A 55,402-nucleotide genomic window follows, 5' to 3' on the forward strand; every position below is an offset into this window, starting at 1 on the left:
CGTACCGGTCCGGCACGGATCAACAGCGGAGCTCGACTCGATCCTGGACACCTGGCTGGTCGAGAACGCGGAGGGGATCGGCTGTGTCATCAGTGCCGACGGGACAGTCCGTACGCCGGACCGCGTGCGCTCCTTGACGCCTGTGCTGTCCAAGGGACTCGAGTTCGATCTGGTCGTCGTGATCGACCCGGAGTCGTTCGGCGAAGGGATCGAAGGAGCTGTCGACCGCTATGTCGCGATGACCAGAGCGACCCAGCAACTCGTCGTACTCACCACCGGGTAGGACTCAGCTCGTGCCGAGCGCGTACTGGGTCCCGGTGACGGCGGCACCGCGGGCCCAGTCGGTGAAGGTGAGCGGGGTGGTGAGGATGGTGAGCTCGCAGCGTTGCACTTCTCGCGGCCCGGGCCGCAACCGGTCCGCGATCACCTCGTTCAGCGCGGCGGAGTCCGCCAGGGCAGCGACGTCTTCGCCGGCCAGCACGATGCAGGTGCTCTGGAGTGCCCCAGCGAAGGTCGCGATCAGATGTCCGAGCGCCCGGGCCGCCGCGTCGAGCCGGGCGGTGGCGTCCGGGTCGCCGGCGGCGCGGGCGGCGATCAGGTCGGCCATGGTGACGGGCCGGCCGGCAGCCGCCGACGCCTGCGCCTCGAAGTCCTCGCGATTGAGATACGCGGCCACACACCCACGGTGTCCGAGGCCGCAGACAGGACCCGTCACGTCGACCGGCGCGTGCGCGAGCAGATGCCCGTTGTCGATGGTCTGCTCGACCGGAACGCCTTCGCGGACGACACCGATGCCCAGACCGGCGCCCACGGTGATCACCCCGAAGGTCGAGTGAGTGCGCCCGGCGCCGAACCACAACTGCTCGCGCGCGAGAGCCGCGACATCATTGGTGACGATCACCGGCAACCCGGTCCGCTCCCGCAGCGGGCCGGCGAGATCGACCTCGCTCCAGCCGAGGAAACTTCCTTCGAGTACGACGGACTGGTCGGCGACCACCCCGCCGACGGACACGCCGATGCCGTCCAGCGATGGGACCTTGCGGCCCAGCTTGGTGACGAGCTGGGCGATGACTTTGACGGTGCCGTCGACCGGGACGACACCATCGACCGCCGCGGGGAGGGCCGCCTTCGCAGTCCCCTGCACCTCGCCGAAGAGGTCGCACACCACGCCGTACGCCGTGTCGCCGGTGAGCTTGCAACCGACCACGTGCCGGGCGCTCGGGATCGCGGCGAGGATCTGCCGCGGCCGGCCGATCGCGGTCGCGGGGTCGAGATCCTCCGAGGCGATGCCGCCCCCGATCAACGAGCGGGCGACCCGCGACATCGAGGCGTAGGAAAGGTTCAGCCGGTCGCCGAGATCGCCGCGGGTAGCGGGGCCGTGGACCAGCAACTGCTGGGTCACGGCGAACTCACCCGCCGACAGTGATCTCTCGGGCGCGGACCGCGCAGGCCTGCTGGTCACTGTCACCCACTTAGTTTACAAGTGACCCTTGTCACACCGGCCATCATGGCTTATTTTCAATCTGACTGTAAATACCTCAGGGCCGGGATACCTCACGCCGGCTCTTGGGCAGTCGATCAATCGGCTGGCGTCCGTGGGTACGGGGTCACGACAGGGGAGTTCACGGGCGCCACCCGTTCGAGCGGTTCGAGCGTGCCGGTGCGCCGCAGTACACCGGGCGGAGGAGACACCCCATGGCCACAGCGACCCCGACCCAGCAGCAGGCCAGCCGCCGGAAAGCCCCCACCGGCTACCGCGACGACACCCGGCTCGCCCTGCTCTTCATCCTGCCCGCCCTGATCGGCTTCTCGGTCTTCATGATCTGGCCGACGCTGCGCGGCATCTATCTCAGCTTCACCAAGTTCAACCTGCTCACGCCGCCGAAGTTCAACGGCCTGGACAACTACATCCGGATGGTCCAGGACCCGGTCTTCTGGAACGCCCTGAAAGTCACCCTGTACTACGTGGCCCTGAACATCGGATTGCAGACAGTGCTCGCCCTCGTCATCGCCGTGATGATGCAACGGCTCACCCAGAAGACCTGGCTGCGCGGCATCGTGCTCACGCCGTACCTGGTCTCGAACGTCGTGGCGGCGATGGTGTTCCTGTGGATCCTGGACTACCAGCTCGGGATCGGGAACACGATCCTGGCCGGCCTGGGATTCGACCGGTTGCCGTTCCTGTCCTCCGACACCTGGGTCATCCCGACGATCGCGTTGATCAACGTCTGGCGGCACGTGGGCTACACCGCGCTGCTGATCTTCGCCGGGCTGCAGATGATTCCGGAGACCGTGTACGAGGCGGGCAAGATCGACGGGGCGAGCGAAGTACGGATGTTCCGCAGCATCACCATTCCGTTGCTGCGGCCGATTCTCTCGCTGGTGTTGATCATCACGGTGGTCGGCTCGTTCCAGGTGTTCGACACCGTGGCGATCGCGACCCGTGGTGGACCCGTCGATTCGTCCCGGGTGCTGCAGTTCTACATCTACGACGTCGCTTTCGGGCGGTTCCAGTTCGGTTATGCCTCGGCGATGTCGGTCGCCCTGCTCGCAGTACTGGTGGTCATCACTTTCGTCCAGTACCGGCTCACCCGCGCCGAGTCTTCCGACCTGGCCTGAAAGGCGACGACCAATGACTACCGACACCACTCCGCAGGTCGCGACCATCGCGCCCACCACTACGGTTCGTCACGCCGCCCCGAAGGAGCCGCGCAGCTTCAACCCCGGCCGCGCACTCGCCTGGGCCTTCATGATCCTCGTGATCCTCGTCAGCCTCTTCCCCTTCTACTGGATGCTGCGGACCGCTTTGTCGAGTAACAACGCCTTGTACGCCGGTTCGCACAGCCTCCTGCCCGTGCAAGCCTCGGCCGGTGGTTTCGAGCGGGTTTTCGGCCTGCAGACCGGGCAGGAGGCGATCGACGCGGGCGGCGCCGGCCAGGCGATCAACTTCTGGCGCTATCTGTTCAACTCGGTCGTCGTGTCGACGCTGATCACGGTCGGCCAGGTGTTCTTCTCCGCGATGGCGGCCTACGCCTTCGCGCGGTTGCAGTGGAAGCACCGGGAGAAGGTCTTCGCGTTCTTCCTTGCCGGGTTGATGATTCCGGCCATCTTCACGCTGCTGCCGAACTTCGTGCTGATCAAGCAGCTCGGCCTGGTGGACACGCTGCTCGGGATCGCGTTGCCGACGATGTTCATGACGCCGTTCGCGGTGTTCTTCCTGCGCCAGTTCTTCCTCGGCATCTCCCGTGAGGTCGAGGAGGCGGCGCTGATGGACGGCGCTTCCAAGGTCCGGGTGTTCTTCCGGCTGATCCTGCCGATGTCGGTGGCGCCGATCACCACGCTGGCGATCCTCACCTACATCGCGTCCTGGAACGAGTACTTCTGGGCGTTGATGGTCAGCTACACCGACAAGTCCCGGGTGCTCACCGTCGCGCTCGGGGTGTTCAAGTCGCAGACGCCGCAGACCGGTCCGGACTGGTCGGGGCTGATGGCGGCCACGCTCGTCGCGGCCCTGCCGATGCTGGTGCTGTTCATGCTCTTCGCGAAACGCATCGTCAACTCCATCGGCTTCAGCGGGATCAAGTGAGGACGTCATGACCAGTCTCAGACACCGGATCCAGGCCGCCGCCGCGGTCGCCGCACTCGCCATCGGAGCGTTGACGGCCTGCAGTGGCGGTGGCGGTGGCAGCGCGAACGGCCCCATCGAGTACTGGCTGTGGGACTCGGCCCAGCAGCCCGGCTACCAGAAATGCGCCGACGCCTTCCAGCAGCAGAATCCAGGGTTGAAGATCCACATCTCGCAGTACGGCTGGGATGCGTACTGGTCCAAGCTCACCGCCGGTTTCATCGCCGACACGGCGCCGGACGTCTTCACCGATCACCTGTCGAAGTTCGCGCAGTACGTCGATCTGAAGGTACTGCGGCCGCTCGACGACCTCGGTCCGACCAGCGACATCTCCGACGGCGACTACCAGCAAGGCCTGGCGGAGTTGTGGAAAGGCCAGGACGGCAAGCGATACGGCGCTCCGAAGGACTGGGACACCATCGCGATCTTCTACAACAACGCGGCGCTCAAAGCGGCCGGCGTGGATCCCAGCGCACTGCAGAACCTGACCTGGAACCCGACCGACGGCGGCACTTTCGAAAAGCTGGTCGCGCATCTCACCATCGACACCAAAGGAAGGCGTGGTGACGAGGCGGGCTTCGACAAGGCGCATGTGAAGACGCACGGGCTCGCGTCGGAAGGCTCCGGTGGTGGCGGTTGGGGCCAGACGCAGTGGTCTGCGTTCGCCGGGAGCGCCGGCTGGGAGGCGACCGACAAGAACCCGTGGGGCAGCCGGTTCAACCTCGACAAGCCGGAGTTGCAGGACACGCTCAGCTGGTACTTCGGCCTGGTGCGCAAGGGCTACATGCCCAGCTACGAAGAGATCGGTGGCGCCAACGCGGTCGGCACGGACAAGCAGATCCAGTCCGGTACGGCGGCGCTCGGGCTCAGCGGGTCGTGGATGATCTCGACCTTCACCAAGCTGACCGATGCCGCCGGCAAGAAACTCGACATCGGTCTGGCCCCGACGCCGATCGGCCCGAGCGGCAAGCGGGCGTCGATGTTCAACGGGCTGGCGGACTCGGTCACGACCTTGTCCAAGCAGCCGGAGAACGCGGCGAAATGGGTGAAGTTCCTGTCCGGCGCGGAATGCCAGAACATCATCGGCCAGTCCGGCGTGGTCTTCCCGGCCCGCCCGGCCGGAACGAACCTGGCGATCGCCTACAACAAGAACGAACGCAAACTCGACGTCACACCGTTCACCCAGCAGGTCAAGGACAAGACGACCTTCTTGTTCCCGGTGACCACCAACGCGGCCGACATCGCCGCGCTGATGGCTCCCCGGTTCGACGCGGTCTACATCGGCAGCTCGCCGATCTCGTCGCTGAACAAACTGAACAACCAACTCAACGACCTCTTCAAGGTCGCCCAGTAGACGCCCCGGCCGGGTGCACTCATCACGCACCCGGCCAGCCGGCATCCCGTACTACGTGTCGCCGGTGGCCGCGGTCTGGTCCGCGACCGGTTTCAGGCAGTTGGCGAGCACCGACAGAGCCTTGAAGGTCTCCTCGTCGGCAGCGGTCGGGGCGAGCAGGGGCGAGTTGGGAAGAGTCGCCGCTGCCGCCAGGGCCAGGCCGGCAGAACCCCAGCCACCGGCGACGTCGGCTTCGTAGTACGCCTGGATCGATGCTGTCGCGGTGGGTGCTTCCAGGGTGACGACGGCGGCCAGGAGCGGGGGCGCGGTGAGGCTGCCGCCGCTGGTTTCGAGGGCGCGGGTGACCGCGGCGAGCACCGCATCGTCGAACGGGTGTGCCAGCGAGAGCCAGGCGCCCATCACCTGCTCCCGCCAGTCGGAGCGCAGCAGATGGACGACCTCGTCAGCCTTCATCGAGTCGACCAGCGCGGCGAGTCCGGCGAGCACCGAAGGGCCGGCCTCCAGCGCGTTGGTGCCCATCAGCTCACGATAGAAAGGCACCACACAGCGCGCTTTCAGTTCACTCCACGATTCACCACTCACACCCCGACCATAGATGTCGAAAGCCTCGCTCCCGCCACACTTGCACGGAGTTGCAAATGATTCGGCGATCAGATCAGCGGGACGAGTTGGGCTTCCTCGTAGTCCAGGTGGTTGATGACGGCATCGATCAGGTGGTCGAGGTCTGCGAGGGTCGTGCCTGAGGCGGTGGTGCTGACGAGGCGTTGAAGTTCTTCGAGGAGTTCCGCGATCTTGGCGTGTTCGGCGTCGAGACGCTCGACGGTGGCCGCTGCTTCGGGGTGCTGGGCCAGGATCGACGGGAAGAGCATCGTCGACTCGCCGGTGTGGTGGTGATGCAGGCCCTGGCACATCGTCAGGCAGTTGATCCGGAGCTGGGCCCCGAGCGAAGGACCGGCGGCCGCGAACTCCTTGCGGATCAGGACGAGTTCGCGGCGGAAGAGGTCGTGGATCAGTTTGAGCGACTCGGCGAGGGAACCACGGTGGCCGGGTGGGCCGGTGACGACCTGCTGCAAGGCGACCACCGGGATGATCCGGGTGGTCTTCGACTGGTACTCGCCCCAGCCCGGATCCGCCTCGACCAGGCGCGCGAAGATCTCGTCGCGCTCGGCATCCCGGAGTACGACGGCGTCGGCTTCGTAGCTGAACAGGCCGGTCTCGACCGTGACCCGCGGGTGGGCGAGCAGATTGTGGTACCAGTCCGGGTGCTTGGGACCGCCGCCGGCCGATCCGACGACGAGGACGCGCCCGCCGGTGTCGGGGTAGTAGCCGAGGATGGTCGTGTGCGGCTTTCCGGAGCGGGCCCCGGTCGTGGTGAGCAGGAGCAGGCGGGCACCGTCGAAGGGGCCACCCACCTGCCCTGCGTTGGCGCGGAATTCGGTGATGATCTGGTCGGTGAAGTCGTTCAGCATTCTCTTCTTTCTCACTGGGATGTTCGGCAACAGGGCAGCACGAAGCGTTGTCAGCGGAAGAAGAAGGCGGGCCTCTAGCGGCCCTGCCGGCGCTCAGAGCGCAGCCGGGAACCCAACGAACTCACGGCACGAGGCCGACCCGGCAGTCATGGGCTCATCGTAGAACACCCGCGGGTCCACCCTCCAGCGCCGATCGGTGGTGCTAGACAAGGTCCCGTGGAGAATGCGCCGCTTCGTGAACGGCTGGTCCAGGTCGGTGTCGAGTTGCTCGAGGAGGAGGGCCTCGAGGCGCTCACCCTGCGCGCGATCACCCGGCGTACGGGGGTCTCCCACGGGGCACCCCGGCGGTACTTCGCGACCCACAACGCCTTGCTGGCCGCGATCGCGGCGACCGGGCTGGCCGATCTCGCCGCGCGGCTCGGGCCTGCCGCGAGCGACACCGCCGTACCGGCCGATCGGCGGCTGATCCAGTTGGGCGTGCGCTACCTGGCCTTCTCGGCGGAGCGTCCGGCGATGTTCGAACTGATCTTCCGGCACGACCTGCTCGCCGGGGCCGGCGGCAACCTGCGCCAGACCTCGCTGCCGCTCTTCGACACCGTCACCGCTCTGATCCAGGAAGCCCTGCCGACGGCGACCGATGCCCGCGAACGTGCGCTGGCGCTCTGGACCAACCTCCACGGCCTGGCCACGCTTCGCACCACGCACGCCCTGGACGTCCTCGACCTCCCGGGCGACGACCCGACCGGATGGATCACCCGCATCGTGCAGGCCCATCTGGCCTGACGGAAATCCGGAATTGATCACGGATCGTCGCAGCGCGCATTCGCCGGGTAGCAGAATGAGTGGTTATTGGTTGAGCTGGCAGGAAAACCTGGGGAATCCGAGAAAAAAGAAACGAAACGTGTAACGGTCCGTAGGTTGTGACGATAAAAGGTTGAGCGACCAAGCCGGGGGGCTTAGTGGGCGCTCCGGTGTTTCTTCGGGACCACCGGTGATTGTGGAGGGGGCCCCAGCAGGTGCTCGCCCGGGGCGGGGCGAGCACCTGCGACGGGGACTACCGCGGCCGGCCGTTCCAGCCGCCGCCGGGCTCAGCCCTTGATGCCGACATTGGCCATTCCTTCGACGAACCGCTTCTGCGCGAAGACGAACATCACGATCATCGGCAGCGTCGCCAGCGCCGTCCCGGCCATCAGATAAGGCCATTGCACCTCGGCCGGATTCTGCGCGAAGATCGCCAGCCCGAGTTGCAGCGGCCGCATCGTGTCCGACGTGGTGATCATCAGCGGCCAGAGAAATCCGTTCCAGGCCGCCTCGATCTGGAACACGCAGATCGTGATCAGGGCCGGCTTGATCAGCGGCGTCATGATCCGCCAGAAGATCCCGAATTCGCCGAGCCCGTCGACGCGTGCCGCCTGGGCCAGTTCGTTCGGAACGGAGACGTAGAACTGCCGGGCCAGGAACGTGAACAGCGGCGCCGCGCCGAGCGGGATGATGAGACCCCACCAGGAGTTCAGCCAGCCGATGCCGCCCTGGCCGAGGATGTTGTTGCCGCCGAACAGCGGGATCGACTTCACGATCAGGAACAACGGCACCAGGATGATCTGGAACGGCACCAGCAACAGCAGGATGAAGTAGCTCAGCAGCGCCTTGGATCCCTTGATCGGCAGCTTCGCCAGCGCGTAGCCGGCCGTCGTACAGACCGCCAGGGTGAAGGCGGTCTCACCGACCGCGATGAACAGGCTGTTGCGGAAGTACCGCAGGAACGGTGCGGTCCGCATCGCCTCGACGAAGTTGTGCCAGCGCAGTTCGCCCGGCAGCCAGGAGAACTTGGCGATCTCCAGGTCGCTCTTGAACGCGGTCAGCACCATCCACAGGAACGGCGTGATCATCAGCAGCGCGCCGACGGTCAGGACGACGTACAGCAGGATCCGGCCGGGTCGCCAGGCCGATGGCGCCGCGATCGGAGCGGTAACGGTTGCGCTAGTCATTGACATCCGCCTTCTGGAGCAGGCGTCCCAGCCCGATGAAGATCGCGATCAGCAGCATCATGATCACCGTCTCGGCCGACGCGAAACCGAGTCGCAGGGCCTGGAACGCGTTCTGATAGATGTCCAGCACCAGCACCGTCGTCTCGGTACCGGGGCCGCCCTTCGTCATCACGTAGACCAGGTCGAAGACCTGGAAGGTGCCGACGATCGAGGTGACCAGGACGAAGAACTGGACCGGCCCGAGCGCGGGCCAGGTGACGTTGGCGAACTTCTGCCAGCGGCTCGCGCCGTCCAGCGAGGCCGATTCGAGCAGGTCGCGGGAAACGCCCTGCAGGGCGGCCAGGTAGATGATGATCTTCGTGCCGAGGCCCTGCCAGATGCCGACCAGCATCAGCGACGGCAGCGCCGTGTTCGGGTCGGACAGCCAGCGGCCCGGCGCGAACCCGAACAGGCTGAGGAATCCGTTCGCCAGCCCCGAGCCCGGGTTGTAGATCCACAGCCAGATGGTGGCGACCGCGACCGTCGCGGTCACCGTGGGGATGTAGAACGCGGTCCGGAAGAACCCGAGCCCCTTGATCTTCTGGTTCAGCCCGATCGCGACCGCCAGCGAGAGCGCCATCGAGACGGGGATCACCACCACGGCGTACAGGATCGTGTTGACCAGGGCGGCCCGGAAGTCCTGGTCCTTGAACAGGTCGACGTAGTTGCCGAAGCCGACCCAGGCCCAGGAGTCACCGAAGCTGTAGTCGGTGAAGCTCAGTACCACCGCCGCGACCACTGGGATCACGATGAAGATCGCGGAGTGCAGCAGGGCGGGAGAGAGGAACAGCCAACCGGCCCGGACCTGGCCGCGGATCAGCTTGCGGCTGTCCTTGGCCGGAGTGAGGCGGCGCGGGGCGACGGTCGGCGCGGTGCGTTCGAGGGTTGCGCTCATCGGGACTGTCCTGCCAGGTTGGCCAGCACCTTGGCGGGATCCTTCTGACCGAGGACCGCCTGGGTGAGCTGGGAGTCGAAGTTGGCACGCATCTCCAGCCAGTTGGCCGAACCGCCTTCGTAGATGGCCAGCGGCAGGCCTTCGGCGACGAACTTGCTCAGCGGGTTCGACTTCGCCTGCGGTGAGTTCGCCGCGTCCTTGTAGGCGGGGAGCTTCTTGTTCAGCTTGGCGATCGCGTCCAGCGAGCTCGGCTTGGTCAGCGACTGGATGAAGGACCAGGCCGCCTCCTTGTGCCGGCTGCGGGAGCCGATCGAGGCCAGGTCGCCGCCGACGAACTCGACCTCCTTACCGCTGTCGAAGCGGAAGAACTTCAGGTCGTCGCAGTTCTTCTTGCCGACGCCCTTGTCCGAGCAGTCGACCGCACCGCCGACGATGCCCATCGCGGCCTCACCAGTGAGCACGAGGGGTTGCTGCGCGGCGTTCTGCTGACCGTAGGGCTGGACGTGGTTCGCCATCGACTTCAGCAGGTTCAGGGTTTCGAGGCCCTTCTCGTTGCTGTAGTTCGGCTGGCCGTCGACGTACAGGTTCGTGCCGGTCGAGGCGAGCAGTGTGGTGTAGGTCTGCCGGAAACTGGTCGCCGCGGCCATGTCGAAGCCGGACCGGGTGATGGTGCCCTTGGCGTTCTTCACGGTCAGCTTCTCCGCGGCCGCCTTGAGTTCGTCCAGGCTCTTCGGCGGCTTGTCCGGGTCGAGTCCGGCCTCCTTGAAGGCACTGATCCGGAGCGCGGCGGCGCGGGCGTCGGCGACCAAGGGGTACGCGTAGAGCTTGCCGTCGTACGTCGCGGCCGGCACCAGCGCACCGATGCTCTTCTCCTCGATCACCTGCGGCGTCACGCCGTACGGCGCGAGGTCGGCGAAGATCCGCTTGGACGCGAACGGCTGGATCCAGCCGACGCCGGTGACCATCACGTCGTACGGGATGCCGGCCGCGATCGAGGTGGACATCTTCTCGTTCAGGGTCGCGTACGTCGCGAAGTCCGGCTCGACCTTCATCTTCGGATAGGTCCGGTGGAAGTCCGCGACGACCTTGTCGAACTCCGCCCGGCCCTTCGTGCTGGGCGGGAAGGACGGGATCAGCACCCGCAGCGTCCCGGTCGCCTCGGCCGGCGGGAGGCCGTCCGTCGATTTGTCGATCACCCCGTTGCCACAACTGCTCGCGGCCAGGCCGAGTATCGCGGCCAGCACCACCAGTCCACTCTTGGCGCCACGTCTCACAGGGGAACTCCTTCGCTGACGAGTGCAGCGAAAGTATGGGAAAGGGCTTTCCCCGTCAATACCTCGACGCTCGAATGATCAAATTCGATCAGCGAGTGCCGACCCACAGGACTCGCGGACGCGAAGTTCCGGCAAGAGGCTCACATGCTGGGTCGCAGCGGTCACGCCCGGCGCCCGCTTCACCTTGCGCAGGAGGAGTTCGCAGGCGGTTTCGCCCAGCGTCAGCTTCGGCGGGCAGACGGCGGTCAATGGCACGACCGCCATCGCGGCGGTCTCGTCGTTGTAGGCGATCACGGCCAGCTCGTGCGGGATCCGCAGGCCGCGCTCCATCGCCCGTTCGATCAGCCGCGCTGCCGGCTCGTCGGAGTGCATCAGTACGGCGTGCGCGCCGAACGCCTCACATTCGTCCAGAAACGCGTCCAGTTCGCCGGTCGCGGTCCGTTCGTCACCCCGTCCCGGCAACTCGACAGCCGACACGAACAGCTCGATCCCGAGCGTCGAGGCCGCCTCGTCGATCCCCTTCCGGAGCCAGTACGTCGTCACGGTGGGGTTCAGGTTGATCCCGATCTTGCGATGCCCGAGCGAGACCAGGTGCCGCAGCGCCAGCATCGCGCCGTACGCGTGGTCGGTGCGGACATGGTCGTACTCCCGCCGCACCTGCGGAAACCCGAAAGCGCGCTCCATCAGGACCACCGGTACGTCGATGTCGTCCAGCCACCGGCCGAGTTCAGCGGCCCGGCCGTCGCCCAGCGCGGTGCTCAGCAGCAGCCCGGAGACACCGACGCCGAGCACCTTCTCGAGCCGTTCCGCCTCGACCGCCACGTCGTACCCGGAGACGCCCAGCACCAGGCGAGCGCCGTACCGCTCGGCCACCGCCTCGGCGCCGCGGATCACGTCGGTGTAGTAGAAGGTCGAGTTCGGGACGACGATGCCGAGGGTGAGCTGGGCGCCCTGGCCGGCGCCGAGCGGGTTGGTGCCGACCGCGCCGCCGTGCACCCGGCGGAGCAGTCCGGCCTGGTCCAGCTCGGCGAGGTCCCGGCGTACTGTGATCGCGGAAACGCCCAGCTCGGCGGCCAGCTCCGCCACCCGGAGCCGGCCGTGCCGGCGCAGGCTCCGCAGGATGAGCTCGTGGCGTTCCGGTGCAAGCATGCGGTCCCCGGTTATCCGAGTGTGATTGTTTGTGATCATACGATCATGTCGTTGTGAGGTGCTCGCCGATGCGAAGGAACTTGTGTGAGTGACGCCGGAGGAGTCGGCCGCACCAATGCGGTGCTGTCCAAGCTGTCGCTGATCGGCGACCTGCTGATGCTGCAACTGGTGTTCCTGGTCTGCAGCGTCGGGATCGTCACGCTGTATCCGGCCGCGTTCGCGCTGCAACGAGTGCTGCCCGAGGCGCTGGCGCAGGAGCACCCGGCGCTGCTGCGGCGGTTCTGGCGGCAGTTCAAATGGGCCTTCGGCCGCTACTGGGCCGCCGGACTAGGCCTGTACGCCGGCAGCATCGCGCTCGCCTTCGGCCTCCTCTTCTGGGCCTCGACGGACGGACCGATCCGGATCGTGGCGCTGGCGATCCTCATCCCGCTGACCGGAATGATCATCGGCCTCTACCTGAGCACCCTTGCTGTACTTCCTGACGCACCGCAGGACAGTACGCCGCGCAGCCTGTTCCGCTCGGCCAACTTGTTCCTGCTCCGCCGGTCGCTGGGAGTCGCGGGCGGCGTGATCGGGCTGCTCACCTGGTTCGCTCTGCTGTCACGGCTGCCGACACTCTTCGTCATCGGCTCCGGGCTGGTGCCGGCCCTGCTCGCGTACTGGATCTCGCGCACGACGGACAAGCGGCCAAAAAATGATTCCGGGGACGTGTCAATCTGAGCCCTGCTGGTTCGACGTATGGGTGTAAGGCCCACAACGGACCAGAAGGAGAACCAAGATGTACGCGACGACCGAATCCCTGGCGACGACGCCGGCTGCGCAGGGCGGCCGCTCGCGCTGGCTGGCCCTCTACGTACTCTGCGCCGGCATGCTGATGATCGTTCTCGACGTGACCGTCGTGAACGTGGCGCTGCCGGCGATCCAGGACGACCTCGGCTTCACCAGCTCCAGCCTCGCCTGGGTCGTGAACGCCTACCTGATCGCCTTCGGCGGGCTGCTCCTGCTGGCCGGCCGGCTCGGCGACCTGCTCGGCCGGCGGAACATCTTCGTCAGCGGGCTGGTCGTCTTCACCGCCGCCTCCGTGCTCTGCGGTCTGGCCGAGTCGCAGGAGGTGCTGGTCGCGGCCCGCTTCGTCCAGGGCGTCGGCGGCGCGCTGACCTCCGCGGTCATCCTGGGCATGATCGTCACGCTGTTCCCCGAACCGCGTGAGCAGGCCAAGGCGATCGGTGTCTACGCCTTCGTCGCCTCCGCCGGCGGCTCGATCGGTCTGCTGGCCGGTGGCGTCCTGACCCAGGCGATCAACTGGCACTGGATCTTCTTCGTGAACCTGCCGATCGGCGTCGTCACCGCCGTGCTGGCCGTCAAGCTGATCGAGAAGGACAAGGGCCTCGGGATGGGCCGCGGCACCGACGTACCGGGCGCCGTCCTGATCACCGCCGCACTGATGGTCGGCGTCTTCACCATCGTCAAGCCGGCCGCCGAGCTGGGCTGGACCGCTCCCCGCACCATCGCGCTCGGCCTGCTGACCCTGACCCTGCTGGCCTGCTTCATCGTCCGTGAGGCGACCGCCGCGAACCCGCTGGTCCCGCTGCGGATCTTCAAGTCGCGCAACCTGACCGGCGCCAACCTGATCCAGGCGCTGTCCGCCTCCGGGATGTTCGGCATCTTCTTCCTCGGCTCGCTGTACCTGCAGCGGGTGCTCGGCTACAACGCACTGGAGATCGGGCTGGCCTTCCTGCCGACCACCGTCGTGATGGGCCTGCTGTCGGTCCGCTACTCGGAGAAGCTCGTGATGCGGTTCGGTCCGCGTCGTCCGATGATCGCCGGCCTGGTGCTGATCGTCGTCGGCCTGGCTCTGTTCACCCAGGCTCCGGTCAACGGCAACTACTTCATCCACGTCCTGCCGGTGCTGGCGCTGCTGGGCCTGGGTGGCGGCATCTGCTTCCCGGCGCTGATGGGGCTGTCGATGGCGGACGTGAAGCCGGAGGACGCCGGACTGGCCTCTGGGCTGATCGGGACCATGGGTGAGGTCGGCGCCGCGCTCGGGCTGGCCGTGCTGGCGACGCTGTCGGCCACTCGTACCGAGAGCCTGGCCGCGGCCGGCAAGCCCGCGCTGGACGCACTGACCAGCGGCTTCCACCTCTCCTTCGCGATCGCCGGAGTCATCGTCGCCGCCGCCGTGGTGATCGCCTGCACGCTGATGCGCCCGGCTCGCCCGGCCGCCGACGCCGCCGCCGCTTCGCAGACCGAGGTCGAGGAACTGGCCGCCGCCTGACCATCCGTACGACGTACTGCGGGCTCCCTCAGTTCTGAGGGAGCCCGCAGTCCTGCTTTGTCCGGTACTACGGGGAGTCGGCGGGCGTTCGTCGTACGGGTTTGTCCACAGGGTCGGGGGCGGAGGTCGTGCGCTGTCCCCGCGATAAGGAAGGATGTGGTCTGCGGCGAGCGGGGCAGAATGCTCGTCTGTCATCTGGACGTAGAGGGGATGCGGCACAGTGGTTTTGCAGTCGATCGAGCAGAAGATCGCCGATGAGCTGGCAGTCGGCGCGCACCAGGTCCGGGCGGCCGTCGGCCTGCTGGACGAGGGCTCGACGGTCCCGTTCATCGCGCGGTACCGCAAGGAGGTCACCGGCGAGCTCGACGACGCGCAACTGCGCACCCTCGAGGAGCGCCTGCGCTACCTGCGCGAGCTGGAGGAACGCCGGCAGACGGTGCTCGAGTCGATCGAGAGCCAGGGGAAGCTGGACGACGCGCTGAAGGCGTCGATCCTCGCCGCGGAGACCAAGTCGCGGCTGGAGGACATCTACCTGCCGTTCAAGCCGAAGCGCCGGACCAAGGCGATGATCGCCCGCGAGGCCGGGCTGGAGCCGCTGGCGGACGGCCTGCTGTCCGACCCGTCGGTGCCGCCGCTGGCCGCCGCGACCGTGTTCGTGAATGACGAGGTGCCCGATCCGCAGGCTGCTCTGGACGGCGCCCGGGCGATCCTGGTCGAGCGGTTCGGTGAGGACCCGGACCTGATCGGTGAGCTGCGCGAGCGGCTCTGGAGTCGCGGCCGGATCGCCTCGGCGGTGCGCGAGGGCAAGGAGACCGACGGGGCCAAGTTCTCCGACTACTTCGACTTCGACGAGCCGTTCACCAAGATGCCGTCGCACCGGATCCTGGCGCTGTTCCGTGGCGAGAAGGAGGACGTGCTCACGCTCACCGTCGAGCCCGAGCCGGCCGGCGTCGAGCCGGCCGAGGGCCCGTCGGAGTACGAGGCGACCATCGCGCGCAAGTTCGGCGTGGAGAACAAGGGGCGTCCGGCCGACCAGTGGCTGGTCGAGACGGTTCGCTGGGCCTGGAAGACCAAGATCCTCGTGCATCTGGGCATCGACTTGCGGATGCGCCTGCGGCAGACCGCCGAGGAGGAAGCGGTCCGCGTCTTCGCGTCGAACCTGCGCGACCTGCTGCTCGCCGCACCGGCCGGCACCCGCGCGACGATGGGCCTCGACCCGGGCTTCCGGACCGGCGTCAAGGTGGCCGTCGTGGACGCCACCGGCAAGGTCACCGCCACCGGCGTGATCTACCCGCACGTCCCGCAGAACCAGTGGGACAAGTCGATCGCCCAGCTGGCCGCACTGGCCGCCGCGCACAAGGTCGACTTGATTGCCATCGGCAACGGTACGGCGTCGCGGGAGACCGACAAGCTGGCGGCCGAGCTGATCGCGAAGCACCCGGAGCTCAAGCTGACCAAGGCTGTCGTCTCCGAGGCGGGCGCGTCGGTCTACTCCGCGTCGGCCTTCGCCTCGCAGGAGTTGCCGGGGATGGACGTGTCGCTGCGCGGCGCGGTGTCGATCGCGCGCCGGCTGCAGGATCCGCTCGCCGAGCTGGTGAAGATCGATCCGAAGTCGATCGGCGTCGGGCAGTACCAGCACGACCTGCCGGAGAACTCGTTGTCCCGTTCGCTCGACGCGGTGGTCGAGGACTGTGTGAACGCGGTCGGCGTCGACCTCAACACGGCGTCCGCTCCGCTGCTCACCCGGGTGTCCGGCATCACCGCCGGACTGGCGGAGAACATCGTCCAGCACCGCGACCAGAACGGGCCGTTCAAGTCGCGGACCGCGCTGAAGAACGTGCCGCGGCTCGGGCCGAAGGCGTTCGAGCAGGCGGCCGGGTTCCTCCGGATCCCCGGAGGCGACGACCCGCTCGACTCCTCCAGCGTGCACCCGGAGGCGTACCCGGTGGTCCGGCGGATCCTCCAGGCGACCGGGCAGGAGCTCAAGTCGCTGATCGGGTCGCCGGTGCTGAAGACGCTGAAGCCGGCCCAGTTCGTCGACGACACCTTCGGTCTGCCGACGGTGTCGGACATCCTGGCCGAGCTGGAGAAGCCCGGGCGTGACCCGCGGCCGGCGTTCAAGACCGCCACCTTCGCCGAGGGCGTGGAGAAGATCGCCGATCTGAAGCCGGGGATGCGGCTGGAGGGCCAGGTCACCAACGTGGCCGCCTTCGGCGCCTTCATCGACATCGGCGTCCACCAGGACGGCCTCGCCCACGTGTCTGCGCTGTCGAAGAACTTCGTCAAGGATCCCCGCGAGGTCGTCAAGCCCGGCGACATCGTCAAGGTCAAGGTGCTCGAGGTGGACATCCCCCGCCAGCGCATCTCCCTCACCCTCCGCCTCGACGACGAGGTAGGCGCTCCTACCTCCGGCGGGGGCCGCGGCGGCTCCCGAGCAGGCGACAACCGCGACCAGAGCGGCGGCGGTCGCGGTGGTCAGGGCGGGCGCGGTCCTGGTGGTCAGGGCGGCGGACGCGGTCCTGGTGGTCAAGGCGGACGCGGTCCGGGCGGCTCCGGTGGTCAGGGCCGAGGAGCCGGCGGGCGCGGCGGTCAGGGCGGCGGCGCGGGTCGCGGCGGTCAAAGCACCCCGCAGACGGAGACCCCGATGGACGAAGGCTCCCTCGCCGACGCCTTCCGCAAAGCAGGCTTCACCGTCCGCTAGAACCCACTGCACAAGCAGCCAGCCGGTCCCTCAGAGGGCCGGCTGTCTGCGTTCCGGCGCCCGGCCCCTGCCCGGGGCAGGCGTGGAGTTTCGGTGCCCAGCCACTGCCCGGGGCGGGCGTGGAGTTTCGGTGCCCGGCCACTGCGCGCGCCGGGTGCGGCGTTGCGACGGCGCCCGGCCCCTGCCCCGGCGGGGGCCGGAGTTTCGGTGCCCGGCCGCTGCGCGCGCCGGGTGCGGCGTTGCGACGGCGGTGCCCGGCCATTGCCCGCGCCGGGTGCGGCGTTGCGATGGCGCCCGCTCTCGGGCCGGATGCTGCGTTGCAGCTTGCGGTCAGGGGTAGATCATTTGCTCGGGTGGGGTGGTGGTGCGGCGCGCCAGGGGGTAGTAGACGGCGGCCGTGAGGGTGAGGCCGACGAGCCAGGAGATGTCGGCGCCGCCGAGCTTGTCGGTGAGGGGGCCGGTGTAGAGCTTCTGGGCCAGGAAAGGGATCTGGGCGGCGATGCCCAGGAAATAGGAGCCTAGGGCAACTAGGTTCCAGCCGCCGTAGCGCCCGGCCGGATCGTAGAGGGCCGGTACGTCGACCCGTTCGCGGGAGATCAGATAGTAGTCGGTCAGGTTGATCGCGCTCCACGGCGTGAACACCATCAGCAGGACCAGGACGAAGTTCTTGAAGTTGTCCAGGAAGTCCGCCGACGCGAAGATCGCGATCAGCACGGAGACGAGCAGGAAAGCACTCGTGTACGCCGCGCGCACCGCGGGCCGGAAGGCCGCCGTACGGGTGAAGGCCGAGACGGTCGTCAGGATCGTCATCGAGCCGCCGTACGCGTTGAGGCAGTTGACCGCGAGCTTGCCGATCACGATCACCAGATAGATCAGTACGCCGACCGCGCTCGGCCCGGCCAGCGAACCGAGGTACCCGACCTGGTTCGCGAGGAACCCGGCGCCACCGGCGGCGACCAGGGCGCCCAGCGTCATCGACCACTGTGAGCCGATCACACTGCCGAGAAAGGTGGCGAGGAACGTCGTCCGCTCCGGAGTGTCCCGGGGCAGGTAGCGCGAGTAGTCCGCGACGTACGGACCGAAGGTGAGTTGCCAGCCGGCGCCGAGCGAGATCGCCAGCAGGAATGTCGCCCACGTGAACGGCTTGGCTCCGAAGAGGGCGCCCACATCGACGGTGACGAGGAGGCGGATGCCGAGATAGGTGAAGCCGATCACGCCGCAGACGGTCGCGATCCGCCCGAGCCGGTGGATCCAGCGGTAGCCGAGGGTCGCGACGACCGCGGTCAGTACGCCGAACACGATAATCCCGATCGCGGCGTCGTCCACGTGCAGGATCTTGTTCACCGCCTGGCCCGCGAGGACCGTGCCGGTGGCGGCGAAACCGAGGTACATGACGACCACGAGCACGAGCGGCACCACCGCGCCGTACACGCCGAACTGCGCCCGGCTGGAGATCATCTGTGGCAACCCGAGCCGCGGTCCCTGGGCGGAGTGCAGGGCCATCACGATGCCGCCGAGGACGTTGCCGATCAGCAGCCCGATGATTGCCCAGAGCGCGTCGGCGCCGAACACCACCGCGAGGGCACCGTCGACGACGGCGGTGACCTGCATGTTCGCGCCGAACCACAAGGTGAACTGGCTGATCGGCGTACCGTGCCGTTCGCTGTCCGGTACGACGTCGATGCTGCGCCGCTCGATGACTCCGTTGCTCATGCCGAGCATGTTGCCACCGACAACGAGTTCTCTAACGTAGATCTTCCAGGTGACCGCCGGGATCGCCGAGGTGTACCGCGGTCGCCTTCGGCGCGTAGCCGAGTCGCCGGTAGATCCGGTCCGCGCCGTCGTCGCCCGGCGTCAGCCAGGCCAGGGTGGCGCCGGCGTCCTCGAAGGCGTGCCGGGTCGCGTACGCCGTGGCGATCGCGCCGAGCCCGCGTCGCCGGTGCGAGGGAAGCGTGCCGACTCCGGCCACCTCGGTCACGCCGTCCGCCATGGCCGTCCACGCGGCTGTCGCGGCTGGTGCTCCATCCACGTGAACCAGCACGTTCCCGCCGTCGGCAGGATCAGGCTGGAACGACCGCTCGCCGAGCGCCATCTCGTACGCCGATGCTGCGACCGCATCCGCCTCGGCCAACTCCCCGGCCGAGGACACTACTGAAACAGTCACGCCTTCAGGAAGGTCGGGGAGGACGAGATCGGCCGGCTCGAGTACGAGGAGCGGTGGACGCGCGGCGATGGTCATCCCGTTCGCGGCGAGCGCATCGGCGAGGCCAAAACTGGCTTCCTCGATCAGTTCGACACTGAGCCAGCGCCCCTCGGCGGCGAACGCTTGGCGGATGGTGTCGAGCGCCCAAGGCACCTCTTCGGGGTCGAACGCCGTACCGGGCTCGGCTGCCACGGCTCCCGACAAGAACCACAGGTCACTGTCGTGCAGCAACCCCACCAACGGCCCCGCCACGATCTGCCGCCGCGACCTGATCCGCCCCTGCAACTGAGCGGACGCGATCCGCACACCAATCTCCACCCCAAGACCCTAGATCAAGCCCCGGCGAAAGCGACGAGCGGTTCAGTTGGCCAGGAGGAGCAGGTCCAACAGGCGGTGGAGGTCGGGCTCGGTGGGAGTGGTGGGGAGTAGAGGGGTCATGGCCTCGAGGGTGGCGATCAAATGGGCTCGTACTGGGGGGCGGGTGGTGGCGTGGGTGGCTGCCAGGTGGCGGATCACCTGGGTGGCGCGAGGGGAGGCGTCCAGCAAGGCGGCGATGGCGTCGTTGGAGGTGGCGGGTATGGACGTGTCGTTCAGGGAGACCGTGAGGGTGGCGCCCAGGGCGGTGGAGAGGCGGTCGAGGGCGGCGAGCGTCGGGTTGCCGCGACCGTTCTCCAGGTTCGCGATGTAGGGCACCGAGAGGCCGGCGTCGACAGCCACCGAGGCGATCGTCCGGTCGGCTGCCTTGCGGCGTGCCCGGAGCGCGCTGCCCAGTTCGAGTTCATCCACGCGAAGATCCTATCTTCACAGAACACTATTGCCAATAAGTGTCCCCACAAGATACTTTCCGTCGAGTGACCATCCTCCGGAACCGCGACTTCAGGCTGCTCTGGACCAGCAACGCGATCTCGGGGATCGGCTCCTGGCTGCTGATCGTGGCGCTTCCGGTCCAGGTGTTCGCCTTGACCGGCTCGGCGGCGGCCACCGGTCTGACCTTGGCCCTCGAAGCCCTTCCTGCGTTGATGATCGGCCCATGGGCGGGTGCCGTACTGGACCGCTGGAACCTGTCCCGGGCCATGTGGCTGGCCGATCTCGCCGGCGCGGCCGCGGTGGCGTCGATCCTGCTCGCGGACAGGCCCGAGCGGGTGTGGATCGTCTACGTCGCCGTCCTCGCCGAGAACCTCGCCACCACCGTGTTCCGCCCGGCCGCTCGCGCCCTGACGCCGACAGTTGTCGGCACCGGCGAAGAGCTCGCCGCCGCCAATTCCCTCACCGCCTTCTCCGGCAGCGTCATCCGGCTGGCCGCGCCACCACTGGGCGCGGTACTGCTGGCCGGACCGGGAATTCACTTCGTTCTCGCCGTCGACGTCCTCAGCTATTTGTTGTCAGCGGCAATCATCGCTGCGGTCAGCCGGCGGCTGCCCCGAAGGCCCGAAACCTCCGACGAAGCACACGGAGCCCTGCACGGCCTTCGCTACCTCCGCGAAAGCAAGATCCTCCGCGGCATTCTCGCCGGCAACGGCGTCTTTCTCACCGCCAACGCCGGACTCACCGCTTTGCTCGTACCACTCATCGTCCAACGGCTCCACGCACCCGGCTACGCGATCGGCTATCTGATCTCCGGCCTCGGCGCGGGATTTCTCCTCGGCGCCGCGATCAGCACGAAAGCCTCGACCTGGTTGAGCGTCCGTAATCTCCTGATCGTCACCCAGGTCGCCACAGCGGCCGCCTTCTTCGCTCTCGTCAACGCGCGGAACGTCCACCAGGCCGTACTCGCCGCCGGTCTGATCGGCGTTCCAGGCAGCATCCTGCTGATCACCGCGGAGACCACCGTCCAACGCGTCACCCCGGCAGGCATGCTGGCCAGGATCGGGGCCCTGTTCTTCGCGATGGATTCACTCTCCGTCATTGTCGGCGCTCTGATCGCCCCTGCCTTGACCACGCTGATCGGCCTTCCGATGGCTCTCAATCTCCTCGCCGCCTCGGCTCTGACAGCTGCCCCGATCACCCTTCTCGCGGTACCGGCGCATCCCGCCGCACTCATCCGCCCGAAGGCGCCGGAGCCGCGATAACCGCTCCGTGTCCGGACGACTCCCAGCGGTTACCAGGATGTCCGACAATTTGATCTCCATCGAAAGAACGGCAGTGTTCGAATCGTTATTGGTAAATCGGTGCAAACATTCTTGACAGAGGAAATCCTTCGTCCGGCCGGAACCGCTCCCATCTGTCCTGACCAGCGGTTTCACCGTTGTAACCGGGCCAGCGGCAGGCGGGCGCCCAGAACCGGCGTAAGGCCTCTGTTAAGGTCCCTGCCGGTTTATTCCCCGGTCCGGCTTTTTGCGGTGTTCTTCTCTTATCCGCAAACCGCCACTGCAGACGAAGGACCGAAGATGACCGAGTCGTTCGGGACCACCGCACCGCACCGCCGCGTGCGGGTCTGGTTCGGCGCCCACCCGATCGCGGATCACACCGCCGTCGCGGATCAGGCCGCACAGTACGAAGAAGCCATGCGCCGCCGGTTCGCGTCGCTGCGAGTGACCAGCGAGCCCGTCCTGGTGACCACCGCGACGCCTGCGGAAATGTCGCGATGACCACCCGCCCGACGTTGCTCGGCTACGTGCGAGCCGACGCGTTGAGCTGCGCGGAGGAGCTGGCCGCGGCCACCGACTCGCTGGCCCTGTTCGCCAGCACCGAGGGCTACACCCTCGGCACCGTCTACACCGAGCGGGACGCCGCCGAGTCCGCCGCGTTCTACGCGCTGCTGGACGAGGCGAAGCGAACCGAGGTGCGGGCGGTCGTGGTACCGAGTCTTCAGCACCTCGGTGCGGTCGGAGCGCCCGCCGGGATGCGGCAGCAGCTCGAGTTCCACCAGGCCCGCGCGGTCGAAGCGAGGTAACCCCCAGACAAGCGGAGCTGACGTCTTGACCCCTGCATCGGCGTCGGTTCCGCTCTCCACCTCCACAGCTGCACCGGAATGCCGGGCGGTAGTGGATAAAAGGCCCCACCGGCTGCTACCGGTGGGGCCTTGTCATGTCTCGGGCCGGCAGCTCAGGCGATGATCGTGTAGCCGTACCGCTGCATGACGGCCCCGGTCGCCGCGGTGAAGACACCGGTCGCCGGCAGCTTGAACTTGAGCTGGATCTTCTTGACCATCTGCTGGAAGTGCAGATGCCACGGCACTCCGGCCGGCGGCCGGGTCTCGGCCTGGCTGATCGCCGCGACCTTCGGGTGCGCGGCCCAGGCGAGCACCTGGGCCCGGTCCGCGCCCCAGACGCCGTTCATCGAGTCGTGGGTGCGGGCGTACTCCATCGCTCCCAGCGAGATCGTCGTGTTGGGCGGTGGTGGCGGTTGCACGCCGGGCACCGGATTCGGGTGGTAGTGCAGATACAGCTCCCACGTCATCCCGTAGTACCCGGGCGGTCCGTCGTCGCGGCCGCGGTTCGCCAGCCCGTTGCGGCAGCGTCTGTACTCCGCGACCTGGTTGGCCGCGCCGCGCGACAGATCCTTGTCGCCCTGGGCGACCGCGTGCACGTGGTACGGCCAGTCCGACTGCGCGGGCGTCCGCAACCAGGCCGCGAACCCAACCTGCCGCAACGCCCGTACTACGGCCTGCCGCTGCGCCTGGTCGAGGCCCGCGCAGGCCACGTCCACCGCGCCGCCACCGTCGTGCGTGCCGGCCGAAGCGGCCACCCCGCCCTTGTTGTACGACCCCTGCAGGATCGTGAACTGGAACTTCGCCAGTCGCTCCGCGGCCTGGATCATCGCCACGGTCCGCTGGTTCAGCTGCTTGCCCCGCCAGACGATCCTTGCCTCAGGCATCTAACTGCCCGAGGATCCGGTCCGCGTCCTCGGCGGCGCCCAGTGCCTCGAGAACCTCCAGGTCCTCGTCGGTGAGCTCGTCGTCGTGGACATGTTCGAAGACGTCCGTCATCGAATTTCCCCTCCCCCTTGCGCTGCGGCCGCAGCCACCCCCGGCCACGGAACCGCTTTTCAGAGTAGGTGCCGCCGGGTGCACCCGTCCACGGCCGGTCGAGTGGGCGAAGGTATGAGGAACGTCAAGTTTTCGGCCGCCGATTGGTTCATATCCGCGCTGATGGGGTACCTCTTGACGTGTCCCGCGGTTCAGTCGGCCCCATTCGGGCATGGGTGGTGCTCACCGAGCCGTGAGTTCTCCCACTGAGGGGCGGGAGGACGACCGACGGCGGCGGGCGTATCCCACGGTACGCCCGCCCCTGGGTCGGTCCCGGACGCACGCCGTACCCCGAACACCCCGCCGTACGCCGAACACCTCAGAGCGCAGAGGCGACGAACAGATAGCGGTTCAGGCTGAAGAAGTAGGACTCGCCGAGACTGCGCAGATCGTCCGCCCAGGCCTTGGCCTCCGCCTCGGTGACCTCGCCCCGGCCGGGAACGAAACCCGAGACGATGTCGATCAGCCCCGCGCTGTAGGTGCGCGGATCGAAGCCCGCGTTCAGCATCGGGACCACGTCGCGATGGGTGACCGTGAAGCCGGCCCCGGCCAGCGAATCGCCGAGCGTGCGCGGCAGATGCGGATCCTCGAGGTGCTCCTCGAACGCGGTCAGTACCCGGGCCATCCGCGCGTCGTCGCGGGAACGCCACACGATCGAGTCCCAGTCGGTGTCCAGTACGACGACGCGCCCGGCCGGCCGCAGTACCCGGCGGATCTCCGCGAGCGCGCCGGGCACGTCCTCGACGTACTCGAGAACCTGCGTGGACACCACCACGTCGAAGCTCTCGGCGCCGTACGGCAGCCGGCCGGCGGCAGCGGACTCCAGCTCGATCTTCGGCCCGCCCGGGACGGTCGCCCGGGTGCCGGCGATCGCGAGCATGCTCTCGCTGACGTCGACCCCGCAGACCCGCCCGTCGGCGCCGACCTCGGCGGCCATCTCGGCCGCCAGCAGGCCGGGGCCGACGCCGACGTCGAGCACCCGGTCGCCCGGCCGCAAGGCCAGCGCGATCCGGACCACCCGGCGCTGCTCGATCACATCCGGGGTCGTGTAAACCGCTTCGATCTGCCGTGACACCTCGGGGTCGAACTGCAGATTGCTCATCCCCGGTGTTCCCATCCGCCCATGGACGACATCATGGTCCGCCCGACCCCGAAAGCGGGAGACCAGATGCCCACCAATCACATCAAGTGTCAGCTACAGCGCGGACGCTCCGGCGGCATCACGCCGGTCTCCAGGTACTTCGTGATCCGGGTGCGGGCGCACTCGGAGTTGAACCACGAGGTGTGGCCGTAGACGTCGGTGACCATCAGGTGGCTGCCGCGGAGCTGGCGGTGCAGGCCGCGCGCCGACTCCAGCGGGGTCGACGGGTCGTGGGTGTTGCCGGCGATCAGGATCGGCGGCGCGTCGTCGACCGGCGTCGGCTGCCACGGGTTGGTCGGCGGGATCGGCCAACCGGAGCAGGCCGCCGTGATCGCCCAGCCCTCGACCGCCGCACCGACGCGGGGTGCGAGCGCCTTCGCCAGCGCGAGGCGCGCCTTCGCGTCGGCGTACGAGGTGAGCCCGGGTGGGAAGTCCAGGCAGGAGACCGCCGCGTACGCCGATTCGGGATCGCCGACGTAGCTGCGGCCGATGAAGCCGGAGCCGTCGCCCTTCTCGGCCGCCGCCAATGCCGCCGCGAGCTCGGTCCACGGGGTCACGTAGTCGCCGATCGCGGGGATGAAGACCGGGAGCGACATCCGGATCGTGTCGCCGCTGACCTTGACGTACGGCGTACCGGGCAGTGGCTTCTTGTCCGCCTTGCGCACCACCTCGTCGTACACCTTGCCCACGTCCCGTCCGTGCAGCGCGCAACTCGGTGCGGACTTGCACCAGGCGGCGAACCGGTTGAAGCCGTACTCCATCTGGCGCGCCTCGGTGAGCATGAGCGTGGTCGGACCGGCCGCGTGGTCCAGGATGCCGTCGAGCACCATCCGGTTGATCCGGTGCGGGAAGAGCTGGGCGTACGTCGTGCCGACGAACGAGCCGTAGGAGGGACCGAAGTAGTTGAGCTTGTTGACGCCAAGTGCTGCGCGCAGTGCGTCCAGGTCGCGAGCGGCGGCCCTGGTGTCCAGGTTCCGCAGAAGATCACCGTGCTGCTTCAGGCACTGCTCGCCGAAGGCGCGACTCGAAGCGACCATCGCGTCGTACTGCGCCTTCGAGCGGGGAAACACCGGTACGCCGGGGCGCAGGATCGTCCCGCAGTCGAGCTGGGTCGATCCACCGGTACCGCGCGGATCCCAGCTGACGATGTCGAACTTGTCGCGCCACTGTGGGAAGAGCTGATCCGCATACCCCTCGGCGATGATCGAGGCTCCCGCCCCACCCGGACCGCCGGGATTGAACGCCAGTACGCCGACCTTGTGCGCCTGGTCCTTCGCGGGAATCCGGGCCACCAGCAACTCGGTCTTCGCGCCGCCCGGCTTCGACCAGTCCAGCGGGACGGTCAGCTTCCCGCACTGCTGGGCCGCCCCCGGCTTGCAGGCGGTCCAGTCCACCGTCGGCGGCGCTGCCTCCGCCACGGCCGGCAACGATCCCGCCACCAACGCCCCCGCGACCAACACGCCGACTGATCGCCGGCCACCTCTGCGCATCGAAAGTCTCATGCGCCGAACCTACGCACGACGGGTCCCGCCAACCATCCGCCGATGGGCGGGTCCGGCATCATCCCCGGGTCGTACGCAGCAGCGGACGGCACCGCGCCGATGGTCGGTGACCATCGGCGCGAAAGCCTTGTCCAGCAGGGGTTTCAGTGCGCCGGCGCGAAGTCGATGAAGCCGACCACCTCGAGGATCTTGCCGCTCGGGGCGAGCGTGACGACATCGGTGCCGCCGGCCACCGCGGGCTGACCTTCGGCGGCGAGCTCCCAGGTCCAGCGCAGCCGGTTGTGGTGCTCGTCGATGCTGCCGGTGCGGGTGAAGCGGTAGCCCGGGAACATCTCGTGGGCGGTCTGGACCGTCTTGCTCAGGCCGTCGTGGCCGGTCACCTCGAAGGTCGGGTCCACGAACATCGCCTCGTCCACCCACAGGCCGGCGATGATCTCGGCCCGGGCCTCGGCGTCGTCGCAGTTCCACATCGCGAAGTACTGGTCGGCGATGGTGGCGGCGGTGCTGGTCATGGTGACTCCTTGGGGTTCGTTCGGTTGATGCCGAGAACCTTGCCGCCGCGGGCCGGTGCCGGTCGATGACGTCACAGGTAATGGCGGTGATCACCTCAGCGGTTACGGTCTGAGGCATGACCGTGTCAGTCGAAGAGACCTTCCAGCGTCCAGTGGGGGAGCTTCTGCGCGGTTGGCGGGAGCGTCGCCGGCTCAGTCAGCTCGAGCTCGCCAACCAGGTCGAGGTGTCGACCAGGCACGTGAGCTTCGTCGAGACCGGCCGCTCGAAGCCGAGCCGCGAGATGGTGCTGCGTCTGGCCGAGCATCTCGACGTACCGCTGCGGGATCGCAACCAGTTGCTGCTCGCCGGCGGGTACGCGCCGATCTACACCGAGACCTCGCTGCACTCCCCGGCGATGCTCGCGATCCGCTCCGCGCTGCGCCGCCTGCTCAAGGCGCACGAGCCCTACCCAGCGATGGTGGTGGACCGTTGGTGGAACCTGGTCGAAGCCAACGAAGGGATCAGCCTGTTCACCGAGGGCGTCGCCCCTGAGTTGCTGACGGCACCGATCAACGTCCTGCGGCTGACCCTGCATCCCGACGGCCTGGGCGGCCGGATCGTCAACCTGGCCGAGATCCGGGCGAACATACTGACCAGCCTGCAACGCCAGATCATCAGCACCGCCGACCCGGACCTCCAGGACCTGTACGACGAACTGCACGGGTACTCCGGCCTCTCCAGGCCTGACCACCCCGGCCCCGCCGAGGTCGTCATCGCGATGAAGGTGCGCCACGGCGAGCACGAACTGTCGTTGCTGAGCACGATCGCGACCTTCGGTACGCCGGTCGACGTGACCGTGTCCGAGCTGATGATCGAGCAGTTCTTCCCCGCCGACGACGCCACCGCCGAACTACTCCGGGAGCTGTGATGGCCGACCTGCCCGACGACCAACTCGCCGACACCCGCGAACTCCACCTGGCCTGGCTGGACTACTACCGCCGGACGGTCGAGCGGAAGCTGGCCGGGCTGACCGAGACCGAACTGCGGACCAGCCGGTTGCCGTCGGGCTGGTCACCGCTGGAACTGGTCAAGCACCTGGTCTGGATGGAACGTCGCTGGCTGCGCTGGGGCTTCGTGGCCGAGCCGTTCGACCAGCCCTGGGGTGATTCGGGCGGGACCGAGGACCAGCCCTGGCAGCTTGCCGACCGCGACACGGTCGACAGCTTGCTGACCGCACTGCTGGCCGGCGGCGAACGGACCCGCCAGGTTGTCGCGGGTGCCTACGACCTGGCAGAGCACGCCGCCGCCGGCGGAAGGTTCAGCGCCGGGAACGAGACACCCACGCTGAACTGGATTCTGTTTCACGTCCTGCAGGAATATGCCCGGCACGTCGGCCAGCTCGACATTGCCCGCGAGCTGGCCGACGGCGGCACCGGCGAATAGAGGAGGGGTTCTACCGGTGTGACGGCAGCCCGCTGGGCGGCTGCGTGGGCAGGGAAGGCAGGCTCGGCGTGGCGGTGGGCCACGTCGGCTTGGTGGTCGGCCACGTCGGCTGACCAGGCAGCGTCGGCTTGGCGGTCGGGACCGGCGGCAGGGTCGGCTTGCCCGGCAGGTGCGGCTTGCCGGGCAGCGACGGAGCCTGAGTCGGCACCGGCAGGGTCGGCTTACCCGGAAGGGTCGGTGCAGCCGTCGGAAGCTTGTCGCTCACACACGGCGGCAGCTCGGGCTTGCCCGGCAGCGTCGGCGCGGCCGTCGGCAGCGTCGGCTGACCAGGCAGCGTCGGCTTGGCGGTCGGGACCGGCGGCAGCGTCGGCTGACCCGGTAGCGTCGGCTTCGCAGTGGGTACGGGCGGCAGCGTCGGCTTGCCCGGCAGGTGCGGCTTGCCAGGCAGCGACGGGGCGCCGGTCGGGACCGGCAGGGTCGGCTTGGTGGTCGGCACCGGCGGCAGCGTCGGCTTCCCCGTGAAGGTCGGCTTCGGCAGTGTCGGCTTCGGCAGAGTCTGCTTCGGCAGGGTCGGCTTGCTCGGCAGCGACGGCGTCGGGACCGGCGGCAGCGTGGGCTTGCCCGGTAGGTGCGGCTTGCCGGGGAGCGTCGGCTTGGCAGTCGGCAGCGACGGCTTGGGCACGGCGACCGTGACCTTGACGCTCGCCTGCACCTTCACCTTGTCCGGCACCTTCACCGACGGCAGGCAGGTCGGGTCGACCTGCGCGGGCACCTCGACCGGCGGCTTGCTGCCACCGGCCAGCAGGTTCCGTACGTCGGCAGGCCCGCCGACCGCGGCGGACACCGTTGCGACAGTGCCGGCGAGAGCAGTCACGCCCGCCGCGGCCAGTCCTCGGCGGAGCCAGGCGAGCCGGCGGCCACGACGCATCAGGTCGGCCGGGTCCGGCTGGAAGGGCTCCAGGTCGTACTCAAGCGCACTGCGCACCCGAGAGTCGTCACTCATGCGTTTCCTCCAACAGTGGTATCGATCAAGTCGGGTGCCAGACGCAGCTTGCCCAGAGCCCGGGACGCGGTGCTCTTCACCGTCCCGGCGGCCATGCCGAGCAACTCGGCGGTCTCCGCCTCGGAGAGATCCTGCGAGTACCGCAGCGCGACCACTGCCCGTTCCCGGACGGTCAGGCCGCCCAGTGCGGACAGCACGGCCTCCCGGGTCTGCACCTCGCCCGCGAAGTCCGCGACGGACCGCTGGTCCCAGTCGTTCTCGACCGGATCACTGGGTACTTCGTTGGACCAGCGCCGGCGAGCCTGCGAGAGGAACCGGTTCACCAGCACCCGGCGTACGAACCGGAGTGGGTCACCGTCCAGCCGATGCCATTTCGGATAGGACCGCATCAACGCTTGCTGCACGAGATCCTCGGCCGTGTGCCGGTCCCCGCAGAGCATTTCCGCGAAGCGGAGCAACGGGGTCGACTGGGCCTGCACGAATCGCTCGAAGTCGGCGTCCGCGGTCCGGGTCATCGGTTCTCCTCTGCCTCTGTCACACCGGTCCAAACCCGCTGGGTCACCACTTCGGTTCTGTCTGTGCACGAACTCGTTGGAAGAAATTTATTCACGAGCTATACAGACCCACCGAATGTTTGTCACATTAGGTGGGCCGGGTGTCGCACCCGGTAGCGTCCCTTCACCGCCCCGGAGGTTCCGCCCATGCCTATCACCCGTAAACCGAAGGCCGCACTGTGTCTCGCGGCGGCCCTGGCCGCGCTGCCCCTAGGCGCGTCCGTCAGCCCCGGCTTCGCCGCCGGGCCGTCCCCGGTCGCCGTCGCGTCCCGGCCGGTCGACGGCTCCACCAACGTCCACGCCGACGGCAGCCGGATCGTGCTCGGCGACGGCGCCGCCACGATGGGGTCCGTCGAAGTCCGGCAGCGGTCCGGTATCGCGAACCTGGCCCCGGTTCGCTTCGGCGCCGCCACCTCGGCCGTCGTCGTCGGCTACCAGGCCGGTACGCCGGACGGCTCGACCGCCGAGGTCGACGTACGAGCGCTCGTCGGCGACCGGTGGACCGAATGGACGCCGGCCGCCTCGGGATCGCCGACGGCGCTGCCCGCGGCGAGCGACCAGGTCCAGCTCAGGATCATCGTGCTCGCGCCGCCGAAGGGCGCCAAGCCGTGGGTCAGCTCGGTCAGCGTCGAGCCCACGAACGCGGTCCAGGCCGGCACCATGACGATCCAGGCCGCCCCGCTGAAGTCGCGGGTCTACGCCACCCGCGAAGGCCTGGTCGGCGGTACGACGGCCAACGGGCACGTGATCGCCAGCCGCGACCACTTCGTCGCCCTGCCGTCGCGCCGCGGTCTCGCCAGCAATGGTTCGGGCACCTACACCGTCAAGGTCTGCACGACCAGCGGCAGCCGGTGCGCGTTCGAGCCGGTCTGGGACGTCGGTCCGTGGAACACCAAGGACGACTACTGGAACCCCAGCGCGACCCGGGAGATGTGGAAGGACCTCGCGCAGGGCAAGCCGGAGGCCCAGGCGGCGTACCAGAACGGCTACAACGGCGGTAAGGACCAGTTCGGCCGGACCGTCGCCAACCCGGCCGGTATCGACCTGGCCGACGGAGTGTTTTGGGACGCGCTCGCGCTCGGGGACAACTCCTGGGTGGACACGACGTACCTGTGGACCGGGACCGGTGGCCGCGGCACGGTCTCGATCTCGTCGGGCTACCTCAACATCCGCAACACGGCGAGCTCGTCCGGCGCCGTCGTCGGGATGGCCGGCAAGTCCGCGCAGGTGACGGTCGAGTGCCAGACCACCGGCCAGAGCGTCTCCGGCTCGCAGGGCACCACCAACATCTGGCTGCGGGTCAACGCGGGCATGTACGTCTCGAAGGCGTGGATCAACGCGGGCAGCTTCGGCGCCTGCTGACACCTACCTCGCGTCCGAAGTACTGATCACCAGTACTTCGGACGCAAGGTGGTCCGCTACTTCGGCAGTGGGTTCTCGGCGTTGTCGGGGAACTGCTTGATCAGCTTCCCGGCCGCGTCGTAGACGAAGACCGCCAACTCGTTGTGATCCGGCCCGGTGACTCGCGTGACGGACGTCCCGGCGCCGGGGGTCTGCCTCGGCTGCTTTCCGGCGTTCACCAGCGCGTTCGACTCGACCCAGCCGGGGATCCCGGCGAGCCGGTAGACCTTGGCGTACCACGCCTTGTCACCGCGGGTGTAGACCACCGTCGCGACCTTGGAGTTGCGGAACACCGAGTTGGCGACGACGGCCTCCCCCGAGCCCATGCTCTGGATGCCCGGCGAGGTGCCGTCGCCGAGATTGGCGTTGCCGACGGTGGCCCGCCAGCCGAAGGGCTCGTACGGCTCCTCGCCCGGCGCGTGACTCACCAGCGCCCATTGCGTTCCCTTGGTCCGGAAGGTCACGTCCGCAGCGATCTCGACCGAGCCGTTCGCGGGCAGCACACCGGCGGCCGGCGGCTTGTTCTGGAACACATACTTGCCCTTGGCAACAGCCTTGGGCGCGACCTGCGGTACGCCGGCTGCCTGGTCGACCTGGCTGGGCTTGGATCCGTCTCGAGCCACCACCGGTGGCTTTCCGCTGGTGGCAGCCGGAACCCCACCGCCGCCGGCCGCCGGCGGCTCCGCACCGGCGCTTGGCTTACCGGTCCCGGCGATCGCCGCTCCGGTGATCGTGATGCCGGCCACCGCGGCGACCGCGAGTCCGGTCACCGCCAGCCGGGCGGCCCGGCCGGACGTTCTCGACTGCTTCATTCGGTTGCCCTCCACAAGGTTCGGCGTGGTCCTTCAAGCACAAGGACGCCGCACCCCCCAGAAGGGTTCTTCACTTCGCCAGCGGATCCTTGCCGCTGCCGAAACTCGCGAGCAGCCGGCCGGTGGCGTCGTAGGCGAAGACCGACACGTCGTCGCCGACCGGCGGAGCCGGGGTCACCCGCGTCCCGGCCGTGATGGTCGTCGGCGTGGCCGGGGCGGCGATCACCGCCGAGGACTGGACCCAGCCGGAGATCCCCCCGAGTCGATAGACCTTCGCGTACCAGGCGTTCTTCCCGCTGGTGTAGAGGACCGTGGTGACGCGGGGACCCTTGAAGACCGAATTGACCAGCAGCCCGGCGCCGGCTCCGGCGCTCTGGATCCCCGGATCGGTGCCGTCACCCAGGTTCGAGTTGCCCACCGTCGCCCGCCACCCGAACGGCTCGTACTGCGGTTCGCCAGGGAGCTGGCTGATCACGGCCCACTGCGTTCCACGAGTCTGGAAACGGTAGTACGGCGCGATCGGCACCGACCCGTTCGCCGGCAGCTGCCCGACTGCCTGCGGCTCGTTCTGGAAGGCGAACCCCGAACCGTGCGGAGCCGACACGGACGGCCCCGACATCGTCGGCGGCGTACTGGACGGGGTACCAGCCGGGCTGCTCGGCGTACCGGCGAGTGGGAGCGCAGAGGGCTCGCGGCCGCCCTGGTCCGTTGCGGCGAACAGGCTTCCGGCAGCGACCACGGCGACCGCCGCCGAGGCGACCCCGGCCGCGACCACACCCCTGGTACGACGGCGGCGGCGCGCACCGGCGATCACCTGGGCCGCGTCGAGCGGGGTCAGTTCGTCAGGGTCGGCCTGGAGCAGGTCGCGCAGATCGTTGTCGTTCATGCCTTCCCTCCTACGTAGCTGGCGCTCAGCTCCGGGACCGCCCGCAGTTTCTGCAGGGCCCGCGAATGCGCGCTCTTGATCGTGCCGACCGCGACACCGAGAACGGAGGCGGTCTGGGCTTCGGTGAGATCCTCGACGTACCGCAGGACGATCACGGCCCGTTCCCGGCGGGTCAGGGTGTCGAGCGCGGCGTTCAGGACCAGCCGGCGTTCGATCCCGTCGGCCGGATCGCCGACCGACCGATGGAAGTCCGCGTCGAGCTCGGCCGACGTACCGCTGGGCCGTTCGCGCCAGAGCCGCCGCCGCAGCCAGGACAGGTGCTGGTTGACGACGGCCTGCCGGACATAGCCGAACGGGTCGCCCATCTCGATCCGGTCCCAGCGCAGGTACGCCTTCTCGAGTGCGGTCTGGACGAGATCCTCCGCGAGGGTGGCGTCACCACACAGCATCCGGGCCAGGTGAACCAACCGCCCCGACCGGGCGACGACGAACGCGGTGAAGTCCTCGTCCCGCCCTGCCGACTGCCGCATTCATCCTCCTGTCATCCACTCGTCCCTGCTTACGAAGACGCGGGGGAAGCGACGAAGGTTCTGTCGGTCCGAGAAGATTCCGTCAGTGGGACTGCAGGTGGGTGGACTGCAGGTCCACCGAGAAGGTCCGGGGCAGGTTCGCCTGGACCAGATCGGCGGCCAGCCGGACCCGGTCGCGACCGGCGGCCTTGGCGGCGTACATGGCCTTGTCGGCGCGTTGCAGCAGGTCGTCGACGGTCATCCCGTCGGACGGGTAGACCGCGACGCCGATCGACACGGTCAGATGCAGGGTCTCCGGATCCAGGTCCGGGTCGTCCAGGACCCCGGCACACATCGCGGCCAGCGGGCTCGCCGCGACGGCGTTGCGCAGCCGGTCGGCGGTGACGGTCGCGTCGGCCACGTCGGTGTCCGGCAGCGCGATCACGAACTCCTCGCCACCGAACCGGCCGATCACGTCCTTGGTCCGGATCGCACTCCGCAGGATGGTCGCGACCGCCCGCAGCGCCTCGTCGCCGACCAGGTGACCGAGCTGGTCGTTGACCTGCTTGAAGTGGTCGATGTCGATCAGCAGCACGGCCATCGGCTCGCGCTGGGTCCGCGCGTTCCGCAGCATCTCCTCGGTCCGGCGCCGCCACCAGTCCACCCGGCCGAGGCTCGTCTTCGGATCGGTCTGTGCCTCGGTCTCGAGCTGGCTGAGCAGCAAGGCCCGCTGCGCGGTGAGCGTGATCGGGATGGCGATGAAGGCGAACCACGGGCTGACCAGGCTGGCCGCCGCGAGCAGGCAGCCGAGGGTGGCAGCGGTCGCGTCGACACACCAGTCGTCCTTGTCGCCGACGGTGTCGCGCCGGCCGCTGCCGGGCAGGATCAACGAGATCGCCAGCCCGCAGAGCAACATGTCGGCCACGACGTACGCCGCGGCGCCGGCCACCATCGCGACGACGAGCCCCAGCGAGTTGTCGCCGGTCAGCTCACGCGCGTTGACGAAAACGGCGTGAGCGGCGCCGACCGCGAGCACATGCACGGCGGTGGAGAAGGCCCAGCGGTACGGGATGCACTTGCCGGCGCGAATCCGCCACCAGATGCGCAGCAGCACCGCGACCAGGATCGCCAGTGCCGGCTGCAGCACGACCGCGGCCGCGATCATCCAGGCCGACGCCAGGTCCTTGTGCAGCGCGCCGCCCCGGCGGCGGCGGCTCTCGACCCGGCGCGCGCCCTCGACGGAGATCAGCGCCGACGCGGTCAGCGCGAACACCACGTCGATCCCGCGCCACGACGGCAGGCCGGCGAAGGCCTTCACGCCGTACGCCAAGGCGCCGAGGTCGACCAGCGCGACGACGCAGAACGCTGGGACCGTCAGGGTCCACAGCGCCCATTTCCGCACCGCACGCCTACTCTGCGCAACCATTGGTTCCCACGGTACGACGAGTAAGGGTTCCGTCCCAATCCGCGACGGCGCGCTGTGGATGACGACTTGGAAACGAAGTCAGCTGGTTGAGAATTCAGTCGTTTGATCAAACATCATCGATCGAACGGTGCTCTACTCCTGATCCAGCCGGCCGAGCAGCGCCAGCAGCGTCTTGCGCTCCGCCGCGGACAACGGCGCCAGCAGCTCGAGCTCGGCGGCATAGATCAGCTTGTCCATCTCCGCCAGGGCCGCCTTCCCCTTCGCCGTGATCGCGACGATGTTGCGCCGCCGATCAGCCGGATCCGTACTGCGGACGACGTACTCCAAGTCGCCCAGTTCATCCAGCAGGGTGACCAGGTCGCTGCGGTCGAAGACGATCCGGTCGGCGAGTGCGCTCTGGGTCGCGTCACCGTCGTCGGCCAGGCTGGCGAGCACGTGGTAGTGCTGCGTCTTGGCGCCCGCGTCGGCCAGATGCCGGCGGATCAACCGGCGCGACTGGTAGCTCGCGCGGCCCAGGTGCCAGATGACCCGGTCGCCGTGGCGGTGCTGGGACGTCTTCACCCGATCCACTCTAGGTGCCGGATCGCCTTGACTAATTCGTAGGAGATTCCCATGATTGGAATCTCCTACGAAGCGGATGAGGTTTCAAAGATGCGGGCAGTGCGCTATCACCAGCACGGCGGTCCAGAGGTTCTCCAGCTCGAGGAGGTGCCGGCTCCGGTGCTCACCGGCGGACAGGTGCTGATCGAGGTCGAGGCGATCGGCGCGAACGTGATCGACGCCGTCTTCCGCCGTGGCGACGGACCGTGGACGCGGCCGCTCCCGGGCAAGCTGACCGGTGACGTCGTCGGCCGGATCGTTGCCCTCGGCCCCGACACGCCTCGCGAACTCCGGACCGGGCAGCGGGTCGCCGCCCTGTCCGAGGACGCCTTCGCCGAGCAGGTCGCCGCCGACGCCGCGTGGCTCGCTCCGATCCCCGAGGATGCGGACGCCGGCCAGGCCACCATGCTCTCGATGACCGCGCCACTCGCCCTGCGACTGCTCAGAACCGCCGAGGCCGGCGCCGATGACGCCGTACTGATCCAGTCCGCCGCCGGGACCGTCGGTCATCTCGCAGTCCAGCTCGCCCGTGCTCTCGGCGTGAAGACAGTGATCGGCACGGCGTCGTCGCCGGCCAAACTCGACTTCATCCGCGCCTGCGGGGCCGACCTCGCCGTGGACCTCAGCGACGCCGACTGGCCGGACCGGATCCGCGAACTCACCCCACAAGGCGTCGATGTCGTCCTCGACTCGGTCGGCGGCAAGGTGTTCGACCAGGGTCTCGACCTGCTCGCACCGCTCGGCCGGATGGTGAGCTACGGCGCGATCAGCGGCGACCTACCGACCGCACCGATCCAAAGCCTCTTCCAGCTGAAGTCGGTTACCGGCCTGTCGATGCTCGCCTGGCGCGCGGCCCGCCCCGCGGAGGCGTACGCCGACATCACCGAGGTCATCCGGCTCTTCGAAGCCGGCGACCTCAAGCCGAGGGTCCATGACACCTATCCACTCGCCGACATCGCCGAGCTCCACACCGTCCTCGACAATCGCGCCAACCTCGGCCGGTTGATCGCGACCACCGGCGCCCACGCGTGAGCCTTACCCGTTGAAGAAGTCCGTCAGCGCCGGGGCGAGAACTTGGGGTGGCACCTGGTGGAATTCGCCGGGGAGGCCGAGGGTCCGGGCGTTCGGGAGGGCCGCGGCGGTTTCTCGTACCGACCTCTGGAGCCAGTCCGGGCTCGACGTGCTGTACAGCGCGAGCACCTCGACCGAGACGGACGCCAGAAGATCCATCGGTACGGCGCTGTCGCCCATCTGCAGCGCGTCATAGACCAGCGTGGGCGCCATCGCCTCCAGGGACTTCCACATCGGGGTGTTCTTGAACCCGTCCACCAGTTCCTGCGGCTGACCGACCGCCTCGACCATGAAGAGCTCGGCGGCACCTCCAGGGTTTCGGGCGGCGACGAACTCCTGCAGGCGTTCCAGATAGCGATCGGGCGCGGGCGGCGCACCCTCGACCCGGAAGGGCGGCTCCATCAGGCTCAGCTTCTCGAATCCCACCCCGGCCGCCATGGCACGCAGCAGCACCATCACGCCAGACGAATCGGCCGAGGCGAAGACGGCGCCGGTCGTCTCCTGCAGAGCGGCGAGATCCTCGACCTCCCGCTCCACCGAGTACGGCGTGGTGTCGGTGCTGTCGCCTCGACCGCGACGGTCGTAGGTGATCACCGTGAACGACGACGCCAGCTCCGTCGCCAGCGGGACGTAGTGCGAGCGATCGGTGAAGGCACCGGCGATCAGGATCAACCCCGGTCCACTGCCGAACCGGTCGTAGGCGATTGACGTTCCGTCGGAAGAAATGACCTTGTCCATACCCAACCGTCGAGCGACTCCGCTCAGCCGGGACAGTCGCCGACTGTGACCTCAGTCACATCGGGACAGTCTGCCGGTCGAGGCGGCCGGATGCCTCGGTCAGTTGCTGACGTGGGCGGTGCTGTCGAGCCAGTGCTGGGCGAGGTCGAGGTCGCCTTCGATGTCGATGCCGGTGGCTTCGCGATCGGTGAGCGCGAGCCTCCGGGTCATGGTGAGCAGCAGCGATGCCGCTGGGCCGGTGATCGTCACATCGGCCTGTCGGCTTCCGGGCTGCCAGGTTGCCCCGTCGGGTCGTCGCTCGACGAGCCAAGCGCCCCCGTCGCTCTCGACGTCGGTGGCCAGCCATTGCAGGGTCTGGCCGGTGCCGCGGATGGCCTGAGCGGACTCGGGTCGCTGTAGCTCCCAGGTCGGCGAGGTGAGCATCGTGAGGTGGTTGCTGACGAGCGCGGCTGCGATCTCGGCGTCGACGACTGCCGTCGCCCCGGCGGCGTTAGCCGTGCTCACCGCGTTGGCTGTGCCCGCTGCGGTGGCTGCATCGAAGCCGTGGACCACCGACTCGTTGAGCATGCTGGTCAGCCAGAACTGCGTGCCGGATCGCCCGTCGCCCGACGCGTTGAACACTGGCGCGTCGAGTGCGTCGTCGGAGCAAGCGTCCGCGACCCGCTGTGCGGACTCCGACAACCAGGCGTGCCATTCGCCGGGATCGGCGGGCAGTACGGCCAGTTCGGTGGGCAGTTGGGCGGGGTCGGTGATGCGTCGCTCGATGATCTCCGCGACCCAATGCTGGGTCCGCCCGACGTGCTCGACCAGGTCGGTGACAGTCCACTCCGGAGCAGTCGGCACGGCGGCGTCAGGTCCGGCCTTCACCGCTGATTCCGCCAGCCGCCGGGTGTGGTCGACGATCGCCTGCCGGGTCTGTTCCGCGCTCAGTTTCCGCATCGTTGTTCCTCTCAGGGTCGGTCTGCTGCCTCAGACTCTGCTGGAGGACGTTTACGGTTTCTTTCCGGTTCTCTACCGCGGCCGGAACAGCTTGCCTCAGCGGCGACGGCGGGCGGCGCCGAAAAGGCCGCGGACGATCTCGCGACCGGCGGTCCGGGCGAACTGCTTGAAGGCCGACGAGCCGACGACCTGCTCGACCACCGACTTCTCGTGCTTCTGCGGGCGTTGCGCCTTCGGCTCGGGTGCGGGCTGGTCCTGCTTCTCGGCCTCGGCCTGCGCGGCACCGGCCTGCACCGCCGCGGCCAGCTTCTCGTACGCCGATTCGCGGTCGATCACCTGCGAGTACTTCGCGTTGAACTGCGAGCCCTGTACCGCGGCGGTCAGCTGCTCGGCCGTCGCCGGCGCCATCAGCGACTGCGGTGCCCGCAGGCGGGTCCAGGCGACCGGGGTCGGCGCGCCCTTCTCGTTCATCACGGTCACGATCGCCTCGCCGATGCCCAGCTGGGTGAGCACCTCGGCGAGATCGTAGGTCGAGGTCGGGAAGGTGGACACGGTCGCCTTCAGCGCCTTCGCGTCGTTCGGGGTGTGCGCGCGGAGCTGGTGCTGAACCCGCGAACCGAGCTGGGCCAGCACGTCGTCCGGCACGTCCTTCGGGGTCTGGGTGACGAAGAAGACGCCGACGCCCTTCGACCGGATCAGCCGGACGGTCTGTGCGATCGCACTCAGGAACGCCTTCGACGCGTCGGCGAACAGCAGGTGCGCCTCGTCGAAGAAGAACACCAGCTTCGGCTTGTCCATGTCGCCGACCTCGGGCAGGTCGTGGAACAGGTCCGCGAGCAGCCACATCAAGAAGGTGGAGAACAGCGCCGGCCGGTCCTGCAGGTTCGGCAGTTCCAGCAGCGAGATGACGCCCTTGCCGTCACGGGCCTGCATCAGGTCCGCGGTGTCGAACTCGGGTTCGCCGAAGAACGCCTCGGCGCCCTGGTCCGCGAACCCGATCAGCGACCGCAGGATCACCCCGGCCGTCGCGGCGGACAGCCCGCCGAGCTCCTTGAGGTCGTCCTTGCCCTCGTCACTGGTCAGGTGCGTGATGACCGCGCGCAGGTCCTTCAGGTCCAGCAGCGTCAGACCCTGCTTGTCGGCGTAGTGGAAGATCAGGCCGAGCGAGGACTCCTGGACATCGTTCAGCCCGAGCACCTTCGACAGCAGCACCGGACCGAACGAGGTGATGGTGGCGCGGACCGGGATGCCGGTGCCCTGCCCACCCAGCGCGTAGAACTCGGTCGGGAAGCCGGTGGCCGTCCACTCCTGACCGATCGTCTTGGTCCGGGCCAGCAGCTTGTCGTTCTCCTGCCCGGGCTGGGAGATACCGGACAGATCGCCCTTGATGTCCGCCGCGAACACCGCGACGCCGGCCGCCGAGAGCTGCTCGGCCATCAACTGCAGGGTCTTCGTCTTACCGGTACCGGTGGCGCCGGCGACCAGGCCGTGCCGGTTCACCATCGACAACGGGATCCGCACCGCGGCCTCGGGCTTCGGCTCTCCGTCGACCAGCAACGCACCCAACTCGATGGCCGGTCCCTCGAACGCGTACCCCTGCTTGACGGTCTCCACGACGTCCGGTGTCTCGGCCATGTCAGCGATGCCTTTCGAAAAGACGAAGTTTCCCCTGCGCTCGGCATGCTAGTGCCCCGGATCCGAAGTTGGGTGAACCTCAGACCCGGGGCACCCGGATTCGCATCAGCGGACGACGACGACCTTGGTCGCGCCGGTGGTGAAGGACCAGATCGTGTCCGACATCGACCTGGAGACCCGGATACAGCCGTGCGAGGCACGCGCGTTGGTCCCGAGCAGCCAGTCGGCGTGGATCTGCGCGCCGTTCGACTTGTACGTCGGGATCTGGTGGAACCCGATACCGCAGGAGGCGAACCGGACGAAGTTGTTCAGGTAGAGCCGGCCACCGTCGGTGTTCCGCTTGATCCGGCCGGCCCGCCCACACTTCGAGCCGGACGTATAGGTGCCCGGCCTCAGGTACGTCGGGTTGTCGATGATGCCGCCCTGGCGCACCACCTTGCCGCCGGCATCGATCAGCCAGAGCCAGTTCTGGGACTGACTGAGCACGATCCGCCGTCCCCCGCCACTGCCGGCCGGGACCGCCCGGACGTCGCAACGCTTCGCCGAAGCGGCCATCAGCCGCGAGTACGTCGTACCGGCGAGTGAGCCGTTCTGCGCCATCTTGTTGGCCGATTGGAACCGGGTGGTGGCGGCCTGGGTCATCGCGCCGATCTTGCCGTCGACCGGGCCCGACGTGCAGCCCAGCTTGTTCAGACGGGTCTGGGCCGCCTTGTTCTGTGCGACGGTGAGCGCGTCCGCCGGGATCGTCGTACCGGCGATCGCGACCACGAGCGCCGCCGCACCCATCCCGAGTCTGGTCAGTGTTCTCATCACTACTCCCCCTGTCGAAGCACTATCCCCATTGGACGCCTGACCGGGGTAAAAGGTTGAGCGGTCCCGGCGAGTTCGCCGGTGACATTCCCGACCCCTCGCGAGACCCCTTCTGTGGCTAGACTTCGGTGGGTGATCTTCAAGCGCGTCGGGGAGGAGCGGCCGTACCCCGACCATGGGTACAAGCCGAAGGACTGGTCCGTGCTGCCACCGAGGCAGGTGCGGCTGGACCAGCTCGTCACGACCAAAGGCACCCTGGACCTGAACGCGCTGCTCGACGAGGACTCGACCTTCTACGGCGACCTGTTCGCGCACGTGGTCGAGTTCAAGGGTGAGATGTATCTGGAGGACGGCCTGCACCGCGCGCTTCGGGCGGCGCTGCAGCAACGGCTGGTCCTGCACGCCCGGGTCCTGGTCGTGGACTAGCCAATGAGTCGGGGGACTGGACAATGAGCGCTCTGCAGCCGCAGCCGAGACCGCACTCGCGGATCCACTGGCGGACGCCGATCACGATGGTCGTGTTGCTGGGCGTGCTGTTCGGCGGCACCTGGTGGGGCTGGAACTCGCTCACCAATTCGAGCGCCGAGCAGAACTGCGTCGAGCAGAAGCTGCCCAACAACCGGCTGGTGCCCAAGCAGGTCGTGGTCAACGTCTTCAACGGCGGCGCCAAGGCCGGCACGGCACAGCGCACCGCCGAGGAGCTGCGCAAGCGCGGCTTCAACGTCAAGAAGGTCGCCAACGAGCCGAAGGGCAACAAGACCGACGTCGTCGCCGTCCGCGGCAACGCGGCGGACTCGCCCGAGGTGCGGCTGGTGGCCGGCCAGACGAGTCAGGCCGCGGAGAAGATCGGCGACAAGCGCGCGGACCACACCGTCGACCTCGTCGTGGGCGTCAAGTACACCCGGCTGAACCTCAAGGGCATCCCCTCGATCGCGGTCCCGGCCGACAGCACCGTCTGCCTCCCGTCGGTCCGCCCGAGCCAGCCCATCCCCTCCGGCCAGAACCCGAACTAACCCGTACGCCGACCGGCCGGCCTGATTCTCAGAGCTGTTCGCGGCCGCGTTCGCCGAACCAGCCGGCCAACCGGCCCGCTCGGCTGACGGCGCGCAGCCGGCGAACCGTTTGCTCGCGAAGCGGGCTGGGCGCCACGACGAGGACGGCGTCACCGGCTCGCAGTACGGTCCGTCGCTCGGGGACGAACGCCTGCTGGCCGCGGATCACCAGCGAGACCGACACCCCCGCGGGCAGCCGGAGTTCGCCGATCTCGACACCCGCCAGCCGCGACTCGCTCGGGATCTGCACCTGGAGCATGTCCGCCCCGAGCGACTCCAGCGGCGCGACGTCGATGTCGACCTCGTGCGCGGCGTTGTCGTCGAGGACCTTCAACCGCTTCGCCAGCCACGGCAGGGACGGCCCCTGCAGCAGCGTGAACAGCACCACGAGGACGAACACCACGTCGAAGATCCGGTCCGCCTGCGGCACCTTCTCGGCCAGCGGAATGGTCGCCAGCACGATCGGCACGGCCCCTCGCAGCCCCGCCCAGGCGATGAACGTCTGCTCCTTCCACGGGATCCGGAAGGGCGTCGCCGACACCGTCACCGCCGCGAACCGGCCGACCACCGTCACGGCGATCCCGATCACCAGCGCGAGCAGTACGTCGGTCAGCCGGATCCGGCTCGGCGAGGCGAGCAGTCCGAGCATCACGAACAGCCCGATCTGGGCGAGCCAGGCGAACCCGTCCACGAACGACCGGGTCGCGATCCGGTGCGGCAACTCGGCCCGCCCGATCACCAGGCTGGTGACGTAGACCGCGGCGAACCCTGAGACGTGCAGGAGCACCGTGCCCCCGGCGTACGAGATGAAGGCCAGCGAGACGATCGCCAGTGGGTAGAGGCCGGCCGAGCTGAGGGCCACCCTGCGGAGCAGCATCACTGCCAGTACGCCGACCAGCAGTCCGACCACCGCGCCGACGACCAGCTCGTAGGCGACCAGGCCGGTGAAGTGCCACAGCCCTTTGTCGCCGATGCCGCCGGTGCTCACCAGCGTGACCAGAAGGACCGTCGGGGCGTCGTTGAGGCCCGACTCGGCTTCCAGCGCGCCGCGAAGACGCGGGCGGATCGGGACGCGGCGTAGTACGGAGAAGACTGCTGCGGCGTCGGTGGGTGAGGTAACGGCACCGAGCAGGACGGCCAGCTGCCAGTCCATGCCGAGGAGGAAGTGCGCCACGCAGGCGACGACGCTGACGCTGATCGCCACGCCGACGGTCGCGAGGACGACGCCGAGCGGCATCACCGGGCGGACCTCGTTCCACCGGGTGGTCAGGCCGCCCTCGGTCAGGATGATCACCAGCGCGGCGAACCCGAGGGCGTGCGCGAGCTGAGCATCCTCGAACTGGATCCCCAGGCCGGACTCACCCAGTGCGACGCCCATCCCGAGGTAGATCAGCAGCGACGGGAGCCCCAACCGGCCGGACAGCCGCACGGCGACGATCGCCACCAGCAGTACAGCGGCGCCGGCCAGCAGGATCCGGTCGAGTTCCGTGACGTCCACAGCGGCCCTCTCGGGTCGGGGACTGCAGCTTAGTAGAGCCGTGCCAGAGGCAACGAATCAATCTCGCGCAAGAACCGTCCCCACGCAGCTCCTCCGCCGCAGCTCCCACCCACCCGCCAGGCGCAGCTCCTCCGTCGCCGCTTGAGTCGGTGGTGCCCCCGGCGGCCGAGTGCAGGTAGTCGCGGGGTGGAGAACGCTCACACCCGCCCGCCGTCCACCCCCTCGCCATCACCCAGCGCGTCTCGCCCTCAGCCGACGTCTCGCCCTCACCCGGCGTCTCGCCCACCCGGGCGTCTCGCCCACACCCGGCGTCTCGCCCACCCGGGCGTCTCGCCCACACCCGGCCTCTCGCCCTCACCCGGCGTCTCGCCCACCCGGCCGTCTCGCCCACCCGGGCGTCTCGCCCTCACCCGACGTCTCGCCCTCACCCGGCGTCTCGCCCTCACCGGGCCTCGTCGGCGCGCGGTGTGTTTCGCCGTCGGGTGGGGTCAGTTGTTGGTGTCGAGGGCTGTTCTGAGTTGGGTCAGCCACTCGGTGGCCAGGTGGCGGCCGTTGGGGAAGTGGTCGGCTTTGTCCCAGCGCCAGGTGGTGATCATGGCGAGCATGAGGAGGCGGCAGTCGCGGAGGAGGGCTTGGTCGACGTCCGGGTAGTGGTCGCTGACCTCGCCGGGGGCATGGGCGAGGTCGAATTCGATCGGGCCTCGGCAGCAGGTCTCGAGGTCGATGAACAGCAGGCCGTCCTTGGTGTTGAGGAGGTTACCTGGATGCGGCTCGCCGTGCAGAAGCTGCTCGGCGGGGTGGCGCTCCTGGACAGCTTGTTCGAGACGTCGCAGCGTGGTGATCAGGAGTTCCCGGTCGGCGTCCGCGAGTTCCGGGGTGCGGTCGGGGCTGGCGAGGAGTTGCTGCGCGTCCTCGACCCGATCGGTGAAGTGCGGGGTGGGGAACTCGACCTTGCGCATGCCGGCGTGCAGTCGCTCGAGCGCGCCGGCGTACTCGGCCGGTGGGACGGCCTCAGGCGCGACGGGTTCGTAGTACGTCCAGAGCGTGACCGTGAAGTCGTCGCGCTCGTAGACGCGCGGCTCCACCCGGGGCTCGAGGGCCGCAACCGGGCTGCCGACCGCGGCGAGGCGTTGCGCGAGCTCGATCTCGAACAGGGCGACCTGTTCGGTCACCGGCGCCACCCGGGCCATCACGTCGCACGGCACCAGCCGCAGGCTGAGCTTGTTCGATTCGTGCAGAACGATCGTGTCGTCGACCGGCAGCCCGAGTGACGAAGCGATCGATTTCGCCGCCAGCACCGCACGCCGGCCCGCTGTCCCCTGCATCTGTCGCCTCTCGTCCGAGCATCAGCTACGAAAAGACGAGGACCCTGACGCATCACACAGCATCAGGGTCCTCGGCGTTACTACCACCCGGAGGTGGTTGGCGGTGGCGGAGGGATTTGAACCCTCGGAAGGGGGGTACCCTTCACGCGCTTTCGAGGCGCGCTCCTTCGGCCGCTCGGACACGCCACCGCCGGAGAGGCTATCAAGACCTATGGCCGTTGAAGAAATCGCGTAGCCGCGCGCCCGCTTCGTCGGCCATCACACCGCTCACGACTTCGGGTCTGTGGTTGAGTCTGCGGTCCCGTACGACGTCCCAGAGCGACCCCACCGCGCCCGCCTTCTCGTCGTACGCGGCGAACACCACACGGTCGAGCCGGGCGAGCACGATCGCGCCCGCGCACATCGTGCAGGGCTCCAGCGTGACGACCAGGGTGCAGCCGGTCAGCCGCCATTCGCCGACGTGTTCGGCCGCCGAACGGATCGCCAGGATCTCCGCGTGGGCGGTCGGGTCGCCGGTCTCCTCGCGCTCGTTGTGACCGCGGCCGATCACCTCGCCGTCGGCGTCCACCACGACCGCGCCGATCGGTACGTCGTCGCCGGCCTGCTCGCTCTCCGCGAGCGCCAGGGCCATCAACGACGCCCAGCGCCGGTTCACCAGCGGGCTAACCAATGGCTTCGAGCGCCTCGTGGAACTGGTTGCCGAAGCCGAGCGTGTCGGCGATCTCCTCGAGCATCTCCTCGGGGTACAGGTCGACGTCGTCGATCAGCGCGCCGAGATCCATCGCGCTCATCCCGAGGTCGGCGACGACGCCGAGGTCGCCGGCCGGCACCTGCTCGTCGTCGTCATCGGCGAGCGGGATGTCGAGTTCGTCCAGGACCTGTTTGGCCAGCGGCCACTCGGTCGCCGCGGTCACGTCCGACAGCAGCAGCCGGGCGCGGCCGCCGACCACCCGGAGCAGGACGAAGAAGTCCTCGTCGACCGAGATCATCCCGATCACCCCCGACTCGCCGGGGTAGCGCCGCAGCGCCGACACCAGGGCGGACAGGTCCGGCTCGCCGCGGAGGACCAGCGGAGTGACCGTCCAGACCCCGTCCTCTGCGTAGGCCGCGACGGCGAAGTCGAGTTCGGTGGTGGTCATCGGCCCAGCCGTGGGATCAGACACCCGCTCATCGTCGCAGACTCGCGCAACCGGTGGGAGGTGTTCGCGGTCTCGACGAGGTATCAGTGCCGCCCCGATCGACGCACGTTCACCGACAGTCACCCCCGCACTCGGTACGCCGGTACGCCCGGGACACGGCGTACCGGCGTACCGGCGTACCGATGAGCGCTACGGCTGGACGGTGAACGGACCGAAGGTGCCCGAGGTGCTACTGGCCGCCCGGGGCAGTGTCGTGGTGTAGCGAAGGACGGCGGTGAAGGTCTCGCCGGCCGCGAACGGGACGGACCAGTTGTTGTAGAAGTAGCCGGTGCTGGTCGTGGCGGAGCCACTCACCTTCCGCCAGGTGGCATCGCCCGGACGCTTGGCGAGCACCTCGACCAGGGCATTCGCCACCGGACCACGTGAGCCGTCACTGCGGCGGATCTTCAGGAACCCGAAGCTGGACATCTTGGTCCCGAACTTCACCGGCGGTCCGGCCGTCGGGGCCACCAGTCCGGACAGGTAGGTCGGCTGCTGAGGCAACTGCCGGACTGTGACTGCCACATCGCGGCTCCAGGGCGAGTTGTCGAGACCGGGGCCGGACACGACCACCCGGAGGCGGAAGGTCCCGGCAGCGTTCGGCTTCCAGTAGCGGGCGTACGAGCCGTTGGCCGCGGTGTAGTTCGCCGAACCGGCTGCATGCCAGGCGCCGTCGCGGAAGATCTCCAAGCTGGTCATCAGCTTGCCGGGATAGGCCGTCCCGGACACCTTCCACAAGGTGTTCACGTACGCCGTGGTCGCCGCCGTCAGGTAGCTCATCGCCAGCAGTTTGTGGGCGGTCACGAAGTCCGTGCTCGCCGAGCTGACAGTCGCGGTTTCGGTGACGGTGGCGCGCAGGGTGGTGTTCTGGGTGAAGGCGGCCGTGGCGCGATAGCGGCCGCCGGCGTCGGATGTCGCGGTCGCGATCGGGCTGCCGCTCTGGTGAACGAGGCTGACCGTGCGGTTCGGGCTCGGAGCGAGTGCCCCGGTGCCTGTGTACTGCTGCAGCACCCCGGTGATCGTGGTCCGAGCCGTGCCGCTGGTACGTACCGGTTGATCCACCGTGAGATGACTGGCTCGCAGCACCCGGAAGTGGACGTCGGTGGCCATCACCTTCGTCCCCCAGGTGATCTTCGTGATCACCCAATCGCCGGCGCCGTCGGACAACGGCACGGTCAGGTAGCCGAGCTTGGTCCAGGTCGGCGGCATCGTCGTACCGCCGTCCTGATCGAGCGGCACCACGGTTCGGTGGCTTCCGTCGGCCTTCTGGACGGAGGCGGTCATTCCACTGCAGGTCTGCTCGAGTCCGTCGGTGAAGCTCCGCACGTTGATCGGCGCCTGGATCGGAGCGTTCGACATGACGTTGTGGAAGATGCCGGGGCCGACCCCGAGATACACGGTGCCGAGACACCAGTCGTCGGGGACGGGATCGGCGGCTGATGCCGTCAATGCTCCGGAGGCCGTCAGCAGGAGGCCGGCGAGGAGGACAGCGGTGAGAGAACCAGGACGACTACGCATGGCGACTGCTCCCAGCAGGCCGTTGGTGAGACCGAGGACGATCCCACTCGACCTGCTTGATGCGGTGGCGGAGCCGAAGGTTGCGGTTCCGGCCGATCAGTGGTGGTACGTCGCGCGGCGCATGGCTTCGCGGAGCTGGCGGACGCGGGTGCGGCGCGGGGTGATCCGGGCCCGCAGGGCGCGGGCCTCCTCCAGTTCGCGCAGGAAGGCGGCGCGGCGGCGGAGCCGGTCGAGTTGCTCGGGTGTCTTGCCGGTGTTCTCGGGCACGGCGCCACCGTCCTCGTCGGTTGTCGGAAAGGGCGCCCTGGGGCGGGGGCCGCAACTGACCTCAATCGACTACGTTCCCATCGTAAAACGGCGGTGACTTCCCGGTCCCGAATCGCCGACGGTAGCGTTCGGCGCATGCAGATTCTCGTCGTGGACCATCCGCTCGTCGCCCACAAGCTCACCACGCTGCGGGACGAGCGGACGGACTCGCCGACCTTCCGGCGGCTCACCGAGGAGCTCGTCACGCTGCTCGCCTACGAGGCCACCCGGGACGTCCGGACCGGCCCGATCACCGTGCGTACCCCGGTCGCCACGGCCGAGGGCATCAAGCTGACCGCGCCAAAGCCGCTCGTCGTACCGATCCTGCGGGCCGGCCTCGGCATGCTCGACGGGATGTCGCGGCTGCTGCCGACGGCCGAGGTCGGCTTCCTCGGGATGATCCGCAACGAGGAGACCCTGGCCGCCTCGACGTACGCCGAGCGGCTGCCCGAGGATCTGTCCGGCCGCCAGTGCTACGTGCTCGACCCGATGCTGGCCACCGGCGGCACCCTGGCCGCGGCGATCCGGTTCCTGGTCGATCGCGGCGCCGACCACATCACCGCGATCTGCCTGCTCGCGGCCCCCGAGGGCGTCGAGCGGATCGAGGCCGAACTGGCCGACCTGCACGTCCCGGTCAATCTGGTGATCGCCGGCATGGACTCACACCTGAACGAGAAGGGCTACATCGTTCCCGGCCTCGGCGACGCCGGCGACCGCCTGTACGGCGTCGCCCAATAGGCCGTACTGCTCACGAACCGGCGTCAGAAGGCGTACGGGTACGGCGACCAGTCGGCCGGGCGCTTCTCCAGGAACGAGTCGCGGCCCTCGGCGGCCTCGTCGGTGCCGTAGGCGAGCCGGGTCGCCTCGCCCGCGAAGATCTGCTGGCCGACCAGACCGTCGTCGATCAGGTTGAACGAGTACTTCAGCATCCGCTGCGCCGTCGGCGACTTCGCGCAGATCTTCCGGCCCCAGTCGAGCGCGACCGCCTCCAGCTCGGCGTGCGGCACGACCCGGTTCACCATGCCCATCCGGTAGGCGTCCTCCGCGGAGTACTCCTCACCCAGGAAGAAGATCTCCCGCGCGAACTTCTGCCCCACCTGCCGCGCCAGGTACGCCGACCCGAACCCACCGTCGAACGAGGCCACGTCCGCGTCGGTCTGCTTGAACCGCGCATGCTCGGCCGAAGCGATGGTCAGGTCGGCCACCACATGCAGACTGTGTCCACCACCTGCTGCCCAGCCCGGCACGACACAGATGACCACCTTCGACATGAACCGGATCAGCCGCTGCACCTCGAGAATGTGCAGCCGCCCCGCCTTCGCCGGATCGATCGTGTCCGCCGTCGTCCCCTCGGCGTACTTGTACCCGTCCTTGCCCCGGATCCGCTGGTCGCCACCAGAACAGAACGCCCAGCCCCCGTCACGCGGCGACGGCCCGTTGCCTGTCAGCAGCACACAACCCACATCGGTGGACATCCGGGCATGGTCGAGCACGCGGTACAGCTCGTCGACCGTCTGCGGCCGGAACGCGTTGCGCACCTCGGGCCGGTTGAAGGCGATCCGCACCACGCCCGCGTCGACAGCGCGGTGGTACGTGATGTCGGTCAGCTCGAAGCCGTCCACCTGCTTCCAGGCCGACGGGTCGAAGATCTCGGAAACCTGCACGGGCTCGGTCACAGGAGCGAGCCTATTTCAGCCCCGCGCGGTGCTCTCGCGCAGTACGACCTCGGCCCGGAAGGTCTCGGTCGTCGGCTCGCCACCTTCGACGGCCAGCTCCAGCGCGCGGCGGCCCATCTGCTCCAGCGGCAACCGCACGGTGGTCAGCCCCGGCCAGACGTCCCGCAGCGTGGCGATGTCGTCGAACCCGGCCACTGCCAGGTCGCCCGGCACGTCCACCCCACGCGCCCGCAGTGCCGACATCGCGCCGACCGCCATCACGTCGTTGACCGCGAAGAGGCAGTCCAGGTCCAGCTTCTGGTCCAGCAACTCCTCGGCTGCCGCATGTCCACCATCGCGGGTGAAGTCACCAGCCTGTACTGCGACCGGCTGCAGCCCTGACTCGGCAAGCCCAGCGATGAACCCTTCCCGCCGGTCGACAGCCGTCGCCAGCGCCTCGGGCCCGGCCAGTACGCCGAATTTGCGCAACCCGAGGCCGACCAGCGAGCGGGCCAGCTCGGCCGCACCCGCGCGGTTGTCGGGCTCGATCGTGTGCGCGGGCATCCCGGCCTGGCTGACCAGTGCCAGTCCCGCACCGGAGCCGAGGAAGTTCTCGATCTCGTGCTCGGTCCGGGCCAGCGCCTCGGCGTCGGTGCGGCGGCTGCCGATCATCACCGCGGCCCTGGCCCGCTGTGCCCGCAACGACGACAGGTAAGCAATCTCACGGTCGGCGTCACGGAACGTGCTGGCCATCATCACCAGCAGGCCGCGCTCGTCGGCGGCCCGCATCACGCCGTTCGCGATCGCCGCGAAGTACGGGTCCTCGATGTCGTGGACCAGGATGCCGACCACGTTCGTCGACGACTTGGCCAGCGCCTGCGCCTGCGCGTTCGGCGTGTAACCGAGCGCGGCCGCGGCGTCCCGGACGCGTTCCTGCAGCTCCGGGCGCGGTACGCGGTCCCCGCCGTTGAGCACGCGCGAAGCAGTCGCCACCGACACTCCCGCACGCTGGGCCACATCCAGCAATGTCACCGGTGCTCGCAGATTCACTGGTTACCCACCTTCCGTACCAGTCTCCCCCTGGGTGGCGGTCACACTATCGGACGCCGGGCCATGATCACCCAACGTAGCTGTGAACTGCCTGCGAAAATCGTCAGGACCTGGCTTTGCGCCGCCGGAATGACTAGCCTTCCCAGCCATGACGACCGTCAAAGCCAGGGTCGCGATCCTGGTCTCGTCCGCTGTGCTCTGCCTGGGAGCGTTCGCCGGTCCGGCCCACGCCGCCAGGATGCCCGACGCGCCCGGCGAACCGGTCTCCTCGAGCGCACCGGACGTGGCCGGTGTCCCCGCGCACGTCGACGCGCGCACGCACAGTACCCAGCCGGTCTACGACTATGCCGGCGCGATCCGCGAGTCCGTGTACGTCGACACCGACCTGGACACCGACTCCGACGGGCAGACCGACAAGATCGCGGTCGACATCGTGCGGCCGCGGGAGACGCAGGCCGCCGGCGTCCGGATCCCCGTCATCATGGACGCCTCGCCGTACTACTCCTGCTGTGGACGCGGCAACGAGGGCGAGAAGAAGACCTACGACGAGAACGGCGTCATCCAGAAGATGCCGTTGTACTACGACAACTACTTCGTCCCGCGCGGCTACGCGATGGTCGGCGTGGACGTGGTCGGCACCAGCCGTTCGGACGGTTGCGGCGACGTCGGCGGCAAGGACGAGATCGCCTCCGTCGTCGCCGTGATCGACTGGCTGAACGGACGCAACACCGCGCACACCCTCGACGGCAGCCCCGTCACGGCCGACTGGACCAACGGCAACGTCGGGATGATCGGCAAGTCGTACGACGGAACGCTCGCCAACGGCGTCGCCGCGACCGGCGTCCGGGGCCTGAAGACCATCGTGCCGATCTCGGCCATCTCCTCGTGGTACGACTACTCCCGCTCCGGCGGCGTGCCGTACTCGATCGACTACATGCCCTGGCTCGGCGGCTACGTCGGCCACGACACCCCGGCCTGTGACGCGGTCCGCGCGGATCTCGGCGAGCAGGACGACGACGAGACCGGCGACTACACCGCCTTCTGGGCCGAGCGGGACTACGTCAAGGACGCCCGCAAGGTGAAGGCTTCCGTGTTCATGACACACGGCCTGAGCGACTACAACGTGCAGACCAACCACTTCGCCCAGTGGTGGACGGCGCTCGGACAGAACAAGGTGCCGCGGAAGATCTGGCTCGGCCTGGAGGACCACGTCGACCCGTTCGAGTTCCGCCGTACCGAGTGGGTCGACGAGCTGCACAAGTGGTTCGACTACTGGCTGCAGGGCCTGCAGAACAACGTGATGCGCGAGCCGATGGCGACCGTCGAGGCCGCACCGGACGTCTGGCGGCAGTACCCGACCTGGCCGGCGGTGACGAAAGCCGTCCCGGTCCCGTTGGCCGAAGGCAAACTAGGTGCCCTGGGCAAGGGAACCGTCACGGTCACCGACGACCCGTCGCTGACCGAGGACACCATCGTGGCCACCCCCTCGGACGTGATCGCGGGCCGGCAGATGTTCCTGTCCGCCCCGCTGCCGGTCGCGATCCGGGTCAGCGGGACGCCGACGGTGACGCTGCGGATCAAGTCCGACTCCGCCACGACCCCCGTCACCGCCCGGCTGATCGAGTACGGCCAGGCCCAGCGGTACGCCGGTATCCGCCGGACCGGCACCGAGACCTGCGAGGGTGAGAACTCCACCTTCGACGACGCCTGTTACTTCACGGTCGAGAAGCAGACCGAGGAGAGCGACTTCGGCATCGTCAGCCGGGGCTGGATCGACGCCGCGCACAGCAGTTCGCTGAGCCGCCCGCAGCCGCTCACCCCCGGCCGCTGGACCACCGTCACGGTGCCGCTCCGGGCGCAGGACGAGGTGATCCCCAAGGGCCGGATCCTCGGCCTCGCCGTGACCTTGAGCGACACCGAATGGACCACCCCGAACGACACCGGTGCCAGCATCGACATCGACCTGGCCGGCAGCAGACTCAACCTCCCGGTGACCGCCGGCCACGTGGCCGCTCCTGGCAAGGTCACCCCGATCAAGGTCAAGATCACCAACCCGACCCAGCGCCCGGACCTGCACGACCACCTCGGCTGATCGCGAACTACCCCGCGACGAAGTGCATGGGGTCGCCGAAGCCGAGGTCGGTGATGCCGGCGGAGTAGAACGCGCCGACGAGCAGCGAGCGCCGGTGCGCGGCGAACGTGAGCACGTGCGCGACCATGCCGCCGTACGTGAAGACCCGCGGCGGTTCGCAGGTCGTGTCGACGAAGGTCTCGTCGAAGCGGCCTTCCTCGTTCAACCTGTTGACCAGGGCAACGAATCGCGAGCCGGCGTCGGCATGCCTGGTGCGCAGTTCGGCGATCGGGGTGATCACCTGCCGGCCGCAGTCCGGTACCTCGAACGGCCGGTCCTCGACCGAGGCCAGCCACATCTCCTCCTGCCAGACCAGCCGGTCCAGCAGGTAGCGGATCGACACGTCGTCGTCGATCCCCTCCACCGACAACTCGATGGGTTTGTCCAGTTCCTCCGCGGACAGCCGATCGCCGCGTTCGATCATCTCGCCGGTGAGCCACACGTGGTGCTCGACCATCCGGACCAGTACATCCATCCCTCTCGCCTCTTTCGTCGCGGGCAGGCGCAGGCCTGCCGGTGGCTGGAAATGAACCCCGCTCGGTGCCGTCAGGAAGAACCGCCGTGACGGCTCCCGCCGCCATTCCCGTGGCGGCATCCCGTACGCCCGGCTGAAGGCCCGCGTGAAGGCCTCGTGCGACCCGTAACCCGCGTCGATCGCGAGGTCGAGTACGCCGGAGTCCTCGGCGAGCAACCGGTACGCCGCCCGCTCGAGCAGCACCCGTCGCCGGAAGGCCGACGGCGACTCACCCGCCACCGCCGCGACCACCCGATCGAAATGTGAGCGCGACAGGTGCACCTGGCGAGCCAGGTCGTGGCCTGTCGTCTCGGGCTCGTCGAGGCTGTCGGCGACCGCGGTCACGAAGCCGGCGAACACGTCCGTGGAGTTCATGGCTCTACTGTGCCCGCCGATCCGGCGACCGGACTTGATCGATTTCGCTCTTTCCCCCGGTGCCGCCGCGCACCGGATTCAAACAGGATGGCGTAGTACTCCATGATGTGTAGTAGTGTGCTCGGCAGAGCACCGCGAGGCCCGGTCTGAGGGGTCCGGACCTTGCGGTGCACCACCGACTTCGAGGGGGTGATGGCGATGGACACCAGCCAGTTGCTCAAAGGCGTCCTGGACCTCGCCGTACTGGCCGTGCTGCGGGACACCGACGGCTACGGCTACGACGTACTGCGCCGCCTGCGGGCGGCCGGGCTCGAGGACGTCGCGGACGCCTCGGTGTACGGCACGCTCCGCCGGCTGTTCGCGGCCGGCGCCCTGACGTCGTACGTGCAACCCAGCGAGGAAGGCCCGCACCGCAAGTACTACGGGCTGAACAAGACCGGGCTCGATCTGCTCTCGGAGTCGACCAAGACCTGGCACCACTTCGCCGACACGATGTCGGTGCTGCTCCAAGAGGAGGCGGCGTGAACAGCACCCTGACCGGAGCGGTCGCGACCTATCTGGCCCAGGTCCGGGCCGAGCTGAGCGACCTGCCGCCGGGCGAGCTCGAGGACGTCCTCGACGACGTCGCCGGCCACCTCACGGAGGTCGCCGCCGAGGTGGGGCAGGTTCCCACGGCGACCGGCCTCCAGGAGCGCCTCGGCACTCCACGCCAGTACGCCGACGAGCTGCGAAGGGCGGCCGGCTACCCGCCGCCGAAGCGCGTCCCGGCCGACAATAAGGCAGCCGGCTCGGCGCTGCGCTGGGGACTGATAGCCAGCACGGTAGGCCCGTTCTTCCTGGTGATCGCGTTGCTGGGCCGTGGTCGTGACGTCACCGCGTTCTTCGGCCTGGTCGGGCTCACCGCCTTGGTCTTCAGCGCTCACCTCGGCGTCAAAGCGCTGCGCGGCCAGTCGCCCCGGATCGTCCTGGACACGCCGCGAGGCGCCAGCACGGCCGCCGCCATCCGCGAGTCCATCGACCAGATCCCGCCGAACGTCCGCCGCGAACTGGTGACCATCGGCCAGCCGGTCTGGTGGGTGGCGCGCGGCGCGGTCGGCGGCGCCTCGTTCTTCGCCTTCTTCGGCGCCAACGCCGTGACTGTCGTCGGCGCCCTGGCCGGCGCGGCCTTGTCGATCTGGGTCGGCCGCCGCACCCAGCAGGACGCCCGCTGGCTCTGGTACGTCGTACCGCTGAACCTCGTCGCCGCGATCATCGTGCCGGCCTGGCTCGCCGCCAGCTTCGTCGGTGGACCGAGCAGCATCTTCAACAACTACAACGACTATCGCGGCAGCAGTTCCAGCAGCTACAACCCGCCCAGTGGTCTCGTCCTGGACGGTGTCTCGGTCTCGAACATCTACCCGTTCGACGAGCAGGGCCGGCAGGTGCATGTCCGGCTCTACAACCAGGACGGTCAGCCGATCAACCTGGAACGGCAGGACTGCGCGATGCAGAGCAGCAACCGGCCGCAGAACGAGCTGAGCAACTTCTTCCCACTCGTCACGGTGCAGGACGACCCGAACGCGCCCGTCGACGCCGACGGCGTTCCCATCTGCAAGGACTCCGACAAGGCACCGTTCGTCCCGCCGCCGGCTCCCGCTACATCGGCAACGTCTTCGCCGACGCCGGTCAGCTCAGTGACGCCGACTCCCAGTGCTTCCGTGAAGCCGTCGGCCACCGCCAAGCCCGGCGCGACGTTGACGGTCCCGCCGACCCGGTAGGACGCAGCTGGGCTACAGATGCGCCGCGGCAACCCCGCGGTACTTGTAGCCCAGCTTCTCGTAGAGCGAGATCGCCGCCGCGTTGTGGTTGTGGACCATCAGTCCAGCCTGCCCGTACCGCTTGACCAGCTCGGCCGTGGCGAACGCGCACACCTGCCGCGACAGTCCCCGTCCTCGCGCCGACGGCTTGGTCGCGACCCCGGCCAGGAACCCGATCTCCGGCGCGCTCCAAGCGTCCGCCGCGATACTCAGCAATTCCCCGGTCTCCGAAGTCACCCCGGCCCACCGCCGGACGCCGGGCCGCCCCGGCCACGCGTACGAGTCGGGCGAGGCTTCCGCCAGTAGCTCCTCGACCCCGGCATCCGCGTCCAGCCAGGCCGCAGTGGTCACCACCGAAGGAGCGACCGTGGTGTGCATCCAGCCGAAGGCCGCCGCGAAGGTGAGCCCCGGCACTCTGTCCGCCAACTGCCGGATCAGCGCCTCGTCCCCGAACACCCGCAGACCGGCGTCTTCGCTCAGCACTTGCGCGACCAAGCCGGCCAGATCTTCCACCGGGCCGTGCACAGCCAGCCGGTCATGCATCGACAACTCTGGTGACGCCACGGCGACCGCGTCTCCGGCGGACCAGGCGCGAACGCGGCCTCCGAGCTCGCCTTGCCCACACCAAACGATCATCGGGTCCGCGCCGGCAATCCGGGCCAGCTCCGCTGTTGTTGACACTTCACGCACCGCGTCAGCTTAGACGGGCTTGCGAAGACCGACCGCGCCCGCCGGCACCTCGGCGTACGACGAGAGCGTGTAGCCGTTCTTCTGGTAGAAGGCGGTGTTCTTCTCGCTGCGGGCTCCGGTGAACAGGGTGATGGCGCTGACACCCGCGGGCGCCTGACTCTCGGCGTACGCGAGCAGGCGGCGACCCAGCCCGCTGTGCCGCTGGTCGGGAGCGACCATCAGCCGCCCGATATGCCACTTGTCGCCGTCGAGCTTCGCCCGCACCGAGCCGACGAGCCGCCCGTCGATCCGGACACACCAAGTCGCCCACTCCCGCAAGCCGGCCCGTACTTCGTGCTCCGGCTCCAGCAGGGCGGGCAGCTCAAGGGTGTCGTTGGCCAGCGCCTCATCGACCCAGCAGCATCGCTGCAAGA

57 protein-coding genes and 1 tRNA gene (2 of these 58 running past the window's edge) are annotated in these 55,402 nt (G+C 68.6%); 21 read left to right on the plus strand and 37 right to left on the minus strand.

The genetic code is table 11. The features are described from left to right. Window positions 1-283: the final stretch of an RNA polymerase recycling motor ATPase HelR gene (gene helR, locus EV138_RS14920; RefSeq protein WP_133979537.1), read on the plus strand. Its footprint begins 1,880 nt before the window's first position; only the last 283 of its 2,163 coding nucleotides appear in the window; the start codon falls outside the window, past its left edge; its stop codon occupies window positions 281-283. Window positions 284-286: 3 nt separating this feature from the next. On the opposite strand, the gene EV138_RS14925 is transcribed toward helR, so the two are convergent. Further along, entirely contained in the window at window positions 287-1,468 is a 1,182-nt protein-coding gene (locus tag EV138_RS14925; protein WP_133979538.1) for an ROK family transcriptional regulator, read from the minus strand. Window positions 1,469-1,695: 227 nt separating this feature from the next. Between EV138_RS14925 and EV138_RS14930 the strand changes: the two genes are divergently transcribed. Genes EV138_RS14930 through EV138_RS14940 form a run of 3 tightly spaced genes read left to right on the plus strand, consistent with a single transcriptional unit; the run spans window position 1,696 to window position 4,979 of the window. Next, window positions 1,696-2,619, plus strand: coding sequence for a carbohydrate ABC transporter permease (locus tag EV138_RS14930; RefSeq protein ID WP_133979539.1), 924 nt, complete (start codon window positions 1,696-1,698; stop codon window positions 2,617-2,619). A 13-nt stretch (window positions 2,620-2,632) separates the two neighbouring features. After that, window positions 2,633-3,586: a carbohydrate ABC transporter permease gene (locus EV138_RS14935; protein ID WP_133979540.1), complete on the plus strand. Its 954-nt coding sequence runs from the start codon at window positions 2,633-2,635 to the stop codon at window positions 3,584-3,586. 7 nt (window positions 3,587-3,593) lie between these two features. Continuing rightward, a complete protein-coding gene (locus EV138_RS14940; RefSeq protein ID WP_133979541.1) occupies window positions 3,594-4,979 on the plus strand; it encodes an ABC transporter substrate-binding protein in 1,386 nt (461 codons plus the stop codon). A 51-nt stretch (window positions 4,980-5,030) separates the two neighbouring features. On the opposite strand, the gene EV138_RS14945 is transcribed toward EV138_RS14940, so the two are convergent. Both EV138_RS14945 and EV138_RS14950 read right to left on the minus strand, forming a co-directional pair. Continuing rightward, entirely contained in the window at window positions 5,031-5,498 is a 468-nt protein-coding gene (locus tag EV138_RS14945; RefSeq protein WP_133979542.1) for a hypothetical protein, read from the minus strand. 131 nt (window positions 5,499-5,629) lie between these two features. Continuing rightward, window positions 5,630-6,463 (minus strand): nitroreductase/quinone reductase family protein, encoded by an 834-nt coding sequence (locus EV138_RS14950; RefSeq protein WP_238158147.1) that lies wholly within the window; start codon window positions 6,461-6,463, stop codon window positions 5,630-5,632. Between the two features lie 201 nt (window positions 6,464-6,664). On the opposite strand from EV138_RS14950, the gene EV138_RS14955 reads away from it, so the two are divergent. Then, a complete protein-coding gene (locus EV138_RS14955) occupies window positions 6,665-7,231 on the plus strand; it encodes a TetR/AcrR family transcriptional regulator (RefSeq protein ID WP_133979543.1) in 567 nt (188 codons plus the stop codon). A gap of 305 nt (window positions 7,232-7,536) precedes the next feature. Here EV138_RS14955 and EV138_RS14960 read toward each other — a convergent pair whose 3' ends face one another. From EV138_RS14960 to EV138_RS14975, 4 genes are all read right to left on the minus strand, one after another. Beyond that, window positions 7,537-8,436, minus strand: coding sequence for a carbohydrate ABC transporter permease (locus EV138_RS14960; protein WP_112241696.1), 900 nt, complete (start codon window positions 8,434-8,436; stop codon window positions 7,537-7,539). Further along, window positions 8,429-9,370, minus strand: a complete 942-nt coding sequence (locus EV138_RS14965) for a carbohydrate ABC transporter permease (RefSeq protein ID WP_133979544.1) — start codon at window positions 9,368-9,370, stop codon at window positions 8,429-8,431. Before EV138_RS14965 ends, EV138_RS14960 begins: the two co-directional genes overlap by 8 nt. Next, complete coding sequence (locus EV138_RS14970) at window positions 9,367-10,644, minus strand: extracellular solute-binding protein (RefSeq protein ID WP_238158148.1); 1,278 nt, start codon at window positions 10,642-10,644, stop codon at window positions 9,367-9,369. Before EV138_RS14970 ends, EV138_RS14965 begins: the two co-directional genes overlap by 4 nt. A gap of 78 nt (window positions 10,645-10,722) precedes the next feature. Beyond that, the gene (locus tag EV138_RS14975; protein WP_133979545.1) at window positions 10,723-11,793 is read right to left on the minus strand and encodes a substrate-binding domain-containing protein; all 1,071 of its coding nucleotides are present in this window, start codon (window positions 11,791-11,793) and stop codon (window positions 10,723-10,725) included. 84 nt (window positions 11,794-11,877) lie between these two features. Here EV138_RS14975 and EV138_RS14980 point away from each other — a divergent pair, with 84 nt between their 5' ends. The 3 genes from EV138_RS14980 to EV138_RS14990 all read left to right on the plus strand — a co-directional run bounded on the left by EV138_RS14980 (window position 11,878) and on the right by EV138_RS14990 (window position 16,769). After that, entirely contained in the window at window positions 11,878-12,513 is a 636-nt protein-coding gene (locus EV138_RS14980) for a DUF624 domain-containing protein (RefSeq protein WP_238158149.1), read from the plus strand. 58 nt (window positions 12,514-12,571) lie between these two features. Next, complete coding sequence (locus tag EV138_RS14985; protein ID WP_133979546.1) at window positions 12,572-14,068, plus strand: DHA2 family efflux MFS transporter permease subunit; 1,497 nt, start codon at window positions 12,572-12,574, stop codon at window positions 14,066-14,068. 220 nt (window positions 14,069-14,288) lie between these two features. Next, the gene (locus EV138_RS14990) at window positions 14,289-16,769 is read left to right on the plus strand and encodes a Tex family protein (RefSeq protein ID WP_133979547.1); all 2,481 of its coding nucleotides are present in this window, start codon (window positions 14,289-14,291) and stop codon (window positions 16,767-16,769) included. Window positions 16,770-17,099: 330 nt separating this feature from the next. Here EV138_RS14990 and EV138_RS14995 read toward each other — a convergent pair whose 3' ends face one another. The 3 genes from EV138_RS14995 to EV138_RS15005 are packed head-to-tail and all read right to left on the minus strand — an operon-like array spanning window position 17,100 to window position 19,758. Next, the gene (locus EV138_RS14995; protein ID WP_238158150.1) at window positions 17,100-18,482 is read right to left on the minus strand and encodes a purine-cytosine permease family protein; all 1,383 of its coding nucleotides are present in this window, start codon (window positions 18,480-18,482) and stop codon (window positions 17,100-17,102) included. Between the two features lie 31 nt (window positions 18,483-18,513). After that, window positions 18,514-19,290 carry a GNAT family N-acetyltransferase gene (locus tag EV138_RS15000; protein ID WP_133979549.1) on the minus strand — a complete coding sequence of 259 codons (777 nt, stop codon included), beginning with the start codon at window positions 19,288-19,290 and terminating at the stop codon, window positions 18,514-18,516. 42 nt (window positions 19,291-19,332) lie between these two features. After that, on the minus strand, window positions 19,333-19,758 hold the full coding sequence (locus tag EV138_RS15005; protein WP_133979550.1) for a helix-turn-helix domain-containing protein: 426 nt from the start codon (window positions 19,756-19,758) through the stop codon (window positions 19,333-19,335). Between the two features lie 65 nt (window positions 19,759-19,823). Between EV138_RS15005 and EV138_RS15010 the strand changes: the two genes are divergently transcribed. From EV138_RS15010 to EV138_RS15020, 3 genes are all read left to right on the plus strand, one after another. After that, the gene (locus EV138_RS15010) at window positions 19,824-21,041 is read left to right on the plus strand and encodes an MFS transporter (RefSeq protein WP_166678597.1); all 1,218 of its coding nucleotides are present in this window, start codon (window positions 19,824-19,826) and stop codon (window positions 21,039-21,041) included. 318 nt (window positions 21,042-21,359) lie between these two features. Beyond that, window positions 21,360-21,560: a hypothetical protein gene (locus tag EV138_RS15015; RefSeq protein ID WP_133979552.1), complete on the plus strand. Its 201-nt coding sequence runs from the start codon at window positions 21,360-21,362 to the stop codon at window positions 21,558-21,560. Continuing rightward, window positions 21,557-21,865, plus strand: a complete 309-nt coding sequence (locus EV138_RS15020; RefSeq protein ID WP_133979553.1) for a hypothetical protein — start codon at window positions 21,557-21,559, stop codon at window positions 21,863-21,865. Before EV138_RS15015 ends, EV138_RS15020 begins: the two co-directional genes overlap by 4 nt. A 152-nt stretch (window positions 21,866-22,017) precedes the next feature. Here EV138_RS15020 and EV138_RS15025 read toward each other — a convergent pair whose 3' ends face one another. The 4 genes from EV138_RS15025 to EV138_RS15040 form a co-directional block, all read right to left on the minus strand. Then, a complete protein-coding gene (locus EV138_RS15025) occupies window positions 22,018-22,788 on the minus strand; it encodes a hypothetical protein (protein ID WP_133979554.1) in 771 nt (256 codons plus the stop codon). A 470-nt stretch (window positions 22,789-23,258) separates the two neighbouring features. Further along, window positions 23,259-24,041, minus strand: coding sequence for a methyltransferase domain-containing protein (locus EV138_RS15030; protein WP_133979555.1), 783 nt, complete (start codon window positions 24,039-24,041; stop codon window positions 23,259-23,261). Window positions 24,042-24,130: 89 nt separating this feature from the next. After that, window positions 24,131-25,582 (minus strand): alpha/beta hydrolase, encoded by a 1,452-nt coding sequence (locus tag EV138_RS15035; RefSeq protein WP_133979556.1) that lies wholly within the window; start codon window positions 25,580-25,582, stop codon window positions 24,131-24,133. A gap of 143 nt (window positions 25,583-25,725) precedes the next feature. Continuing rightward, window positions 25,726-26,094 (minus strand): nuclear transport factor 2 family protein, encoded by a 369-nt coding sequence (locus EV138_RS15040; protein ID WP_133979557.1) that lies wholly within the window; start codon window positions 26,092-26,094, stop codon window positions 25,726-25,728. 116 nt (window positions 26,095-26,210) lie between these two features. Here EV138_RS15040 and EV138_RS15045 point away from each other — a divergent pair, with 116 nt between their 5' ends. After that, window positions 26,211-27,002 (plus strand): helix-turn-helix domain-containing protein, encoded by a 792-nt coding sequence (locus tag EV138_RS15045; RefSeq protein ID WP_133979558.1) that lies wholly within the window; start codon window positions 26,211-26,213, stop codon window positions 27,000-27,002. Next, the gene (locus EV138_RS15050) at window positions 27,002-27,517 is read left to right on the plus strand and encodes a DinB family protein (RefSeq protein WP_133979559.1); all 516 of its coding nucleotides are present in this window, start codon (window positions 27,002-27,004) and stop codon (window positions 27,515-27,517) included. The genes EV138_RS15045 and EV138_RS15050 overlap by 1 nt, the downstream gene beginning before the upstream one ends. 10 nt (window positions 27,518-27,527) lie before the next feature. On the opposite strand, the gene EV138_RS15055 is transcribed toward EV138_RS15050, so the two are convergent. Beyond that, window positions 27,528-28,520 carry a hypothetical protein gene (locus tag EV138_RS15055; protein WP_133979560.1) on the minus strand — a complete coding sequence of 331 codons (993 nt, stop codon included), beginning with the start codon at window positions 28,518-28,520 and terminating at the stop codon, window positions 27,528-27,530. Further along, window positions 28,517-29,035 carry a SigE family RNA polymerase sigma factor gene (locus EV138_RS15060; RefSeq protein ID WP_133979561.1) on the minus strand — a complete coding sequence of 173 codons (519 nt, stop codon included), beginning with the start codon at window positions 29,033-29,035 and terminating at the stop codon, window positions 28,517-28,519. Before EV138_RS15060 ends, EV138_RS15055 begins: the two co-directional genes overlap by 4 nt. A 186-nt stretch (window positions 29,036-29,221) precedes the next feature. On the opposite strand from EV138_RS15060, the gene EV138_RS15065 reads away from it, so the two are divergent. After that, a complete protein-coding gene (locus EV138_RS15065) occupies window positions 29,222-30,436 on the plus strand; it encodes a DUF8814 domain-containing protein (protein ID WP_133979562.1) in 1,215 nt (404 codons plus the stop codon). A 56-nt stretch (window positions 30,437-30,492) separates the two neighbouring features. On the opposite strand, the gene EV138_RS15070 is transcribed toward EV138_RS15065, so the two are convergent. The 5 genes from EV138_RS15070 to EV138_RS15090 all read right to left on the minus strand — a co-directional run bounded on the left by EV138_RS15070 (window position 30,493) and on the right by EV138_RS15090 (window position 34,669). Then, complete coding sequence (locus tag EV138_RS15070; RefSeq protein ID WP_133979563.1) at window positions 30,493-31,287, minus strand: hypothetical protein; 795 nt, start codon at window positions 31,285-31,287, stop codon at window positions 30,493-30,495. A gap of 70 nt (window positions 31,288-31,357) precedes the next feature. Further along, window positions 31,358-32,173, minus strand: a complete 816-nt coding sequence (locus tag EV138_RS15075) for a hypothetical protein (protein ID WP_133979564.1) — start codon at window positions 32,171-32,173, stop codon at window positions 31,358-31,360. Beyond that, a complete protein-coding gene (locus EV138_RS15080) occupies window positions 32,170-32,703 on the minus strand; it encodes a SigE family RNA polymerase sigma factor (RefSeq protein ID WP_133979565.1) in 534 nt (177 codons plus the stop codon). Before EV138_RS15080 ends, EV138_RS15075 begins: the two co-directional genes overlap by 4 nt. 82 nt (window positions 32,704-32,785) lie before the next feature. Next, window positions 32,786-34,108, minus strand: coding sequence for a GGDEF domain-containing protein (locus tag EV138_RS15085; RefSeq protein WP_133979566.1), 1,323 nt, complete (start codon window positions 34,106-34,108; stop codon window positions 32,786-32,788). A 132-nt stretch (window positions 34,109-34,240) separates the two neighbouring features. Then, window positions 34,241-34,669 carry a MarR family winged helix-turn-helix transcriptional regulator gene (locus tag EV138_RS15090; protein ID WP_166678598.1) on the minus strand — a complete coding sequence of 143 codons (429 nt, stop codon included), beginning with the start codon at window positions 34,667-34,669 and terminating at the stop codon, window positions 34,241-34,243. A gap of 90 nt (window positions 34,670-34,759) precedes the next feature. Here EV138_RS15090 and EV138_RS15095 point away from each other — a divergent pair, with 90 nt between their 5' ends. Beyond that, the gene (locus tag EV138_RS15095) at window positions 34,760-35,740 is read left to right on the plus strand and encodes a quinone oxidoreductase family protein (RefSeq protein ID WP_133979568.1); all 981 of its coding nucleotides are present in this window, start codon (window positions 34,760-34,762) and stop codon (window positions 35,738-35,740) included. Window positions 35,741-35,743: 3 nt separating this feature from the next. Here the strand turns inward: EV138_RS15095 and EV138_RS15100 are convergent, their stop codons facing one another. From EV138_RS15100 to EV138_RS15115, 4 genes are all read right to left on the minus strand, one after another. Further along, entirely contained in the window at window positions 35,744-36,517 is a 774-nt protein-coding gene (locus EV138_RS15100) for an alpha/beta fold hydrolase (RefSeq protein WP_133979569.1), read from the minus strand. Between the two features lie 99 nt (window positions 36,518-36,616). Further along, window positions 36,617-37,456: a maleylpyruvate isomerase family mycothiol-dependent enzyme gene (locus EV138_RS15105; RefSeq protein WP_133979570.1), complete on the minus strand. Its 840-nt coding sequence runs from the start codon at window positions 37,454-37,456 to the stop codon at window positions 36,617-36,619. A 96-nt stretch (window positions 37,457-37,552) separates the two neighbouring features. After that, the gene (locus EV138_RS15110) at window positions 37,553-39,091 is read right to left on the minus strand and encodes a helicase HerA-like domain-containing protein (protein WP_133979571.1); all 1,539 of its coding nucleotides are present in this window, start codon (window positions 39,089-39,091) and stop codon (window positions 37,553-37,555) included. Between the two features lie 105 nt (window positions 39,092-39,196). Further along, complete coding sequence (locus EV138_RS15115; RefSeq protein ID WP_133979572.1) at window positions 39,197-39,901, minus strand: L,D-transpeptidase family protein; 705 nt, start codon at window positions 39,899-39,901, stop codon at window positions 39,197-39,199. 132 nt (window positions 39,902-40,033) lie between these two features. Here EV138_RS15115 and EV138_RS15120 point away from each other — a divergent pair, with 132 nt between their 5' ends. After that, window positions 40,034-40,327, plus strand: coding sequence for a type II toxin-antitoxin system VapB family antitoxin (locus EV138_RS15120; protein WP_020388608.1), 294 nt, complete (start codon window positions 40,034-40,036; stop codon window positions 40,325-40,327). Window positions 40,328-40,350: 23 nt separating this feature from the next. Next, a complete protein-coding gene (locus EV138_RS15125; protein WP_133979573.1) occupies window positions 40,351-40,914 on the plus strand; it encodes a LytR C-terminal domain-containing protein in 564 nt (187 codons plus the stop codon). Between the two features lie 28 nt (window positions 40,915-40,942). Here EV138_RS15125 and EV138_RS15130 read toward each other — a convergent pair whose 3' ends face one another. The 7 genes from EV138_RS15130 to EV138_RS15160 all read right to left on the minus strand — a co-directional run bounded on the left by EV138_RS15130 (window position 40,943) and on the right by EV138_RS15160 (window position 46,739). Continuing rightward, window positions 40,943-42,451, minus strand: a complete 1,509-nt coding sequence (locus tag EV138_RS15130) for a potassium/proton antiporter (RefSeq protein WP_133979574.1) — start codon at window positions 42,449-42,451, stop codon at window positions 40,943-40,945. Between the two features lie 488 nt (window positions 42,452-42,939). Further along, a complete protein-coding gene (locus tag EV138_RS15135) occupies window positions 42,940-43,776 on the minus strand; it encodes a phosphotransferase (RefSeq protein WP_133979575.1) in 837 nt (278 codons plus the stop codon). Window positions 43,777-43,874: 98 nt separating this feature from the next. After that, window positions 43,875-43,965 (minus strand) — tRNA-Ser (locus EV138_RS15140). 13 nt (window positions 43,966-43,978) lie between these two features. Further along, entirely contained in the window at window positions 43,979-44,407 is a 429-nt protein-coding gene (locus EV138_RS15145) for a nucleoside deaminase (protein ID WP_133981923.1), read from the minus strand. A gap of 31 nt (window positions 44,408-44,438) precedes the next feature. Further along, window positions 44,439-44,939, minus strand: coding sequence for a tRNA adenosine deaminase-associated protein (locus EV138_RS15150; RefSeq protein WP_369410791.1), 501 nt, complete (start codon window positions 44,937-44,939; stop codon window positions 44,439-44,441). A 165-nt stretch (window positions 44,940-45,104) separates the two neighbouring features. After that, entirely contained in the window at window positions 45,105-46,472 is a 1,368-nt protein-coding gene (locus EV138_RS15155) for a hypothetical protein (RefSeq protein WP_133979576.1), read from the minus strand. Window positions 46,473-46,568: 96 nt separating this feature from the next. Next, window positions 46,569-46,739: a hypothetical protein gene (locus EV138_RS15160; RefSeq protein ID WP_202866724.1), complete on the minus strand. Its 171-nt coding sequence runs from the start codon at window positions 46,737-46,739 to the stop codon at window positions 46,569-46,571. A gap of 135 nt (window positions 46,740-46,874) precedes the next feature. Between EV138_RS15160 and upp the strand changes: the two genes are divergently transcribed. Beyond that, the gene (upp, locus tag EV138_RS15165; protein ID WP_112241764.1) at window positions 46,875-47,516 is read left to right on the plus strand and encodes a uracil phosphoribosyltransferase; all 642 of its coding nucleotides are present in this window, start codon (window positions 46,875-46,877) and stop codon (window positions 47,514-47,516) included. 23 nt (window positions 47,517-47,539) lie between these two features. On the opposite strand, the gene EV138_RS15170 is transcribed toward upp, so the two are convergent. Both EV138_RS15170 and EV138_RS15175 read right to left on the minus strand, forming a co-directional pair. Beyond that, a complete protein-coding gene (locus EV138_RS15170) occupies window positions 47,540-48,454 on the minus strand; it encodes a 1,4-dihydroxy-2-naphthoyl-CoA synthase (RefSeq protein WP_202866725.1) in 915 nt (304 codons plus the stop codon). 15 nt (window positions 48,455-48,469) lie between these two features. Continuing rightward, a complete protein-coding gene (locus EV138_RS15175) occupies window positions 48,470-49,483 on the minus strand; it encodes a LacI family DNA-binding transcriptional regulator (protein ID WP_133979578.1) in 1,014 nt (337 codons plus the stop codon). A gap of 148 nt (window positions 49,484-49,631) precedes the next feature. On the opposite strand from EV138_RS15175, the gene EV138_RS15180 reads away from it, so the two are divergent. Continuing rightward, window positions 49,632-51,575 carry a Xaa-Pro dipeptidyl-peptidase gene (locus EV138_RS15180; RefSeq protein ID WP_133979579.1) on the plus strand — a complete coding sequence of 648 codons (1,944 nt, stop codon included), beginning with the start codon at window positions 49,632-49,634 and terminating at the stop codon, window positions 51,573-51,575. Between the two features lie 7 nt (window positions 51,576-51,582). On the opposite strand, the gene EV138_RS15185 is transcribed toward EV138_RS15180, so the two are convergent. Next, window positions 51,583-52,503, minus strand: coding sequence for a helix-turn-helix domain-containing protein (locus EV138_RS15185; RefSeq protein WP_133979580.1), 921 nt, complete (start codon window positions 52,501-52,503; stop codon window positions 51,583-51,585). 198 nt (window positions 52,504-52,701) lie between these two features. Here EV138_RS15185 and EV138_RS15190 point away from each other — a divergent pair, with 198 nt between their 5' ends. Both EV138_RS15190 and EV138_RS15195 read left to right on the plus strand, forming a co-directional pair. After that, a complete protein-coding gene (locus tag EV138_RS15190; protein ID WP_133979581.1) occupies window positions 52,702-53,028 on the plus strand; it encodes a PadR family transcriptional regulator in 327 nt (108 codons plus the stop codon). Further along, entirely contained in the window at window positions 53,025-54,260 is a 1,236-nt protein-coding gene (locus tag EV138_RS15195; RefSeq protein WP_133979582.1) for an HAAS signaling domain-containing protein, read from the plus strand. Before EV138_RS15190 ends, EV138_RS15195 begins: the two co-directional genes overlap by 4 nt. A 12-nt stretch (window positions 54,261-54,272) precedes the next feature. Here EV138_RS15195 and EV138_RS15200 read toward each other — a convergent pair whose 3' ends face one another. After that, window positions 54,273-54,989: a GNAT family N-acetyltransferase gene (locus EV138_RS15200; protein ID WP_238158151.1), complete on the minus strand. Its 717-nt coding sequence runs from the start codon at window positions 54,987-54,989 to the stop codon at window positions 54,273-54,275. A 9-nt stretch (window positions 54,990-54,998) separates the two neighbouring features. Then, window positions 54,999-55,402: the 3' portion of a bifunctional NAD(P)H-dependent oxidoreductase/GNAT family N-acetyltransferase gene (locus tag EV138_RS15205; protein ID WP_133979583.1), read on the minus strand. 619 nt of this gene lie beyond the right edge of the window; the window shows 404 of its 1,023 coding nt (coding positions 620-1,023); the start codon falls outside the window, past its right edge — the gene reads right to left on this strand; the stop codon is at window positions 54,999-55,001.

It is taken from the genome of Kribbella voronezhensis (assembly GCF_004365175.1).
GTDB classification, from domain to species: domain Bacteria; phylum Actinomycetota; class Actinomycetes; order Propionibacteriales; family Kribbellaceae; genus Kribbella; species Kribbella voronezhensis.

Bases quoted from the DNA above. Each gene is read 5' to 3' on its own strand.
- EV138_RS15115 (WP_133979572.1), bottom strand. From the start codon at position 39,901: ATGAGAACACTGACCAGACTCGGGATGGGTGCGGCGGCGCTCGTGGTC.
- EV138_RS15070 (WP_133979563.1), bottom strand. From the start codon at position 31,287: ATGAAGCAGTCGAGAACGTCCGGCCGGGCCGCCCGGCTGGCGGTGACC.
- EV138_RS15060 (WP_133979561.1), bottom strand. From the start codon at position 29,035: ATGACCCGGACCGCGGACGCCGACTTCGAGCGATTCGTGCAGGCCCAG.
- EV138_RS14975 (WP_133979545.1), bottom strand. From the start codon at position 11,793: ATGCTTGCACCGGAACGCCACGAGCTCATCCTGCGGAGCCTGCGCCGG.
- EV138_RS15095 (WP_133979568.1), top strand. From the start codon at position 34,760: ATGCGGGCAGTGCGCTATCACCAGCACGGCGGTCCAGAGGTTCTCCAG.
- EV138_RS14965 (WP_133979544.1), bottom strand. From the start codon at position 9,370: ATGAGCGCAACCCTCGAACGCACCGCGCCGACCGTCGCCCCGCGCCGC.
- EV138_RS15105 (WP_133979570.1), bottom strand. From the start codon at position 37,456: ATGCGGAAACTGAGCGCGGAACAGACCCGGCAGGCGATCGTCGACCAC.
- EV138_RS15020 (WP_133979553.1), top strand. From the start codon at position 21,557: ATGACCACCCGCCCGACGTTGCTCGGCTACGTGCGAGCCGACGCGTTG.
- EV138_RS15040 (WP_133979557.1), bottom strand. From the start codon at position 26,094: ATGACCAGCACCGCCGCCACCATCGCCGACCAGTACTTCGCGATGTGG.
- EV138_RS14995 (WP_238158150.1), bottom strand. From the start codon at position 18,482: ATGAGCAACGGAGTCATCGAGCGGCGCAGCATCGACGTCGTACCGGAC.
- EV138_RS15015 (WP_133979552.1), top strand. From the start codon at position 21,360: ATGACCGAGTCGTTCGGGACCACCGCACCGCACCGCCGCGTGCGGGTC.
- EV138_RS15050 (WP_133979559.1), top strand. From the start codon at position 27,002: ATGGCCGACCTGCCCGACGACCAACTCGCCGACACCCGCGAACTCCAC.
- EV138_RS15135 (WP_133979575.1), bottom strand. From the start codon at position 43,776: ATGCAGGGGACAGCGGGCCGGCGTGCGGTGCTGGCGGCGAAATCGATC.
- EV138_RS15065 (WP_133979562.1), top strand. From the start codon at position 29,222: ATGCCTATCACCCGTAAACCGAAGGCCGCACTGTGTCTCGCGGCGGCC.
- EV138_RS15045 (WP_133979558.1), top strand. From the start codon at position 26,211: ATGACCGTGTCAGTCGAAGAGACCTTCCAGCGTCCAGTGGGGGAGCTT.
- EV138_RS15075 (WP_133979564.1), bottom strand. From the start codon at position 32,173: ATGAACGACAACGATCTGCGCGACCTGCTCCAGGCCGACCCTGACGAA.
- EV138_RS15085 (WP_133979566.1), bottom strand. From the start codon at position 34,108: ATGGTTGCGCAGAGTAGGCGTGCGGTGCGGAAATGGGCGCTGTGGACC.
- EV138_RS15180 (WP_133979579.1), top strand. From the start codon at position 49,632: ATGACGACCGTCAAAGCCAGGGTCGCGATCCTGGTCTCGTCCGCTGTG.
- upp (WP_112241764.1), top strand. From the start codon at position 46,875: ATGCAGATTCTCGTCGTGGACCATCCGCTCGTCGCCCACAAGCTCACC.
- EV138_RS14960 (WP_112241696.1), bottom strand. From the start codon at position 8,436: ATGACTAGCGCAACCGTTACCGCTCCGATCGCGGCGCCATCGGCCTGG.
- EV138_RS15185 (WP_133979580.1), bottom strand. From the start codon at position 52,503: ATGAACTCCACGGACGTGTTCGCCGGCTTCGTGACCGCGGTCGCCGAC.
- EV138_RS14945 (WP_133979542.1), bottom strand. From the start codon at position 5,498: ATGGGCACCAACGCGCTGGAGGCCGGCCCTTCGGTGCTCGCCGGACTC.
- EV138_RS15190 (WP_133979581.1), top strand. From the start codon at position 52,702: ATGGACACCAGCCAGTTGCTCAAAGGCGTCCTGGACCTCGCCGTACTG.
- EV138_RS14930 (WP_133979539.1), top strand. From the start codon at position 1,696: ATGGCCACAGCGACCCCGACCCAGCAGCAGGCCAGCCGCCGGAAAGCC.
- EV138_RS14985 (WP_133979546.1), top strand. From the start codon at position 12,572: ATGTACGCGACGACCGAATCCCTGGCGACGACGCCGGCTGCGCAGGGC.
- EV138_RS15110 (WP_133979571.1), bottom strand. From the start codon at position 39,091: ATGGCCGAGACACCGGACGTCGTGGAGACCGTCAAGCAGGGGTACGCG.
- EV138_RS15035 (WP_133979556.1), bottom strand. From the start codon at position 25,582: ATGAGACTTTCGATGCGCAGAGGTGGCCGGCGATCAGTCGGCGTGTTG.
- EV138_RS15125 (WP_133979573.1), top strand. From the start codon at position 40,351: ATGAGCGCTCTGCAGCCGCAGCCGAGACCGCACTCGCGGATCCACTGG.
- EV138_RS15025 (WP_133979554.1), bottom strand. From the start codon at position 22,788: ATGCCTGAGGCAAGGATCGTCTGGCGGGGCAAGCAGCTGAACCAGCGG.
- EV138_RS15080 (WP_133979565.1), bottom strand. From the start codon at position 32,703: ATGCGGCAGTCGGCAGGGCGGGACGAGGACTTCACCGCGTTCGTCGTC.
- EV138_RS15055 (WP_133979560.1), bottom strand. From the start codon at position 28,520: ATGAGTGACGACTCTCGGGTGCGCAGTGCGCTTGAGTACGACCTGGAG.
- EV138_RS14935 (WP_133979540.1), top strand. From the start codon at position 2,633: ATGACTACCGACACCACTCCGCAGGTCGCGACCATCGCGCCCACCACT.
- EV138_RS14940 (WP_133979541.1), top strand. From the start codon at position 3,594: ATGACCAGTCTCAGACACCGGATCCAGGCCGCCGCCGCGGTCGCCGCA.
- EV138_RS15145 (WP_133981923.1), bottom strand. From the start codon at position 44,407: ATGGCCCTGGCGCTCGCGGAGAGCGAGCAGGCCGGCGACGACGTACCG.
- EV138_RS15100 (WP_133979569.1), bottom strand. From the start codon at position 36,517: ATGGACAAGGTCATTTCTTCCGACGGAACGTCAATCGCCTACGACCGG.
- EV138_RS15155 (WP_133979576.1), bottom strand. From the start codon at position 46,472: ATGCGTAGTCGTCCTGGTTCTCTCACCGCTGTCCTCCTCGCCGGCCTC.
- EV138_RS15030 (WP_133979555.1), bottom strand. From the start codon at position 24,041: ATGAGCAATCTGCAGTTCGACCCCGAGGTGTCACGGCAGATCGAAGCG.